This window comes from Streptomyces sp. NPDC030021 (assembly GCF_055574035.1).
In genome coordinates this window covers 56,172-107,049 of record NZ_JBVIAH010000027.1, presented here as the reverse complement: position 1 = coordinate 107,049, position 50,878 = coordinate 56,172, and the positions used below count along the sequence as shown (strand labels likewise).

At 72.4% G+C, this 50,878-nt stretch carries 41 protein-coding genes and 1 pseudogene (1 of these 42 running past the window's edge); 19 read left to right on the top strand and 23 right to left on the bottom strand.

What is annotated here, in order from left to right:
* Positions 1–993, top strand: a 993-nt coding sequence (locus ACZ4YL_RS36450) for an IS110 family RNA-guided transposase (protein WP_468122337.1), incomplete at its 5' end; no start/stop codon positions are given.
* Here the strand turns inward: ACZ4YL_RS36450 and ACZ4YL_RS36445 are convergent.
* Positions 963–1,352 carry an IS5 family transposase gene (locus ACZ4YL_RS36445; protein WP_468122336.1) on the bottom strand — a complete coding sequence of 130 codons (390 nt, stop codon included), beginning with the start codon at positions 1,350–1,352 and terminating at the stop codon, positions 963–965. The two genes, ACZ4YL_RS36450 and ACZ4YL_RS36445, sit on opposite strands and share 31 nt — an antisense overlap.
* Before the next feature lie 42 nt (positions 1,353–1,394).
* A complete protein-coding gene (locus ACZ4YL_RS36440) occupies positions 1,395–2,777 on the bottom strand; it encodes a S41 family peptidase (RefSeq protein WP_468122334.1) in 1,383 nt (460 codons plus the stop codon).
* Between the two features lie 292 nt (positions 2,778–3,069).
* Between ACZ4YL_RS36440 and ACZ4YL_RS36435 the strand changes: the two genes are divergently transcribed.
* The 4 genes from ACZ4YL_RS36435 (at position 3,070) to ACZ4YL_RS36420 (ending at position 7,286) form a co-directional block, all read left to right on the top strand.
* Positions 3,070–3,774 carry a succinate dehydrogenase gene (locus ACZ4YL_RS36435; protein WP_468122332.1) on the top strand — a complete coding sequence of 235 codons (705 nt, stop codon included), beginning with the start codon at positions 3,070–3,072 and terminating at the stop codon, positions 3,772–3,774.
* 2 nt (positions 3,775–3,776) lie between these two features.
* Positions 3,777–5,786: a fumarate reductase/succinate dehydrogenase flavoprotein subunit gene (locus ACZ4YL_RS36430; RefSeq protein ID WP_468122330.1), complete on the top strand. Its 2,010-nt coding sequence runs from the start codon at positions 3,777–3,779 to the stop codon at positions 5,784–5,786.
* Positions 5,783–6,529: a succinate dehydrogenase/fumarate reductase iron-sulfur subunit gene (locus ACZ4YL_RS36425; protein WP_031147213.1), complete on the top strand. Its 747-nt coding sequence runs from the start codon at positions 5,783–5,785 to the stop codon at positions 6,527–6,529. The genes ACZ4YL_RS36430 and ACZ4YL_RS36425 overlap by 4 nt, the downstream gene beginning before the upstream one ends.
* Positions 6,530–6,632: 103 nt before the next feature.
* Positions 6,633–7,286 carry a hypothetical protein gene (locus ACZ4YL_RS36420; protein WP_468122328.1) on the top strand — a complete coding sequence of 218 codons (654 nt, stop codon included), beginning with the start codon at positions 6,633–6,635 and terminating at the stop codon, positions 7,284–7,286.
* Positions 7,287–7,289: 3 nt separating this feature from the next.
* Here ACZ4YL_RS36420 and ACZ4YL_RS36415 read toward each other — a convergent pair whose 3' ends face one another.
* Together ACZ4YL_RS36415 and ACZ4YL_RS36410 are read right to left on the bottom strand one after the other, a co-directional pair.
* On the bottom strand, positions 7,290–9,836 hold the full coding sequence (locus ACZ4YL_RS36415; protein ID WP_468122326.1) for an excinuclease ABC subunit UvrA: 2,547 nt from the start codon (positions 9,834–9,836) through the stop codon (positions 7,290–7,292).
* Between the two features lie 24 nt (positions 9,837–9,860).
* Positions 9,861–10,850, bottom strand: coding sequence for an LLM class flavin-dependent oxidoreductase (locus ACZ4YL_RS36410; RefSeq protein ID WP_468122324.1), 990 nt, complete (start codon positions 10,848–10,850; stop codon positions 9,861–9,863).
* A 56-nt stretch (positions 10,851–10,906) separates the two neighbouring features.
* Here ACZ4YL_RS36410 and ACZ4YL_RS36405 point away from each other — a divergent pair, with 56 nt between their 5' ends.
* Positions 10,907–11,398 carry a phosphatase domain-containing protein gene (locus tag ACZ4YL_RS36405; protein ID WP_468122322.1) on the top strand — a complete coding sequence of 164 codons (492 nt, stop codon included), beginning with the start codon at positions 10,907–10,909 and terminating at the stop codon, positions 11,396–11,398.
* 27 nt (positions 11,399–11,425) lie between these two features.
* Here ACZ4YL_RS36405 and ACZ4YL_RS36400 read toward each other — a convergent pair whose 3' ends face one another.
* Positions 11,426–11,641, bottom strand: a complete 216-nt coding sequence (locus ACZ4YL_RS36400; RefSeq protein ID WP_382504924.1) for a dodecin — start codon at positions 11,639–11,641, stop codon at positions 11,426–11,428.
* Between the two features lie 164 nt (positions 11,642–11,805).
* Here ACZ4YL_RS36400 and ACZ4YL_RS36395 point away from each other — a divergent pair, with 164 nt between their 5' ends.
* From ACZ4YL_RS36395 to ACZ4YL_RS36385, 3 genes are all read left to right on the top strand, one after another.
* A complete protein-coding gene (locus tag ACZ4YL_RS36395; protein ID WP_468122320.1) occupies positions 11,806–13,068 on the top strand; it encodes an extracellular solute-binding protein in 1,263 nt (420 codons plus the stop codon).
* A gap of 167 nt (positions 13,069–13,235) precedes the next feature.
* The gene (locus ACZ4YL_RS36390; protein ID WP_468122318.1) at positions 13,236–14,087 is read left to right on the top strand and encodes a GNAT family N-acetyltransferase; all 852 of its coding nucleotides are present in this window, start codon (positions 13,236–13,238) and stop codon (positions 14,085–14,087) included.
* Positions 14,084–15,034, top strand: a complete 951-nt coding sequence (locus tag ACZ4YL_RS36385; protein ID WP_468122316.1) for a lysophospholipid acyltransferase family protein — start codon at positions 14,084–14,086, stop codon at positions 15,032–15,034. Before ACZ4YL_RS36390 ends, ACZ4YL_RS36385 begins: the two co-directional genes overlap by 4 nt.
* Here the strand turns inward: ACZ4YL_RS36385 and egtD are convergent.
* The 4 genes from egtD to egtA are packed head-to-tail and all read right to left on the bottom strand — an operon-like array spanning position 14,917 to position 19,284.
* On the bottom strand, positions 14,917–15,891 hold the full coding sequence (egtD, locus tag ACZ4YL_RS36380) for an L-histidine N(alpha)-methyltransferase (protein ID WP_468122314.1): 975 nt from the start codon (positions 15,889–15,891) through the stop codon (positions 14,917–14,919). The genes ACZ4YL_RS36385 and egtD overlap by 118 nt on opposite strands.
* On the bottom strand, positions 15,888–16,646 hold the full coding sequence (egtC, locus tag ACZ4YL_RS36375) for an ergothioneine biosynthesis protein EgtC (protein WP_468122313.1): 759 nt from the start codon (positions 16,644–16,646) through the stop codon (positions 15,888–15,890). The genes egtD and egtC overlap by 4 nt, the downstream gene beginning before the upstream one ends.
* The gene (egtB, locus tag ACZ4YL_RS36370) at positions 16,646–17,974 is read right to left on the bottom strand and encodes an ergothioneine biosynthesis protein EgtB (RefSeq protein ID WP_468122311.1); all 1,329 of its coding nucleotides are present in this window, start codon (positions 17,972–17,974) and stop codon (positions 16,646–16,648) included. The genes egtC and egtB overlap by 1 nt, the downstream gene beginning before the upstream one ends.
* Positions 17,971–19,284 carry an ergothioneine biosynthesis glutamate--cysteine ligase EgtA gene (gene egtA / locus ACZ4YL_RS36365; protein WP_468122309.1) on the bottom strand — a complete coding sequence of 438 codons (1,314 nt, stop codon included), beginning with the start codon at positions 19,282–19,284 and terminating at the stop codon, positions 17,971–17,973. The genes egtB and egtA overlap by 4 nt, the downstream gene beginning before the upstream one ends.
* 107 nt (positions 19,285–19,391) lie before the next feature.
* Between egtA and ACZ4YL_RS36360 the strand changes: the two genes are divergently transcribed.
* Positions 19,392–20,225 carry a TIGR02452 family protein gene (locus ACZ4YL_RS36360; protein ID WP_468122308.1) on the top strand — a complete coding sequence of 278 codons (834 nt, stop codon included), beginning with the start codon at positions 19,392–19,394 and terminating at the stop codon, positions 20,223–20,225.
* 43 nt (positions 20,226–20,268) lie between these two features.
* Here ACZ4YL_RS36360 and ACZ4YL_RS36355 read toward each other — a convergent pair whose 3' ends face one another.
* The 8 genes and pseudogenes from ACZ4YL_RS36355 to ACZ4YL_RS36320 all read right to left on the bottom strand — a co-directional run bounded on the left by ACZ4YL_RS36355 (position 20,269) and on the right by ACZ4YL_RS36320 (position 28,826).
* On the bottom strand, positions 20,269–21,840 hold the full coding sequence (locus ACZ4YL_RS36355; protein ID WP_468122306.1) for an immunity 49 family protein: 1,572 nt from the start codon (positions 21,838–21,840) through the stop codon (positions 20,269–20,271).
* 137 nt (positions 21,841–21,977) lie between these two features.
* Complete coding sequence (locus tag ACZ4YL_RS36350) at positions 21,978–22,442, bottom strand: type II toxin-antitoxin system PemK/MazF family toxin (RefSeq protein WP_468122305.1); 465 nt, start codon at positions 22,440–22,442, stop codon at positions 21,978–21,980.
* Positions 22,443–22,619: 177 nt separating this feature from the next.
* Positions 22,620–22,922, bottom strand: coding sequence for a protealysin inhibitor emfourin (locus ACZ4YL_RS36345; protein WP_468122303.1), 303 nt, complete (start codon positions 22,920–22,922; stop codon positions 22,620–22,622).
* A 37-nt stretch (positions 22,923–22,959) separates the two neighbouring features.
* Positions 22,960–24,168: a M4 family metallopeptidase gene (locus ACZ4YL_RS36340; RefSeq protein WP_468122302.1), complete on the bottom strand. Its 1,209-nt coding sequence runs from the start codon at positions 24,166–24,168 to the stop codon at positions 22,960–22,962.
* Between the two features lie 325 nt (positions 24,169–24,493).
* A pseudogene (locus ACZ4YL_RS36335) lies at positions 24,494–25,155 on the bottom strand (O-methyltransferase).
* Between the two features lie 79 nt (positions 25,156–25,234).
* A complete protein-coding gene (locus ACZ4YL_RS36330; protein ID WP_468122300.1) occupies positions 25,235–26,641 on the bottom strand; it encodes an amidase in 1,407 nt (468 codons plus the stop codon).
* Between the two features lie 109 nt (positions 26,642–26,750).
* The gene (locus ACZ4YL_RS36325) at positions 26,751–27,446 is read right to left on the bottom strand and encodes an alpha/beta fold hydrolase (RefSeq protein ID WP_468122299.1); all 696 of its coding nucleotides are present in this window, start codon (positions 27,444–27,446) and stop codon (positions 26,751–26,753) included.
* 138 nt (positions 27,447–27,584) lie between these two features.
* Positions 27,585–28,826, bottom strand: coding sequence for an MFS transporter (locus ACZ4YL_RS36320; protein ID WP_468122297.1), 1,242 nt, complete (start codon positions 28,824–28,826; stop codon positions 27,585–27,587).
* A gap of 279 nt (positions 28,827–29,105) precedes the next feature.
* Between ACZ4YL_RS36320 and ACZ4YL_RS36315 the strand changes: the two genes are divergently transcribed.
* The 4 genes from ACZ4YL_RS36315 (at position 29,106) to ACZ4YL_RS36300 (ending at position 34,018) form a co-directional block, all read left to right on the top strand.
* A complete protein-coding gene (locus ACZ4YL_RS36315) occupies positions 29,106–30,158 on the top strand; it encodes a LacI family DNA-binding transcriptional regulator (RefSeq protein WP_468122296.1) in 1,053 nt (350 codons plus the stop codon).
* A gap of 376 nt (positions 30,159–30,534) precedes the next feature.
* Entirely contained in the window at positions 30,535–31,728 is a 1,194-nt protein-coding gene (locus tag ACZ4YL_RS36310) for a thiolase family protein (protein WP_468122294.1), read from the top strand.
* Between the two features lie 153 nt (positions 31,729–31,881).
* Positions 31,882–33,321, top strand: a complete 1,440-nt coding sequence (locus ACZ4YL_RS36305) for an aldehyde dehydrogenase family protein (protein WP_468122292.1) — start codon at positions 31,882–31,884, stop codon at positions 33,319–33,321.
* Between the two features lie 289 nt (positions 33,322–33,610).
* Complete coding sequence (locus ACZ4YL_RS36300) at positions 33,611–34,018, top strand: thioredoxin family protein (protein ID WP_468122290.1); 408 nt, start codon at positions 33,611–33,613, stop codon at positions 34,016–34,018.
* 219 nt (positions 34,019–34,237) lie between these two features.
* Here ACZ4YL_RS36300 and ACZ4YL_RS36295 read toward each other — a convergent pair whose 3' ends face one another.
* Together ACZ4YL_RS36295 and ACZ4YL_RS36290 are read right to left on the bottom strand one after the other, a co-directional pair.
* Positions 34,238–38,536 (bottom strand): nSTAND1 domain-containing NTPase, encoded by a 4,299-nt coding sequence (locus ACZ4YL_RS36295; RefSeq protein ID WP_468122288.1) that lies wholly within the window; start codon positions 38,534–38,536, stop codon positions 34,238–34,240.
* Positions 38,533–38,961: a CU044_2847 family protein gene (locus tag ACZ4YL_RS36290; RefSeq protein ID WP_468122287.1), complete on the bottom strand. Its 429-nt coding sequence runs from the start codon at positions 38,959–38,961 to the stop codon at positions 38,533–38,535. The genes ACZ4YL_RS36295 and ACZ4YL_RS36290 overlap by 4 nt, the downstream gene beginning before the upstream one ends.
* Positions 38,962–39,187: 226 nt before the next feature.
* On the opposite strand from ACZ4YL_RS36290, the gene ACZ4YL_RS36285 reads away from it, so the two are divergent.
* Positions 39,188–39,775 (top strand): TetR/AcrR family transcriptional regulator, encoded by a 588-nt coding sequence (locus tag ACZ4YL_RS36285; protein WP_468122285.1) that lies wholly within the window; start codon positions 39,188–39,190, stop codon positions 39,773–39,775.
* 115 nt (positions 39,776–39,890) lie between these two features.
* Here ACZ4YL_RS36285 and ACZ4YL_RS36280 read toward each other — a convergent pair whose 3' ends face one another.
* The 4 genes from ACZ4YL_RS36280 to ACZ4YL_RS36265 form a co-directional block, all read right to left on the bottom strand.
* Positions 39,891–41,996: a xanthine dehydrogenase family protein molybdopterin-binding subunit gene (locus ACZ4YL_RS36280; RefSeq protein ID WP_468122283.1), complete on the bottom strand. Its 2,106-nt coding sequence runs from the start codon at positions 41,994–41,996 to the stop codon at positions 39,891–39,893.
* 42 nt (positions 41,997–42,038) lie between these two features.
* Positions 42,039–43,046, bottom strand: a complete 1,008-nt coding sequence (locus ACZ4YL_RS36275; protein WP_468122281.1) for an FAD binding domain-containing protein — start codon at positions 43,044–43,046, stop codon at positions 42,039–42,041.
* The gene (locus ACZ4YL_RS36270) at positions 43,043–43,588 is read right to left on the bottom strand and encodes a (2Fe-2S)-binding protein (protein ID WP_468122342.1); all 546 of its coding nucleotides are present in this window, start codon (positions 43,586–43,588) and stop codon (positions 43,043–43,045) included. The genes ACZ4YL_RS36275 and ACZ4YL_RS36270 overlap by 4 nt, the downstream gene beginning before the upstream one ends.
* Positions 43,589–44,175: 587 nt before the next feature.
* The gene (locus ACZ4YL_RS36265; RefSeq protein WP_468122279.1) at positions 44,176–45,120 is read right to left on the bottom strand and encodes a glycoside hydrolase family 16 protein; all 945 of its coding nucleotides are present in this window, start codon (positions 45,118–45,120) and stop codon (positions 44,176–44,178) included.
* Positions 45,121–45,485: 365 nt separating this feature from the next.
* On the opposite strand from ACZ4YL_RS36265, the gene ACZ4YL_RS36260 reads away from it, so the two are divergent.
* The 4 genes from ACZ4YL_RS36260 to ACZ4YL_RS36245 all read left to right on the top strand — a co-directional run.
* Positions 45,486–45,938 carry a hypothetical protein gene (locus ACZ4YL_RS36260; RefSeq protein ID WP_468122277.1) on the top strand — a complete coding sequence of 151 codons (453 nt, stop codon included), beginning with the start codon at positions 45,486–45,488 and terminating at the stop codon, positions 45,936–45,938.
* A gap of 94 nt (positions 45,939–46,032) precedes the next feature.
* Positions 46,033–48,120: a bifunctional polysaccharide deacetylase/glycosyltransferase family 2 protein gene (locus ACZ4YL_RS36255; RefSeq protein ID WP_468122340.1), complete on the top strand. Its 2,088-nt coding sequence runs from the start codon at positions 46,033–46,035 to the stop codon at positions 48,118–48,120.
* A gap of 2 nt (positions 48,121–48,122) precedes the next feature.
* Positions 48,123–49,370, top strand: a complete 1,248-nt coding sequence (locus ACZ4YL_RS36250; RefSeq protein WP_468122276.1) for an acyltransferase family protein — start codon at positions 48,123–48,125, stop codon at positions 49,368–49,370.
* 722 nt (positions 49,371–50,092) lie between these two features.
* Positions 50,093–50,878 carry the 5' portion of a dihydrolipoyl dehydrogenase family protein gene (locus ACZ4YL_RS36245; protein WP_468122339.1) on the top strand. The gene runs 642 nt beyond the window's last position, so the window shows 786 of its 1,428 coding nt (coding positions 1–786); the start codon lies at positions 50,093–50,095; its stop codon lies beyond the right edge, outside the window.

Genomic DNA, 50,878 nt, shown 5'->3' with positions numbered 1-50,878 from the left:
CTGCCACTGGCGGTCGCCCGGGACTCGGGCTGCCAGGTCGCCTACCTGCCCGGACTCACGATGCGACGCATCGCCGATCTCTACCCCGGCGAGGCCAAAACCGACGCCCGCGACGCGTTCATCATCGCGGACGCCGCCAGGGCCATGCCCCACACCCTGAGGACCATCGATCCCACCGACGAGACCGTTGCCGAGCTCTCGATGATCGCCGGGTTCGACGACGACCTCGCGGGTGAGTCCACCCGGATCGCCAACCGGCTCCGCGGCCTGCTCACCCAGATCCACCCGTCGCTCGAGCGGGTCCTGGGCCCGCGGATCCAGCACCCGGCCGTGCTCAAACTGCTCGACCAGTTCGGCTCCCCGGCCCGGATCCGCAAGGCAGGACGCCGTCGCCTCGTGACCTTGATACGTCCCAAGGCGCCGCGGATGGCCGAGCGGCTGGTCGAGGACATCTTCGCCGCACTCGACGAACAGACCGTCGTCGTCCCTGGCACCGAAGCCGCCGCACTGATCGTCCCCAGCCTCGCCAGCTCGCTCCAGTCCGTCCTCGACCAGCGAAAAGTCCTCGCCGCCCGGATCGAGGAACTCCTGGAGGCCCACCCTCTTTCCCAGGTCCTGATCTCGATGCCCGGCATCGGGATCAGGACCGCCGCCCGCATCCTCATCGACGTCGGCGACGCCAGCGGCTTCGCCACCGCCGGACACCTCGCCGCCTACGCCGGCCTCGCGCCGGTAACCCGCAGTTCCGGCTCCTCCATCCGCGGCGAACACCCCTCCCGGCGAGGCAACAAGCAGCTCAAGAGAGCCTTCTACCTCGCCGCGTTCGCCTCGCTCTCCCAGCCCGAGTCACGCGCCTACTACGACCGCAAACGACGCGAGGGGAAACACCACACTGCCGCCCTCGTCGCACTCGCCCGACGACGCATCGATGTCCTCTTCGCCATGCTCCGCGACGGCACCTTCTACCAACCACCCACACCGACTACGGCTTGACGAAAACCATAGAGGCACCTTTTCAGGGCCCCGGCCGCATGCTGGTGGGCACGGACAACGGTGGAGTCCACCGAGACCAGCCACTCGATGTCGCCTGCGGCGTCCGCTTGCGCCTGCGCGGCCTGGAGCATCCGCTCGAAGGTTCCGTCCACCGCCCACCTGCGGAAACGGGTGTGGAGACTGGCCCACGACCCATATCGGTCGGGCACATCCCGCCAGGCGACCCCGGTCCGGAACTTCCACACGATCCCGTTCAGGACCGTCCGGTCGTCCAGCCGCGGCCGACCCAGCACAGGCCGAGGCAGCAACGGCTGCACGAGTTCCCACTCGGCGTCCGACAGTTCATGGCGACGTATCACCCAACCATGATCCACAACGCAAGATCACTTTGACGGCAACTCCTAGTCCCGCAGGACCTTCACGGCCCGGTCGAAGGCCGAGTCCTTGTTCCGGTCGAGCTCCTCCGTGGTGAAGACCGGCTCGGTGAGGTGCGGCGGGATGCCCGCGCCGTCGAAGGTCCTCCCCGACCGGGTCAGCAGCTCCTCGTTCGGCAGCCAGACCGACATGCCGTTGGGGAGCTTGCGCACCATGACGTCCGAGAAGACGCCCTGCGTGGGCTGCCCGATCCGCACGGTCCGGCCGGGCCGGTCCATGAGGGCCTGGGTGAAGGTCTCTCCCGCGCTGACGGTCGAGCCGCCGGTCAGCACGGCGACCGGCCCGGTGTAGCGGGGGCCCTGGGCGGGCGTGACGTACAGAGACTGGGGGCGCGTGTGCCGGGTGGGGTCCGCGGGATCGTTGCGGGCCCGCTTGGAGTAGGCGAGGTAGGGGGTGTCGGTCAGCCGCCCGGCGAGGCGGAGCCCCATGGCGTCGGAGCCGCCGCCGTTAATCCGCAGGTCGATGACCAGGCCCTTCAGGTGCCGGGTGCGCTCCTGGCCGAGGATCGTGTCCAGCGCCTTGTCGAGCTCGGCCAGCTCGGCGGCGTAGGAGGCCTCGTCGCCCGCGTAGCCGCCGAAGCCGGAGATCCGCAGGTAGCCCTGCCCGCCGGGGAGGTCGGCGTAGGTGATCCGCCCGGCGGCGAAGTCCTGGAGGTTCCGGGCGTCCTTGAGGTCGCGCTCCACGACGAACTTCTTGACCTTGGCGTCGAGCTTCCCGTCGGGCCGGACGGTGCCGGGGCGGACCTGCGCGAAGGCCCGGTCGGGGTCACCGTCGCCGTCGCCGTCGACGTCCAAGACGGCGACGTGGGCGTCGTGGAGCGGCTCGACCATCTTGCTGAAGACGGCGAAGAGTTCGTCCGGGGTCGTCCCTTCGTGGACCGTGGGCCGGTACCGGTCGCGTACGGCGTGCCAGTCGATGCCCTTGGCGGCGAAGAAGGGGTAGTTCTCCTCGAAGGACTGCCAGAAGACGTCGAAGGAGGCGAGCGGTCCCCCGGGGGCCGAACGCGTGCAGGCGTCGGGCAGTTCCGTCATCCGGCGCAGGTTCCGTTCGCCGACGTCGCCGTCCAGCCGTACGGAGGCGCGGTAGCGGTCCCCGCGGGTGCGCACGGTGAGGACGGTGCCTCTGGGCGTGGTGTAGGCGCCGGGGCCGGTCCGCCGCGCGGTGTCGCCCGCGATGCAGCTGACGGCGGTGGTCTGGTACTCCTGGAGGGTTCCGTTCCGGATGGACAGCACAGTGCCGTAGCCGTCGGTGCGCCAGATTCCGTCGGTGGCCGGCTGGTGGGCGGTGGCGGCCGGCGCGGCTGCGCCGACGAGGGCCAGGGCGACGGCGGTGGCTGTGACGATGCGCACGATCTTGCCTTCTCTGTAGGCGACTTGCTGGGTACTGCCCCACCGTCGCCGACACGGGATCCACCGGGCCATCCGGCTGTCCGGCCGATCGGGGGTGGGGCCAGCCCCCGCTACCCGCGGTACCCGGGACCACACACCTCGGAAGTGTCGTCAGAGTGGCGCCAGCCAGCCAGCCAGCCAGCCAGACGAGACTTTGACGACACGACCTAGCGCCCTCGATAGCTGTCCTCTATCGATATCAGCTCCATCATGTCTTGGACCTTTCGGGACCCTCGTCCGTACCGTCGGGGACATGGCTCTGGCAACGCGGACGGATCGACGGCCGTCCATCACACGCACGATCTGGGACTCCTCCGTCGGCAAGAAGTCCGTGATGGCCGTGTCCGGCCTGATCATGCTCGGCTACCTCGTCGTGCACATGCTCGGAAACCTCAAGATCTTCTTCGGGGCGGACGAGTTCAACGGCTACGCCCACTGGCTGCGCACCCTCGGCTCGCCCTTCCTGCACCACGAGTGGGCCCTGTGGCTCGTCCGCGTGGGACTGCTCGCCGCGGTCGTCGCCCACGCCGTGTCCGCCTACCAGCTCAGCCGCCGCGACATCAAGGCCCGCCCGGTGAAGTACGCCCACAAGCGCCGCCGCGCGAGCTACGCCACCCGCACCATGCGCTGGGGCGGCATCATCCTCGGCCTGTTCATCGTCTGGCACCTGCTCGACCTCACCACGCTCACCGTCAACGAGCGCGCCTGGTCCGGCCACCCGTACGAGAACGTCCTGTCCACTTTCTCCACCTGGTACGGGAACACCATCTACATCGTGGCCATGGCCGCCCTCGGACTGCACGTCCACCACGGATTCTGGAGCGCCGCGCAGACCCTCGGCGCGGGCAGCGCCCGACGCGAGCGGACGCTGAAGTTCCTGGCCAACGGCCTGGCCCTCGTCCTCTTCGCCGGCTTCGTGTCCGTCCCCGTAGCCGTCATGACCGGAGTGGTGAACTGACCATGAGCGCACACCAGCACGACCGCGATCAGCACGCCCACCAGCAGGACCCCCACCAGCAGGGCCCTCACTACGCCGCGTACACCACCGGCGATCCCGTCGCCGACACCAAGGCCCCCGAAGGCCCCATCGCGGACCGCTGGGACCGCCGCCGCTTCGAGGCCAAGCTCGTCAACCCGGCCAACCGCCGCAAGCACACCGTCATCGTCGTCGGTACCGGTCTGGCGGGCGGAGCGGCCGGCGCGACACTGGCCGAACAGGGCTACCACGTGGTCCAGTTCTGCTTCTCCGACTCCCCGCGCCGCGCCCACTCCATCGCCGCCCAGGGCGGCATCAACGCCGCCAAGAACTACCGCAACGACGGCGACTCGGTGCACCGCCTCTTCTACGACACCGTCAAGGGCGGCGACTTCCGCGCCCGCGAGTCCAACGTCCACCGCCTCGCCCAGATCTCCGTGGAGATCATCGACCAGTGCGTGGCCCAGGGCGTCCCCTTCGCCCGTGAGTACGGCGGCCTCCTCGACACCCGCTCCTTCGGCGGGGTCCAGGTCTCCCGCACCTTCTACGCCCGTGGCCAGACCGGCCAGCAGCTCCTGCTCGGCGCCTACCAGGCACTCTCCCGGCAGATCGCCGCAGGCAACGTCGAGATGCACGCCCGCACCGAGATGCTCGACCTGATCGTCGTGGACGGAGTGGCCCGTGGCATCGTCGCACGCGATCTGATCACCGGCGAGATCTCCACCCACTACGCCGACGCCGTGGTCCTGGCGAGCGGCGGCTACGGCAACGTCTTCTACCTCTCCACCAACGCCATGAACTCCAACGCGACCGCCGTCTGGCGGGCGCACCGGCGCGGGGCGTACTTCGCCAACCCCTGCTTCACCCAGATCCACCCCACCTGCATCCCGCGCACCGGCGACCACCAGTCCAAGCTCACCCTCATGAGCGAGTCCCTGCGCAACGACGGACGCATCTGGGTCCCCAAGGCCAAGGGCGACACCCGCGCCGCGGCCGACATCCCCGAGGCGGAGCGCGACTACTACCTGGAGCGGATCTACCCCTCCTTCGGCAACCTCGTGCCCCGCGACATCGCCTCCCGCGCCGCGAAGAACGTCTGCGACGAAGGCCGCGGCGTAGGCCCCGGCGGCCAGGGCGTCTACCTCGACTTCGCGGACGCCATCCGCCGCATGGGCCGTGACAAGGTCGCCGAGAAGTACGGCAACCTCTTCGAGATGTACGAGCGGATCACCGCGGAGAACCCGTACGAGGTCCCCATGCGGATCTACCCCGCCGTCCACTACACGATGGGCGGCCTGTGGGTCGACTACGACCTCCAGACCACCGTCCCCGGCCTCTTCGCCATCGGCGAGGCCAACTTCTCCGACCACGGAGCCAACCGCCTCGGCGCCTCCGCGCTGATGCAGGGCCTCGCCGACGGCTACTTCGTGCTCCCCTCCACGATCAACGACTTCCTCGCCCGCCACCCCCACCAGGACACCGTTGACGACAGCCACCCCGAGGCCGCGGCGGCGATCCGCGAGACCCGCGACTGCCTGGCGAAACTCCTCGCCGTCGACGGCGACCGCACCCCCGACTCCTTCCACCGCGAGATCGGCGAACTCATGTGGGAGTACTGCGGCATGGCCCGCAGCGAGGAAGGCCTGCGCAAGGCGCTCGACCGGATCCCCGAGATCCGCGAGGAGTTCTGGCGCCGGATCAAGGTCCCGGGCAGCGGCGAAGAGTTCAACCAGTCGCTGGAGAAGGCCAACCGCATCGTCGACTACCTCGAACTCGCCGAGCTGATGTGCCTCGACGCGCTCGCCCGCGCCGAATCCTGCGGCGGCCACTTCCGCGAGGAGTCCCAGACCCCCGACGGCGAAGCAGCCCGCCGCGACGAGGAGTTCGGATACGCGGCCGCCTGGGAGTACCAGGGCACCGGCGCCGCCCCCGTCCTGCACAAGGAAGACCTCGTCTTCGAGTACGTCCACCCCACCCAGCGGAGCTACGCATGAAGCTCACCCTGCGCGTCTGGCGCCAGCGCGGCGCCGACGCCCCCGGTCACATGGCCTCCTACGAGGTCGACGGCATCTCGGAGGACATGTCCTTCCTGGAGATGCTCGACACCCTCAACGAGGACCTCATCCTGCGCGGCGAGGACCCGGTCGCCTTCGACCACGACTGCCGCGAGGGCATCTGCGGCGCCTGCAGCCTCGTCATCAACGGCGACGCCCACGGCCCGGAACGCACCACCACCTGCCAGCTCCACATGCGGTCCTTCGCCGACGGCGACACCATCGACGTCGAGCCGTGGCGGGCCGCCGCCTTCCCGGTGGTCAAGGACCTCGTCGTCGACCGCGGCGCCTTCGACCGGATCATCCAGGCCGGCGGCTACATCACCGCCCCCACCGGCGCCGCCCCCGAGGCGCACGCCACCGCCGTGCCCAAGGCCGACGCCGACTTCGCCTTCGAGCACGCCGAGTGCATCGGCTGCGGCGCGTGCGTGGCGGCCTGCCCCAACGGCTCCGCGATGCTCTTCACCTCCGCCAAGGTCAACCACCTGAACGTCCTCCCGCAGGGCTCGCCGGAGCGCGAGACCCGGGTGCTGGACATGGTGGCCCGGATGGACGAGGAGGGCTTCGGCGGCTGCACCCTGACCGGCGAGTGCGCCACGGCCTGCCCGAAGGGCATCCCGCTGCCGTCGATCGCCGCGATGAACAAGGAGTGGCTGCGGGCCGTGCGCAAGGGCCCCCGCTGAGCCCGGGGTCCAAGGCTCCCGCCCCTGCGCCGATCGGCTGACCGGCACGGCCCGTACCGCGCCGCGCCCCGGCGCCGCCCGGACCATGGGGGACAGTGGCGCCATGCCAGAAGCCCCCTCCGGGTCCGGACCGCGTCGCCGAGCCGTACTGGCCGCCGCCCTCGCCCCGCTGGCCGGGTCCGGGTGCTCGGGCGGGGAAGCCCCGCGCACCCCGGCGCCCGGTGCGCCGGCCGGACCCGAGGACGCCCTGGTCATGGTGATCCGGCACGCGGAGAAGCCGTACGCCGGTGGCGTCGGCCAGGACGCGGAGGGCGAGGACGACCCCGGTGCGCTGGCCGGCCGCGGCCGGCGCCGGGCCGAGCGGCTCCCGCGCCTCTTCCCGCCGGCCCCCAGCTCCTCGCTGCCCCGCCCGGCGGCGGTCTTCGCGGCAGGCGGGAACGGTACCGCCGCCCCCGTGCGGTGCAAGCAGACGGTGGCGGCGCTCGCCACCGCCCTGCGCACGCCCGTCCGCACCGAGTTCGCCGTCGGCGCCGAAGCCGCCCTCGCGCAGGCCGCGTTGGCCGCGCCCATGCCCGTGCTCGTCTGCTGGGAGCACAGCGGGATCCCGCGCCTGATCCGGGCCCTCGGCGCCCACCGGATCCCCGGCACCCCGGCCACCTGGCCCGACCGGCACGACCTCGTCTGGATGTTCACCCGCCGCCAGGGACGGTGGAGCTTCCGCGAACTGCCGCAGCACCTGCTCCCGGGCGACGTCTGAGCCTCACGACGTCTGAGCCTCACCAGCGGATGAGTTCGTTCCCGGCGGCGTCCTCGACGGTCGACCGGCCCCGCCGGAGCCGGTTCCCTCGGGCGTTTCCAGAACACGCCCGGCAGCCTGTGCCTGCCCCGTCTCCCCGTCCCGGCCGGACCCGAGGGCCCGCGCCAGGTACGGAGCCGTACGGCTGCCCGCCGCGGAAGCCACCTCCGAGGGCGTACCCACGGCGACCACCCGCCCGCCCGCCGTGCCGCCGCCCGGACCGAGGTCGATCACCCAGTCCGCGCCCGCCACCACCTCCATGTCGTGCTCCACGACCACCACCGAGTGCCCCGCGTCCACCAGCCCGTGCAACTGCCGCAGCAGCACCCGCACATCGGCCGGATGCAGCCCGGTCGTCGGCTCGTCCAGCAGGTACAGCGTGTGGTCCCGGCGCAGCCGCTGCAGCTCCGTCGCCAGCTTGATCCGCTGCGCCTCGCCGCCCGACAGCTCGGTGGCCGGCTGCCCCAGCCGCAGGTAGCCCAGCCCGATCTCCTCCAGCGCCCGGAGGCTGCGCGCCGCCGCCGGGACCTCCGCGAAGAAGGCGGCCGCCGACTCCACCGTCAGCCCCAGCACCTCCGCGATGTTCAGACCCTCGTACCGGACCTCCAGGGTCTCGGCGTTGTACCGGGCCCCCGCACACTCGGGGCACGGGGCGTACGCACTCGGCAGGAACAGCAGCTCCACCGAGACGAAACCCTCGCCCTGGCAGGTCTCGCAGCGGCCGCCCGGCACGTTGAAGGAGAACCGGCCCGCCTTCCAGCCGCGCGCCCGCGCCTCGGGGGCCGCCGAGAAGAGCTTGCGCACCACGTCGAACAGCCCGGTGTACGTGGCCAGGTTGGACCGGGGTGTCCGGCCGATCGGCTTCTGGTCCACCTCCACCAGCCGCCGTACGGGAAAGTCCGCCTCCGCGAGCCGCTCGCCGACCTCCCGGGCCAGCACCTGGCCCACCAGCGTGGACTTGCCCGACCCCGACACCCCGGTGACGGCCGTGAACACCCCGAGCGGGAACTCCGCCGCCAGCTCCCGCAGGTTGTGCCGGTCCACCCCGGTCAGCCGCACCGCCCCGGTCGCCCCGCGCACCTGCCGGGGAGCCGCGGCAGGCTCCCGCGCCGCGAACAGGTGCCGGGCCGTCGCCGACCCCGCCACCCCGGCCAGGTCCTGCGGCGGCCCGCTGTGGAGCACCTGCCCGCCGTGCTCCCCGGCCAGCGGGCCCACGTCCACCAGCCAGTCCGCGTGCCGCACCACATCGAGATGGTGCTCCACGACGAAGACCGTGTTCCCGGCCTCCTTCAGCCGGTCCAGCACCCCGAGCAGCGCCTCGGTGTCGGCCGGGTGCAGCCCCGCCGACGGTTCGTCCAGCACGTACACGACCCCGAACAGCCCCGACCGCAGCTGCGTTGCCAGCCGCAGCCGCTGCAGCTCGCCCGCCGACAGGGTCGGCGCGGTCCGGTCCAGGCTCAGATAGCCCAGCCCCAGCTCCGTGACGGGCCCGATCCGGGAGCGCAGGTCCTCGGCGAGCACCCGCGCCGCCTCCCCGTCCAGGGGCGCGGAGGCCAGTACGCCGTCCAGGTCTGTCAGCGCCAGCGCCGCCAGCTCCGCGATGGTCCGCCCGGCGAAGGTGACGGCGAGGGCCTCCGGCCGCAGCCGCCGCCCCTCGCACACCGGACACGGCGAGTCGGCGAGGAACTTCTCGGCGCGGGCCCGCAGGGTGGCGCTCTTGCTGTCGGCGAAGGTCCGCATGACGTACCGGTGGGCGCTCATGTACGTGCCCTGGTAGGGCCGCTGGATCCGCTCGGCCTCCCGCACCGGGTGCACGGTGACCACCGGCTGCTCCTCGGTGAACAGGATCCACTCGCGGTCCTTCGCGGGCAGCTCCCGCCAGGGCCGGTCCACGTCGTGGCCGAGCGTGTCCAGGATGTCCCGCAGGTTCTTGCCCTGCCAGGCGCCCGGCCAGGCGGCGATCGCACCCTGACGGATCGACAGCCCGGGGTCGGGGACGAGGAGTTCCTCGCTGGTGCGGTGGATCCGGCCGAGCCCGTGACAGGACGGGCAGGCCCCGGCGGCGGTGTTGGGCGAGAAGGCGTCGGAGTCGAGCCGCTCCGCACCCGGCGGATAGGTCCCGGCCCGGGAGTACAGCATCCGCAGGGAGTTGGACAACAGGGTCACCGTGCCGACCGAGGAGCGCGAGCCGGGGGAGGAGCGGCGCTGCTCCAGCGAGACGGCCGGCGGCAGCCCGGTGACGGAGTCCACCTTCGGCGCGCCGATCTGGTGGATCAGGCGGCGGGCGTACGGGGCCACGGACTCGAAGTACCGGCGCTGGGCCTCGGCGTAGAGCGTGCCGAAGGCGAGCGAGCTCTTCCCGGAGCCGGAGACCCCGGTGAACACGGTCAACGCATCGCGCGGGATGTCCACGTCGACGCCGCGCAGATTGTGCTCCCGGGCGCCCCGGACCCGTACGTAGGGGTCGAGGGAGGTGGGGGAAGGGGCGGGGGTACCGGCAGCCTGGTGCATTCGTCCTATTTTAGAGGCTCGCCTTCAGAGGCCCGCGATCCGGGCCAGGCGTGCGCAGGAGTCCAGCAGCGCCGTGCGGTCGTACGTGGAGGTGGTGACCAGCAGTTCGTCCGCGCCGGTCCGTTCCGCGACCTGCGACAGTTCCGCCGCCACCCGGTCCTCCGTGCCGTGGACGTGCCCGGCGAGAGCGCCCTCGTAGAGCTCGCGCTCCTTCGGGGTCATCTCCAGCGCCTCGATCTCCTCCGCCGGGCGCAGCGGCGGGAAGCTGCCCCGGGTGCGTGAGTGTGCGAGGGCCCAGGCCTCCGGGACCAGGATGCGGCGGGCCTCCTCCTCGGTGGCCGCGACCGCCACCGTGCCCGAGACCACGACGTACGGTTCCGCGCCCCGGGCGGAGGGCCGGAACTCCTTGCGGTACACCTCGACGATCTCGCTCACCCGGCCGCGGGCCCGCAGGTCGCCCACCACCAGCGGCAGCCCGGCCCGGGCGGCGATACCGGCGCCCTCACCCGTGGCCAGGACGTAGGCCGGGATCCGCAGCCCTTCGGCGGGGCGGGCGTGCACCTCGGGGTGGGCCCGCTGGGTGCCGTCGAGCCAGCCCAGCAGTTCGGTCAGCTGTTCCTCGAAGCGGTCGGCGTCCCCGGTGTCGCGGCCCAGCGCCCGCCGGATGCCGCCCGTGAAGCCGACCGAACGCCCGAGGCCCATGTCGATCCGGCCGGGGAACAGCGACTCCAGGACCCCGAACTGCTCCGCCACCACCAGCGGCTGGTGGTTGGGCAGCATGACCCCGCCCGTGCCGACCCGGATCCGGTGCGTCGCTCCGGCGACGGCGGCGGCCAGCACCGTCGGCGCCGAGCCCGCGACACCGGGCACGCTGTGGTGCTCCGAGACCCAGAAGCGGTGGTAGCCGAGCTCCTCCGCCGTCCGGGCCAGCTCCACGGTGTCGCGCAGGGCCTGTGGGGCCGGGTGGCCCTCGCGGGTGCGCGACCGGTCGAGTATCGAGAGTTTTCGGATCACACAGGACTCAACGTCCAGCGGCCCGGGGGATTCCCCGGCTCTCTTAGGCTGGCGGGATGAGTGAGCACACGCCCCGGCCGCTGGCCGTCTTCGACATCGACAACACCCTGGCGGACACCGGTCATCGCCAGCACTTCCTGGAGCGCCGGCCCCGGGACTGGACGGGCTTCTTCGCCGCGGCCCCGGCCGATCCGCCGCTCGGGCGCGGGGTCGCGCTGGCCGTGGAGAGCGCGGCCGACTGCGAGGTGGTGTACCTGACCGGGCGCCCCGAGCGGTGCCGCGCGGACACGCTCGACTGGCTCGCCCGGCACGGTCTGCCCGAGGGGCGGCTGTTCATGCGCGGCAACCAGGACCGGCGGCCGGCCCGCACGACGAAGATCGAGGTGCTGCGGCGGATCTCCCGGGGCCGGGAGGTGCGGATGCTCGTCGACGACGACGAGCTCGTCTGCCAGGCTGCGCGCGCCGCCGGTTTCCGGGTGGTCCTGGCCGACTGGGCCGCGGACGCGCCGGAGCTGGAGACCGCCCAGGAGGTCGACGGACGGACCTGATCCGGCGGAGGTGACGGGGCCCGGGGCTCAGTCCTCGCCCTCGAGGCGGAAGCCGACCTTGAGCCCCACCTGGTAGTGGGCGATCTCCCCGTTCTCGATGTGGCCGCGTACCTGAACCACCTCGAACCAGTCCAGGTTCCGCACGGTCTGGCCCGCCCGGGCGATCCCGTTGTGGATGGCCTGATCGATGCCCTCGTGGGAGGTGCCGACGATCTCGGTCACCCGGTACGTGTGATTGGACATGGAGGTCTCCCGACAGTGGGTGGCTTTTGCCTGGTTCTACGGTGCCCCAGTAAGTCAGGGTTCGCGAACTTTGGGCGAACAGTCCCGAGCGAAAGGCCCTTGACCGGCCTATTGGTCTATGCCAATTTCGAGCCATCTGAGACCGAGCCCAGAAGGTGACCCTCTTGAAGATGCGCTTGCTCGCCGTCTGCACCGCCCTCGCGGCCGCTACCGCCCTCACGGGCTGCAGCGGGTCGGCCGACCCGGCCGGAGGGTCGCACAAGGTCACGCTCTGGCTGATGAAGGGCAGCGCCTCGGAGGACTTCATCGGCAGGTTCACCTCGGAGTTCGAGACGGAACACCCCGGCATCGACCTGGACGTCAGGATCCAGGAGTGGACGGGCATCGGCGACAAGGTCAACGCCGTCCTCGCCGGCACGAGCAAGGAGAGCGCCGACGTCATCGAGGTCGGCAACACCCAGGTCGCCAAGTACATCGAGACCGGCGGCCTCGAAGAGCTCACCCTCGAAGGCCTGCGCGCATGGGGCAGCAAGGACTGGCTCAAGGGCCTCGCCGACCCGGGAACCATCAACGGCGCCCAGTACGGAATCCCCTGGTACGCCGCCAACCGGGTGGTCATCTACCACAAGGACCTCTTCGCGAGCGCCGGCATCAAGACCCCGCCCAAGAACCGCCAGGAGTGGATCCAGGCCACCCAGAAGCTCGACAAGGGCGACCAGCAGGGCATTTACCTCGCGGGCCAGAACTGGTACGCCCTCGCCGGCTTCATCTGGGACGAGGGCGGCGAACTCGCCGTCGAGACCAACGGCAAGTGGGTCGGCGCGCTCGACGACGACAAGGCCCTGGCCGGCATGGACTTCTACAAGCAGCTCCAGGCCCTCGGCGACGGCCCCAAGGGCGCCGACGAGGAGACGCCCCCGCAGTCGCAGGTCTTCGCCCGTGGCCAGGTCGCCCAGATCATCGCCCCGCCCGGCCAGGCCGCCGAGATCGAGGCGGCCAACCCCGCCCTGAAGGGCAAGCTCGGCTTCTTCCCGATCCCCGGCAAGACCTCCGACAAGCCGGGAGCCGTCTTCACCGGCGGCTCCGACCTGATCATCCCGGCGCGGACCGGGCAGCGGAAGAGTGCCGTGGACGTGATCACGGCCCTCGTCAGCGAGAAGTGGCAGACCGAACTCGCCCGCACCATGAGCTACGTACCGAACAAGACCACCCTCGCGCACGTCGTCGACGGCAACGACGGCGCGGCCGCCATGGCCCCCGGCGCCGCCCAGGGCCGCGCCACCCCCACCTCCGCCCGCTGGGCCGAGGTCGAGGCGAAGAACCCGATCAAGCCCTTCATGACGGCCGTGCTCACCGGCCGGGACCCCAAGCAGGCCGCCCGGGCCGCCTCCGAGGAGATCGGCAAGGTCCTCAGCTCCGACCGCTGAGCCGGTGCCCCCGGCCACCGCCGGGACGGGGGTACCGCCGAGTTCAGCGTCCGCACATCCAAGGGCCGCTGAGCGGTCATGTCGAATCCAGCCGGTCACGGAAGAAGTAAAGGAGCCAGGCCACGCACCTGCGGGCCTGGCCCTCCGTGCCCGGATCAGGAGCCGCCATGACGATCGCACCCCTGTCCCCGTCCCCCCTCCCCGCCTCGGCGCCGGCCCCCACACCCGCGCCCGCCAACCGCCTCGCCCCCGTCAGGGCCCAGGCGGCGGCGCCCGGCGCGCCCGCCGAAGGACCGCGCTACGCCGTCCGCCTCGCCCGCGACGAGGACGAGGTGCGCGCCGCCCAGCGGCTGCGCCACCAGGTCTTCGCCGGCGAGCTCGGCGCCCGCCTGGACGGGCCCGAGCCCGGCCTCGACGCCGACGCCTTCGACGCGTACTGCGACCACCTCCTCGTCATCGACGAGGAGACCGAGCAGGTCGTCGGCACCTACCGGCTGCTGCCCCCGGAGCGCGCCGCCGTCGCCGGCCGCCTCTACTCCGAGGGGGAATTCGACCTCTCGGCCCTCGCCCCCATCCGCCCCGACCTCGTCGAGGTCGGCCGCTCCTGCGTCCACCCCGACCACCGCAACGGCGCCGTCATCGCCCTCATCTGGGCCGGCCTCGCCCACTACATGGACCGCTCCGGGCACAACTGGCTGGCCGGCTGCTGCTCGATACCGCTCGCCGACGGCGGGGTCCTGGCCGCGGCCACCCGGGAGACCGCCCTCACCCGCAGCCTCGCCCCCGAGGAGTACAGGGTCACCCCCCACCTCCCCTGGAGCCCCGAGGGCATCACCTTCCCCGACCGCATGGAGCTGCCCCCGCTGCTGCGCGGCTACCTCCGCCTCGGCGCCTGGGTGTGCGGCGAGCCCGCCCTCGACGCCGGGTTCGGCTGCGCCGACCTGTACGTGCTGCTCTCCCTGCGCCGGACCAACCCGCGCTACCTCAAGCACTTCCGCTCGCTCGTCCCGGGCGCATGAGCGTCTGGCTGCCCACCTCGCCCTGCACCCCCGAGGCCTGCGCCGGCCACGAGGGGGACACCGCGAGCGTCCCGCACGCGGTGCTCAGACTCGCCGCGGCCGTCGCCCTGATCCTGCTGGGGATCCTGGGCGCCCCGCCGGTCCGGCTGCTGCCGGCCGGCCCCCGGCACCGGGTGGTACGGGCCTGGTCCACCGCGCTCGTACGGGCCTTCGGCATACGGATCACCGTGCACGGCAGCCCGGGCCCCGGCGGCGGCCGGCTCCTGGTCGCCAACCACATCTCCTGGCTGGACATCCCGCTGGTCGCCGCCGCCCTGCCCTGCCGGATGCTGGCCAAGAGCGACATCCGGTCCTGGCCGGTCCTCGGGCGCCTCGCGGGACGGGCCGGCACCCTGTTCATCGAGCGCGACCGGATCCGCGCCCTGCCCGCCACCGTCGAGGCCATGACCGGCGCACTGCTGGCCGGCGACCGGGTCACCGTCTTCCCCGAGGGTTCCACGTGGTGCGGGCGGGCCCAGGGCACCTTCCGCCGGGCCTCCTTCCAGGCGGCCCTGGACGCGCGGGTCCCCGTACAGCCCCTGCGGCTCACCTACCTGCGGTGCGACGGGAACCCGGCCGGGGCGCCCGCCTTCGTCGGGGACGACCCGCTGACCGCCTCGCTGTGGCGGATCGCCCGGGCCCGCGGGGTGCGGGCCGAGGTCAGGCTGCTGCCGCGGATCCCGCCGGGCCGGTATACGCACCGGCGGGACCTCGCGGCAGCGGCTCAGCGGGCCGTCGCAGGCGCCTGGACGGGCCCCGCCGACCCGAACCCGCTACCGGGCATTCCGGCTCAGCCGGCCGCGCCGTCGGCGACCGACAGGGACAGCGCGAACCGGCCCGCCGCGTCCGTCCACCACTGGGTCAGCTCCAGCCCGGCCGCCGCCAGCTCCTTGCGCACGCCCTCCTGACGGAACTTCGCGGAGACCTCCGTCAGGATCTCCTCACCCGCCGCGAACGGCACCACCAGATCCAGCGCCCGGATCTTCACCACCAGTTCCGACCGGGCCCGCAGCCGCATCTCGATCCACTCCTGCTCCTTGTTCCACACCGCCAGGTGAGCGAAGTCGGCCGTGTGGAAGTCCGCCCCCAGTTCCCGGTTGATGACCGCCAGCACGTTCTTGTTGAACTCGGCGGTCACCCCCCGTGCGTCGTCGTACGCCGCCACCAGCACGGCCTCGTCCTTCACCAGGTCCGTCCCCATCAGCAGCGCGTCCCCGGGCGACAGCATCGCCCGTACGGACGCCAGGAACACCGCCCGCTCCGGCGGCAGCAGATTCCCGATCGTGCCGCCCAGGAAAACCACCAGCCGGGGCCCGGGGGAGTCCGGCAACTGCAGCGCACGCGTGAAGTCGGCCAGCAGGGCGTGCACCCGCAGCCCCGGATGCTCCGCCAGCAGTGTCTCGGCCGCCCCCCGCAGTGCGCTCTCACTCACGTCCACCGGCACGTACGTGTCCAGCGCGGGCATCGCCTCGATGAGGTGCCGGGTCTTCTCCGAGGACCCGGAGCCCAGCTCCACCAGGGTGCGGGCGCCGCTCTCGGTGGCGATCTCCCGCGCCCGCTCCAGCAGGATCTCCCGCTCCGCGCGCGTCGGGTAGTACTCGGACAACCGGGTGATCTCCTCGAAGAGCTCACTGCCCCGCGCGTCGTAGAACCACTTGGGCGGCAGCACCTTCGGTGCGTGCGTCAGCCCGTGCAGCACATCCGTACGCAGCGCCTTCTCCGCGGCGTGCTCGTCGAGTGTCCGGGTCAACTGAAAGTCGTTCACAGGGAGTTCTCCTTGAGCGGGGTCAGTTCGACCCTGGTGCGGGTGGCGGTCAGCAGGGTCCGGTCGGGCACTTCGCGCCACCGGGTGTCGTCGTCGTACGGCTCGGAGGCCACCACGGTGCGCCGCCGCTCCGCGTCGGCCAGGTACCAGAGCGAATCGCCCCAGGCCGTCGCGGCGATCGTGACGCCGTCCGTGAGCAGCAGGTTCAGCCGGGAGCCGGGGGCTGCCGAAGCCAGCTCCCGGACCGGCTCGGCGAGCGCCGTACCCAGGTCGTCCCCGGCCCGCAGCCGGTGCAGGACCAGCGCCCAGATCAGCGCCGAGTCCGTGCGCGCGGCCAGCCGGAGCAGTTCCGCGGGCGGCAGCCCGGCCGCGAGCGGGGCGGCGGACCCGGGCCAGTCGCGCACCGAGCCGTTGTGGCTGAACAGCCACGGCCCGTCCGCGAACGGCGCGGCGGCCGCCTCCCCGTCGGCCCCGGGGTCCGTGGCATCCCGTACGGCGGCCAGCGCGGCTCCGCTGCGGACCACCCGGGCGAGATCGGCGAAGGTCAGGTCGCCCCAGATCGGCCCGGACCGCCGGTAGCGGGCGGGCACCGGGTCCCCTTCGGCGTACCAGCCGATGCCGAAGCCGTCGGCGTTGACGGTCCCGGACACTTGGCGGCGCGGCTCCCAGGACTGGCGCACCAGCGAGTGCTCCGGCTCGCTCAGCAGCTCCCCGAGCGCCACTACCGGTCCCAGGTATGCAAGATGACGGCACATCAGACGTCCCTCGCGGTCCGGAAGCCGGAGAAGATCTGCCGCCGCACCGGAAGGTCCCAGTTGCGGAAGGTGCCCCGGCAGGCCACCGGGTCCACGGCGAAGGAGCCGCCGCGCAGCACCTTGTGCTCCGAGCCGAAGAACACCTCCGAGTACTCCCGGTACGGGAAGGCCCGGAAGCCCGGATACGGCAGGAAATCGGAGGCGGTCCACTCCCACACGTCGCCGATCAGCTGGCGCACCCCGAGCGGGGAGGCCCCGGCCGGGTAACTGCCCGCGCGCGCCGGGCGCAGGTGCCGCTGCCCGAGGTTGGCGTGTGCGGGGGTCGGGTCGCCGTCGCCCCACGGGTAGCGGGTCGAGCGGCCGGTCGCCGGGTCGTGCCGGGCGGCCTTCTCCCACTCCGTCTCCGTGGGCAGCCGCCGCCCCGCCCAGCGGGCGTAGGCGTCCGCCTCGTACCAGCTGACGTGCAGAACCGGTTCTTCGTCCGGCACCGGCTCGATCACCCCGAAGCGGCGGCGCAGCCACTGGCCGGCCTCCCGGTGCCAGAACAGCGGGGCCTCTATCGAGTGCTCGCGGATCTGCTCCCAGCCCGGCGCCGCCCACCAGCGCGGATCGCGGTAGCCGCCGTCGGCGATGAACGCCAGGTACGCGGCATTGGTCACGGGGACCGTGTCGATCCAGAAGGGCGCGGTGTCCCGGACGTGCGCCGGGCGTTCGTTGTCCAGCGACCACGGCTCGGCGGAGGTGCCCATCGTGAACGGGCCCCCGGGGACGAGGACTTCCGCGGCGGGCGGTGGATCGTAGGAGCCGTCCGGCTCCGGGGCGGTCAGCACGGGCGCGCCCCGCCGGAGCTGATGGGTGATCAGCATGGTCTCGTCGTGCTGCTGCTCGTGCTGGGCGATCATCCCGAAGGCGAAACCGTCGTCGAGGAGCGTGCTGCCCTCCAGCGGCGTCCGCTCCAGCAGGTCGAAGACCCGGCCGCGCACCTCGGCCGCGTACCGGCGGGCCTCCGCGGGTCCGAGCAGCGGCAGCTTGGGCCGCTCGGCGCGGGGGTGCTGGAAGGCGTCGTAGAGGGGCTCGATCTCGGGGCGCATCGACTCGCGTCCGGCGACGCGCTGCAGCAGCCAGAGCTCTTCCTGGTTCCCGATGTGCGCCAGGTCCCAGACCAGCGGCGACATGAGCGGGGAATGCTGGGCGGCGAGGTCCTCGTCGGTCACGGCGTCGGTGAGGCCGGCGGTGCGTATGCGTGCCGCGGTCAGGGCGGCGGCCGCCCGATCCCGCAGGCGGGCGTCGGAGCCGGAGGTGGAGGCGGAGGGAGATCCGGTGGTCATCGGCGGGCCTCTTTTCCGGTGAGCACCTGTGCGGACCAGTCGTCGGCCGGACATCGGCCGCGCAGTACGTAGCGTTCGGTGAAGGCGCCGACCGTGTCCCGGACGTGCGTGCTGGCGCCGAGCCGGGGCAGGGCCTCGGCGGCGGCCCGGAAACAGGCCTTGGCGGACGCCCGCAGCTCCGGATCGGCCAGTGCGTGCCGGGCCGCCGACCGCCAGAGCGGATTGCGGGGCGCGGGGTGCGTGCCGTAGGAGTCGGCGAGCCCCTTGGCCACCCGGTACGCGGTCTCGGCGGCCTCCGGATCGTCGAACAGGGCGTGCACGACGGCCACCGGGACCAGCCAGCCGTCGTCGCCGGACTGCGCGTCGATCATCCGCAGTTCCAGGTGGCCGCGCGGCCGGACCGGCGGGAAGAGCGTGGTCATGTGGTAGTCCAGGTCCTCGACGGTGGGCGGCCGCAGCGCGGGGTGCCCGCCCGTGCGCAGCCAGCCACGGAAGGTCGTGCCGGGCGGGCTCTCCCACGGGCCGTCGTCCTCGTACGACCGGACACACATCACCTCGGTGTCCAGGGCCTGCCGGGTCCACGCGGTGCGAGGTTCCGCGTCCAGCGGCGGGGCGAGCGCGCGCCGGGTGTCCAGGTCGCTCCAGATCCCCTGGCGGGCACAGCGCCAGCCGGCGTACGGGCCCTCGTCCGCGGGGGAGTTGGCGAAGGCGGCCACCAGGACCGCACCCAGCAGGTGCGCCAGCCGCCAGCGCCGGCCGTGGCCGAGCACGCCCGGCTCCTCGTACCCGGCGTCCACGCAGACCTGCACGGAGGCGGAGGCGCACATCATGGCGCGCCCGGCCGGGCCGGTGCGGTCGAAATAGGCCTCCATGGCGTCGTAGCGCGGGCTGTTCAGCAGCCGGCGGTACGGGCGGCGGGGATCGCGGCCGACACCGCGCAGGACCAGGCCCTGGGCCAGCAGGGCGGCGCGTACGGCGGTGAGGTCGGCCTGCAGGTCGTCCACACAGCCGCTGAGGGAGGTGGCGGGGGCCGAGCTGAGTTCGAGCTGGCCGCCCGGTTCGACGGTCACCCGGGAGTGCAGGGGCAGGGCGCGGGCCGCGGTGTGCGCGGCCCGTAGCCGCTCGGGGGGCAGGGGCTGCTCCGGACGCTCGGCGTCAAGGACCAGCCATTCGAGCTCGGCGCCGAGCAGGCGGGGCGGGCCGGTTTTGAAACAGATGCCGTGGATCAGGTCCTCGGCCTGCGTCTCGCTGATCGAGGGCACGGGGGTCGGGCCGGGCGCGGGTGGGGGAGCGGATGAGTCCTGGGACATGACCGGGTCCTCGTCTCCTGTCGTCGGTCGTGACATCACCCGTGCCTACCCCTCCTCGGGACGCAAAACCCTTTGCCGCCGGGAATCGCAGTGCGGAGGATGGCGGCGTGAGCAGCAGATTGCGCGAGATCGCGCGGGAGAACGCGGAGATCCTGGCGGCCGGGGGGTACCGGACGCGGTCGGGACGGCAGGTTCCGCTGGCCGCCGCCCTGGCGGAAGCCAAGGCCGGAACCAGGATATATGGACCAAACCGGGTCATTCCAGATGAAGTGATCGCTTCCGGCGGCAGCCCGACCGTCGTCGAGGTCACCGGGGAGAGCAGCACGGTCGCCGCCCGAAGGCTCGCGACCGCGGCCCCGGCCGGCCCGGGTCCGTCTCCTGTCGCGGTCCTGAACTTCGCCTCGGCCCGTAACCCCGGGGGTGGTTACGTCCGCGGGGCCAAGGCCCAGGAGGAGGCGCTGTGCCGCGCATCCGCCCTCTACCAGACCCTGCTGGAAGCCCCGGAGTACTACGAGGTCCACCGCGCGGAGCGGAGCACCTTCTACACCGACCGGGTGATTCACTCGCCCGGGGTCCCGGTCTTCCGCGACGACCGGGGCGATCTGCTGGAGACCCCCTTCCGGGTCGGCTTCCTCACCTCACCGGCGCCCAACGCGGGCACGATCCGCCGGCAGGAGCCGGAGCGGACCGCCGAGATCCCGGCGGCGCTGGCACGGCGCGCCGGGCTCGTACTGGAGGTGGCGGCGCTGCACGGGTACCGGCGGCTGGTGCTCGGGGCCTGGGGCTGCGGCGTGTTCCAGAACGACCCAGCCCAGGTGGCCGAGGCCTTCCGGGGGCTGCTCGCGGACCGGTTCGCCGGGGTCTTCGAGCACGTCGTGTTCGGCATCCTCGACCGCGACCCCACCACCCGTGAGGCCTTCGACCGCGTCTTCCCGGCCTGAGATACGGGGGCGGCGGGGCCGTGGGCCCGTGGGCCCACGGCGCTCAGAACGGGTTCGCCGCCCCCAGCAGGATCTCCGGCAGATAGGGCGACGAGACGCGGATCCGCCAGCCCCGGCGGCGGGCGTGGCAGGCCAGGGCCAGGACGTCGAAGCCGACCGCGGCGTCGGCCCCGGAGCCGAGGAGCCGGTCGCCCACCGAGTGGTAGTCCCGGTGGGCCTCCAGGGCGTCGGCCAGGGCCAGGTTGAAGCTCTCCTCGTCGCCTTCCACCAGCTGGGAGAAGAGCACGGCCGGCGCCGGGAGGAAGCCCCACTCCCGGGTCTGCCCGACGTCGGCGACGGCCCGGTCGGTGGCGGGCTCCGGGTCCTCGCCCCGCAGGTAGTCGTGCAGGGCCTGCCGGTACGAGGCGTACGCGGAACGGTCCTCCTCCAGGGCGGCGGGGCCGCTGAGGACCAGCGGGGCGAGTTCCGCACGGCTGCCGGTGATCAGGGCGCGCTTCAGGGACTCGTGCCAGTTCCCGGGACGGAGAGGGCGGTGCGGGCGGGCGGAGTCCGCGGACGCGCCACCCGCGCGGGTGGCCTCGTACAGCTTGCGCACGAGGTGGTCGGCGTGCCCCGCAGGCTCCGGCATCTCCGGGCGCTCGACGACCAGGGGGCCCGCGGCCAGCGCCGCGACGGCGTCCGCTCGCCGCTCGCGCCCGTACGGCCCCACCCGCGGCGGCGGGGCCTCGAAGCCGGTGACCAGTGCCCGGGGCAGGTACCCGGACTCGACGGGCGGCTGCCAGCCCTCGCGGCGGTAGCCGAGCGCGGCCAGCGCCAGCGGCAGCAGGGGCAGCAGGCTGCGCGGCTCGGCCCGGGGGTCCTCCAGGCGGGAGTACGGGAGCAGCAGCGCCGCGAGCTCGGCGGCGAAGGCCTCCCGGTCCCGGGCGGCCAGCGCGCGCAGGGCGCGCAGCGCGCCGGTCGCGGGGTCGGCCGCCCCGGTCCTGTCGGCCCCGGCTCCGGCCCTGGCCTGCCGGTCGGCGATCCGGGCGAGCGCGGCGTCCAGCGCGGCGAGCTTCTCCTGCGGGGAGGGCGGGAACTTCTGGTACTCGACCCCGATGTCCCCGCTGACGTACGCCAGCAGGCCGTTGATCAGCTCCACCGGCGGGAGCCCGGGCCCGCCGGCCCGCTGCGGTGCCGTACGGGCGAAGTGGAAGGCCTCGCCGTGCCGTTCGGCCTTGTCGGCGAGGACCGCCACACAGAACGCGTCGATCCAGCGCGCGGCGCTGACCGGCTGGGCGCTGCCCCCCGCCCCGGAGTCGTAGTCGCGGCCGAAGTCGACGTAGTTGAGGAAGACGTGGAAGGACGCGTTCGGGTAGGCGGCGAACGACACGGTGGCGGCGGCCGTTTCGGCCGCGTCGCCCAGGATCGCCTTCGCCTCCGGGGTGTCGAGGTCGGGGGTCACCGCCGAGTACGCGCCGAGGCCGTCGAGGAACCGCAGCGTGATGTCCCACCAGTCGTAGGCGTCGATCAGACCGGCCCGGGACCTGGAGTACACGTCCGAGATCATCTTGTTCGCGAAGTCCTCGCGTACCGCTGCCAGGGCGGCCTCGCTCACCCTGTGTCGTTCTATTCGCATGCCCGCTACTCCCTGTGTCCGCCTACGGGGCTCACCCTAGGAGATCACCAGGACCGTCCGGGCCAGGGACACGGGAGGCCGGGGGTCCCGGGCGGTGGCCGCGGGCACGGCCGCGACCACCGCCCGGCCCGCGTGCGTCACTGCCAGCCGTAGCGCCCGCGCAGCCGGTCCACGACCAGGTCGAAGCGGCCGCGGCCCAGCGCGCAAGCCTCGCGGCGCATCCCCGACTCGTGCACCCGCAGCACCCGGTCCACGTCCACCCAGGACTCGCGCCCGGCGCTGTCCCACGGACCCGTCCCGATCGGCACCCACTCCCGGTCGTGGTCGTGCCGCTTGCTCGACAGCTGTACGGCGAGCAGGGTCCGCCCGCCCGCCTCCCGGGCCACGACCAGCACGGGACGGTCCTTGCCGCGCCCGTCGTTCTCCTCGAAGGGGACCCAGGTCCAGACGATCTCGCCGGGGTCGGGATCGCCGTCGGGGTCCGGGGCGTACTCGGTCCGCACGGGGCCGATGGCGTGCGGATCGGCCTCCGTGGTCGCGGTGACGCCGTCGCGGCCGGGCTGCTCGACGTGGCCGTTGCTGTGGTGCGAAAGTGCCGTCATTTCGCGGAGATTACTAGGCCATGAGGTCCGGTTGCACCGCTTGGCCCGGCGGGTCAGAGCTCGCTCGCCGGGTCCCGTCCGCGGCTCCCGCGCGTGCCGGCCGGTTCTTCCCGGGCTTTCCTCAGGATTCCGTCCCCCCCGGTGTCCAGAGGGTGGGGCAACCTGACCCATCGCACGTCACTGCCCCGCGAAGTGTCTCCGGAGCCACGTGAGCAAGGCCGCGAAGGCGGGGGTCATGGCGGCGTCCGACTGCTCGAGGAGCGTCGAGCGGCCGCCGTCCTCCACCGTGATCGTGTAGCTCCTCGCATCCCTGGCGCGGCCGGTGTCGGCCGCCGCGGGCATCGCTGCGGCGGCCGCCACCAGCCGGGCCAGCTCGGTTGCGGGGCTCTCGGGCAGGTCGACCGTGTCCAGTACCTGGGGCCGGCGGCGGAACTCGGCAGCCGCCGCCAGCCCGCCGTATGTCTCCAGGGTCACCTTCACTGCGCGCAACCTCTGGATCGGCGGCGATTTCCGCCGGTCACCCGGTGGCCTTCAGTGCGGCCAATTCCCTGGCGAGCACCGTCACCTTGTCGTTCAAGGCCGTGATCTGCCTGGTCAGGGCTGTCAGGCCGTCCTCCCGGCCCAGGCCGCGCCCGTCGACCGGATAGCTCCGTGCCCGGGCGAGCCCGATGGGGACGCCTCTGACCTGGATCTCGACCTCCTGCCACGCCGCCAGCACGGCCGACTGTTCGGGGCTGCCGACGCCGAACAGTTCCCCGGCCTTCAGGTAGGTGGTGTCCGCGAAGTCCTGGAACTGGTCCTGGGCGGTGGACGCCTTGAGCGACTCGTACCAGAGGGTCCCGGCAGCCTCCCAGGCGAATCCGCCGATGCCCGTGGCCGTCAGGAAGAAGGCCTTGTTCGGAATGCCGGAGTTGTAGTGCACCGCGCCGTTGTCCCCTGCTCGGGTGTCGGGCTTGTGGACGAATCTGCTCATGCGGTCGGGCTGGGGGTCCTTTCCGACCAGCGGGTGGTCGTATGCCGTGCCCGGGGCCTTCATCGATCGCAGGGCGTCGCCTTCGATTCCCGGGGTCCAGACGTCAGCCCCGATCAGCCAGTCGGCCTCCTCGGCCGTATCCTTCCGCTTCCACTGCTTGACCAGCGACCCGAAGACGTCCGACATCGACTCGTTCAGGGCCCCTGACTGCTTGTGGTACTCGAATGCCGAGGTGTGATCGGTGACTCCGTGCGTCAACTCGTGGGCGATCACTTCGAGGGATCCGGTGAGGTCGCCGAATTCCACTCCGTCCCCGTCGCCGAAGAGCATCCGCCGTCCGTCCCAGAAGGCGTTGCCGACCTTCTCGCCGAAGTGGACGAATCCGTCCATGCGCATTCCCCGGCCGTCGATGGAATCGCGCTGGAACACCTCCTTGTAGAAATCACGTGTCAGTCCGAGTGCCTCGAAGGCCTGGTTGACGGATTCGTCCGCGGACTCCGGGCCGTCCTCCGTCCGAGCCAGGGTGGCGGTCTGGAGAAATTCCGAGTGCTCGCAGTCGAAGACGGTGCGTCGGGCGTTGCCGGGGGCGGCCGCGCCGGCGAAGGACGTCCGGACGGTTCGCTCACCCCGCAGGCGAGCGGTCGTCAACAGGGTGTTCAGGGCGGCTTGGCGTACTTCCTTGTCCTTGCTCTCCACGAGCTTGTCGAGGATGTACGGGGGAATGATGCAGTTGATCGGGCGTGTTCTCCTCATGGGGTACCTCCTGAGTGAGAGAGCCGATGGTTCGGCATTCATCAACACGAGGAAGATGCGCGACGTTCAACGTGGCCGGACACAGTGTTGCCGCGGGACCTCCGATAAGGTCTCGCAGAGGAAAAGCGGCAGGTGCCCACTCGGTGTGGCAGCGCAGCGGGGAAAGCGTTGGCGCCGGCCAACCCCGTTTGCAGAGGCGGGGCCACGCTGATATCACCAGTCTCCGGCCGCCCGTAGCCGCTGGCAAACGCAACGCGAGCAGGGGACGCCGGACAGCCCGGTGTTCCCCCGCTCGCACAGAAACAGCCCGCGCCCGCGCCGTGGGTCAGTCGGTGACCAGGGCCAGGATGAGCCCGTCGTAGCCCTTGCTGCCGATGGTCTGCAGGGCGGTGGCGGACAATTGCGGGTGCTCGGCGATGAGTTCGGTGAACCGGCGGACGCCCTGCACGCGGGGGTCGGAGCTGTCCGCGTCGACGACGGCGCCGTCGCGGACGACGTTGTCGCCGATGATGACGCTGCCGGGCCGGGTGAGCTTGAGGGCCCACTCCAGGTACTCGGGGTTGGACGGCTTGTCGGCGTCGATGAAGACCAGGTCGAACGGATCTTCGCCGGTGAGCGCCGGCAGCAGGTCGACGGCGCGGCCGCGCCGGATCTCGACGACGTGGTCCAGTCCGGCCCGGGCGATGTTGACGGCCGCGACGTCGGCGCACCGCTCGTCGACCTCCAGCGTGACCAGCTGACCGCCGGCCGGGAGCGCGCGGGCCAGCCAGATGGTGCTGTAGCCGCCCAGGGTGCCGATCTCCAGGATGCGGCGGGCGCCGCGGACGCGGGCGAGGAGGTTCAGCAGCTTGCCCTGGTTGGGGGCCACCTGGTGGGCGGGCAGGCCGGCGGTCTGGTGGCGGCGGCCGCGGCGAGCAGGGCCTCGTCCTCCTCGACCAGAAGTCCGCCGAAGTAGTTGTCAACGGCCGTCCACGTCTGCTGAACCATGGGTCGCGTCGCCCCTTCCGGTGATGTGGCGTTTGATAGTTCCCCATGGGAACGTACATGAGGGGAGGGGTTTCGCCGCCTACCGGCCCGGCCGCACCGCCGCCCAGCCCTCCGCCGCCTCCACCTGCGCGGCCAGCCCCAGCAGCAGCGGCTCCGAGTCGGCCGGGCCCAGCAGTTGGGCTCCCATCGGCAGTCCGTCGGCCGTGAGGCCCGCCGGGATGTTCACCCCCGGCCAGCCGAGCACGTTCCACGTCCAGGCGTACGGGCAGGCCGCTATCATCGCCCGGTCCGTGGCCATGGCCCCCAGCCCGGCCAGGGCGCCGATCCGCAGGGGCGGGGTGGCCGTCGTCGGGGTCAGCACCACGTCGAAGCGGTCGAAGACCTCGCCGACCCGCCGCCGCAGGGCCGTCTCCGCCCGGCGGGAGGCCCGCAGGGCGAGCCCGCCCAGGACGCGGCCCGTCCGTACGGCCTCGTGCGTGCGCGGGTCCAGCAGCGCGGGATCGGGCACCCGCGCCACCCAGTCCCGTACGCCGCTGGTCGCGCGGGGTACGAAGGTCAGGCCGATCGGGCCGTAGCGCGGGTCCTCCGGGATCACCTCGTGGCCCAGCGACTCCAGGCGCGCGGCCAGCCGCTCCACGGCGGAACGGACCTCCGGGTCCAGGTACTTGGGCGTCGCCGTGAAGGCCATCGCGAAGGAGAGGGCGATCCGCAGCCGCCGGGGCGTGCGGCGGGTCGCCTCGACCGCGGAGATCCGTGCCGGGCGGTGCAGGTCCTCGGGGTGCGGGCCGCTCGCGGCGTCCAGCAGGAGCGCCGCGTCGGCGACGGTGCGGGCCAGTACGCCGTTGACCGTGAGCCCGTGGAAGGACTCCGGCTCCGGCCAGGTGGAGATGCGCCCGCGCTGGGGTTTCACACCCACCAGATGGGTCCAGGCCGCGGGGATCCGGACCGAGCCGGCCCCGTCCGAGCCCAGGGCGGCCGGGACCAGGCCCGCCGCGACGGCCGCCGCCGAGCCGCCCGAGGAGCCGCCGGGCGTGTAGGCCGGGTTCCATGGGTTGCGGGTCTCGCCGAAGGCCTCGCCCTCGGTGAAGGGCCACTGCCCCAACTCCGGCGTCTGGGTCTTGCCGACGATCACGGCGCCGGCCGCGCGCAGCCTTCGTACCGCCTCGCTGTCGGCGGTCTTCGGGGCGAAGGCTCCCGCGCAGCCGAAGGCGGTCGGCTCCCCGGTCACGTCCATGTCGTCCTTGACCGCCAGCGGTACGCCCAGCAGCGGCAGCCGCTCGCCCGCGGCCAGCCGCCGGTCCGCCGCGTCGGCCTCGGTGAGCGCGGCCTCGGCGCGTACGGTCCGGAAGGCGTTGAGCTCCGGCTGGGCCGCGGCGATCCGGCGCAGTGCCTCCTCGGTCAACCGCCGCGCCGACACGGTTCCTTCGGCGAGGGCGCCGACCATGTCGACCAGGCCGGAGGCCGTCGGAACAGTTGAATCGGACATCGCGTACCACTCCCCATTACCGGTCGGTAGGGAGACCGTAATGGGGAGTGGCCGGGTAGTTCCAGGGGGTGTCTTGCCGATCAGGCCGGCCTGACCGACAAGACACCCCCTAGATCCAGCCCTCCAGGGAGGCCATGAACCCGTCGAAGTCGTCCCGGTGGATGGTGTGTCCCGCCCCGGCGACCGAACGCACCTCGAAACCACGGCTCTTGAGCAGCCGCGTCCGCTCCTCGTCGATGAGGACGCTCGGATCGGCGAGCTGCACGAGGGAGGGGACCACCGGTGCGGGCGGCATCAGGTCGGCGCCGACCAGCGGCGCGAGGCTCAGCGCGGTCCGCTCGTCCCAGACCGCCAGGGTCTCCAGCTCGATGTCGACGTCCACCTCCTCCCAGCGCGGGCTCATCGCCCGTATCTGCTCCTTGGTCGCCGTCTTGAACTGGGCGAGCACCTCGGGGCCGAACCCCTCAGCCGTGGCGGCCAGGTGGAACGCGGGGTCGGAGAACACGGCCCGGGCGGGCCGCAGCCGGTCCACCGCGAGCGACAGGGTCAGGCCGCCGAGGGAGTGGCCGATGGCGAGTTCGGCACCGGCCGGGAGCGTCTCGACCACGTCGTCCGCGAAGAGCGCTGGGCTGTACTCGCCGCGGCCGCTGGCGCCGTGGCCCCGCAGGTCCACGGCGATGACGCGGTAGCCGTGGTCGGCGAGTGCGGGGCCGACCCGGCGCCAGGTGCGGTGGTCGGCCATGATGCCGTGGATCAGGAGGGCGACGCGGTCGCCCTCGCCCCAGGTCTGGGTGTGCAGGTGCACGATGTGCCTTTCTTGTCGGTTCTCGTCGGTTCTCGTCGGTGAATTTCGGTCGGGGTGGGGAACCGTGGAACGTGCGGAGAGTACGGACCCCGGTGCGACGCGCCGGTCAGCGCGTCAGCGCGTCAGGGCACCGGCGCGTCAGCGCACACTGCGGATCGGCTTCACGGCCAGGGCCCCCGCCACGGCCAGTGCGGCCGCGACGACGAACAGCGCGGTGTACCCGCCGCTGAAGGAGACGACCACCGAGGCGACGAACGGCGCGATGATCTGCGGGCCGGCGTTGGCGATGTTGAGTACGCCCATGTCGCGGGCGGCGTCCTCGGCCTTGGGCAGCACCATGGTCACCAGGGCGGTGTCCACGGCCATGTAGCACCCGAACGCCAGCCCGTTGACCACAGCGAAGGACAGCATCGCGGTCCAGCTGGTCGACACGGCCGGGAGGACGAGCGCGACGGCCGACAGCAGCGCGGAAGCGCCGACGAAGAGCTTGCGGCGGTCGAACCGGTCCGACAGATATCCGCCGAGGACCGTGGAGACGACCATCGCCACACTGGTCAGGGGCATCAGCACCGCCACCGCGGCCTCCGGCTTCATACCGCCGGGCAGCACGGTGTGGTCCTGCAGGATGTAGAGCTGGTAGCCGCTCACGGCGAAGTAGCCGAGGACGAGCAGCGCCCGCCCGATGAAGGCCCACCGGAAGTCGTGGTCGCGCAGCGCGCTCGTGAAGGCGGCGAGCTGCTCCTTGACGGGCATCGGGGCGCGGGCCGGGAGCCGCTGCTCGCGGCCGCAGGCGGTGAAGAGCACCGCGGCGCCCGCCACGAGCGCGCCGAACACGAGGTATCCGGTGCGGTAGTCCTCGGAGAAGGCCGCGCCGATGAGCGCGCCGAGGGTGGAGCCGAAGGGGAGGCCGAGGCCGACGGCCGCGGAGGCCTTGCCGCGGGCCTCCACGGGGACCCGGTCGGGGACCACGGAGGTGATGGCCGCCTGGTAGACGTTCATGACGGCCTGCCCGAGGCACCAGGCGATCGTGATCAGCAGGATCGTGTCGGCGAGGCCCAGCAGGAACATCGCGGGTACGGCGGCGAGTCCACCGCCGAGGATCCAGGGATTGCGCCGTCCGCTGCGGTCGGACAGGGCACCGGCGACGGGGTTGAAGACCGTGGCGAAGATCGCCGAGACCCCCGCGATCAGGCCGAAGTTCGCCACTTTGTTCGCCGGATCGATGTCCTCGACCTGGAGCGCGAGCAGGACGCCGGCCACGCCGATGTAGAGCGCGTACATGGCGCTGTTGCCGACGAGCAGCAGGGGCAGCAGGCCGCGCCGTGCGGGGCCCGGTCCGGGGCCGGTGTCGGTGTCGGTGTCGGGGGAGGAAAGGGCCACGGTGCCCTCCTGGGCGGATGCGGGCGGATGCGGGCGGATGAGGGAGGAAGGAAGTGCGGTGGGGTGCGGAGGGGCGCGCGCCGCCCTGTCGCGACGGCGGGGGTGCGACGGAGCGCGGCAGGACGGCGGCACGGCGGGGCACGGCGTCGGCACATCGGCCGTAGAGGGATGTGACGCCGTGGTTACACGTGTCAATGACTCGTGTAACCACTGTGTAGCATTCGTTTCCGGCCATCCGCTAGCCCTCGGGCGTGATCGGTCTGGAAAGATGCCACGGCAATGTCTCAGTCATCGAAATCGCCGAAGCCGAAGCCGGCCAACCCGGCCTCCGGATCGGCCACCCCGCCGCCCCCAGTTCCGACGAGCGCCGACGTGGCCCGCCTCGCCGGCGTCTCGCGCGCGACGGTCTCGTACGTGCTGAACAACGCGGAAGCCGTACGCATCAGCGAACCGACCCGCCGCAAGGTCCGCGAGGCCGCCGAGGAGCTCGGGTACGTCCCGCACGCCGCCGCCCGCAGCCTGCGCGCCGGACACACCAGGATCGTGCTGCTGCCCACCTCCCACGTGCCGGTCGGCCCGCTCTACAGCACCTTCCTCAACGAACTCCAGTGGGCGCTGCGCCGCCTCGACTACACGGTGGTGCAGTACGGGAGCCTCGGACTCAGCGGCGACGAGGCCGTGCGGGCCTGGGCGGAACTGCGTCCGGTGGCCGTGATCTCCCTCGGCGAGATCGCCCTCTCCGCGCGCAACGTCGCCACCCTCAAGCGGGCCGGAGCCCGCGCGGTGATCACGATGGGGCCCGTCGGCGTGCCGGGGGCGCACGCGCTCGTCATGGACCAGCAGGAGGTCGGGGTCCGGGCCGCCGCCCATCTCGTGGAACGCGGACACGGGCGGATCGGCGTGGTCGTTCCGGAGGAGGAGGGCCTGGAGCTGTTCTCCGTGCCCCGGCTCACGGGCGCCCGGTCGGTGGCGGGCGCCGAGGTCACGGCCCTCCCCATGGCCTACTCCGAGGAATCGGCCGCGGCCCTCGCGGCCCGCTGGCGCGGGCTCGGGCTGGACGCGGCGTTCGCGTACAACGACGAGTACGCGATGCTGCTGATGCGCGCCCTCCAGGACGAGGGGCTGCGCGTCCCCGAGGACGTCGCCGTCATCGGCGCCGACGACCTGCTGATCGGGCGGTTGCTGCGGCCGCGGCTGAGCACCGTACGCCTGGAGATGCCGACCGGCGCCGATCTGGCCTCACTGGTGGACCACGCGGTGCGCGAGCCGTCGGAGGTCACGGAGCGGCACGACCTGATGGCGGCCGCCGCCGTCCACCGGGAGTCGACCTGACGGTGCCCGGGCCCGGCAGGATCCGGAAGGGGCGGCTTAGGGGGTGTCTTGCCGATCAGGGCGGGCTCGCGGTGGCCGGCACCGCGCCTCGCCGCGTTGTCCTCGGTCGGCGACGCTCCGCGTCGCCTCCCTCGTCCGCCTTGCGATACTTCCCCTCGGCCCTGGCGGGCCTGGGGAGACCCCATGGCACCGACCACCGCTCCCTGGTCCGCCCTGATCGACAAGACACCCCCAGGTCCGGGGAGCCGTTGACAGGCGGTGACGTGCGGACGGAGACTGCGGGCGCGCCCCACCGGGCGTGCCCGGCGGCGTGCCCCGGTGTCCACACCGGCACCGACGCGCCACCGCCCGTACGGATCCGCCCAGGAGAGACCCCATGAGCATCCGCACCGTCCGCGACGTCTACGTCGTCGACGCCGTCCGCACCCCGATCGGCAAGTTCGGCGGCGCCCTCGCCGGGGTCCGGTCGGACGACCTGGCCGCGCACGTCGTGCGCGCGCTGGTGGAGCGTACGCCGGACCTCGATCCGGCTCGCATCGACGACGTCGTCTTCGGCGACGCCAACGGCGCGGGCGAGGACAACCGGGACGTGGCCCGCATGGCGGTGCTGCTGGCCGGGCTGCCGGTGAGCGTCCCCGGGGTCACCGTCAACCGGCTCTGCGGGTCCGGCCTCGAAGCCGTGATCCAGGCCGCCCGCGCCATCGCTCTCGGTGACGCCTCCGTGGCCATCGCGGGCGGGGTCGAGTCGATGAGCCGCGCCCCCTGGGTCGTGCAGAAGCCCGAGCGGGCCTTCCCGGCCGGGCACCAGCAGATGTGGTCCACCACCCTGGGCTGGCGCATGACCAACCCGCGCATGCCCGCGGAGTGGACCGGCTCGCTCGGCGAGGGAGCCGAACTCGTCGCGGACAAGCACGGCATCACCCGTGACGCGCAGGACGCCTTCGCCCTGGAGAGCCACCGCAAGGCGGCGGCCGCCTGGTCCGCCGGGCTGTACGACGACGAGGTCGTCCCGTACTCCGGCGTGGACCTGGCGCGGGACGAGTGCATCCGGGAGGGTTCCACGCCCGAGGCGCTGGCCCGCCTGAAGCCGGCCTTCCGGACGGACGGCACGGTCACGGCCGGCAACGCCTCCCCGCTCAACGACGGTGCCGCCGCACTGCTGTTGACCGACGAGGAGGGACTGGCGGCCACCGGCCGGGAGCCGCTCGCCCGGATCAGCGCGTCTGCCGTCACCGGTATCGAGCCCCAGCTCTTCGGCCTGGGGCCGGTGGACGCCGTCCAGCGGGCGCTCGCCAAGTCCGGCCGCGGGCTCGCCGATCTGACCACCTTCGAGCTGAACGAGGCTTTCGCCGCACAGGCGTTGGGATGCCTCGCGGCCTGGCCGGAGCTCGACCCGGCCGTGGTCAACCCGCGGGGCGGCGCCCTCGCGATCGGCCATCCGCTCGGCGCCTCGGGCGCCCGCCTGGCCGGTTCGGTCGCGCACCAGCTGGCGGCGGCGGGTTCCGGTACCGGCATGGCGGCCCTGTGCATCGGGGTCGGGCAGGGCATCGCGCTCGTCCTGGAGCGCTGACCCGGGCCGGTGATACGCGGGCGTCGATCGTTTCCGGTCACCGCTCGGTGTCAACTGCCCAATAACTGAACAGATGTGGAGCCTCCGGTCTGGCACGATGGCGCGTGCTGCCGCCCCCCCGCCCCGCCCATCCCCACCCGGAGGCCCCGCGCCATGCCGCTCCTCGATCCGACGCTCTGGCAGGACGGACCCACCCTCACCGGCGGCCCCGCCCCGGTCGTCGAACCCGCCACCGGCCGCACCCTCGCCACCATCGACCTCGCCGCGCCCGCCGATGTGGCGGAGGCCGCCGTACGGGCCCTCGCGGCGCAGCGGGACTGGGCGCGCGCCGCCCATCCGGAGCGGGCGGCCGTGCTGCGCCGCGCCGGGGACCTGTTCACCGCACACGCCGACGAGCTGCGGGAGTGGCTGGTCCGCGAGTCCGGCTCGATACCCGGCAAGGCCGACTTCGAGCTGCACGTCGCCGCGCAGGAGTGCTACGAGGCCGCGGCGCTGGCCTCGCGCCCCACGGGGCAGGTGCTCCCGAGCGAGGCGCCCCGCCTGTCCTTCACCCGCCGGGTGCCGGCCGGGGTGGTCGGCGTCGTGGCCCCCTTCAACGCCCCGCTGATCCTGGCGATCCGCTCGGTCGCGCCCGCGCTGGCACTCGGCAACGCGGTGCTGCTCAAGCCGGACCGGCGCACCGCCGTCTGCGGCGGCCTCGCCCTCGCCGCGGTCTTCGCCGCCGCCGGGCTGCCGGGAGGGCTGCTGCAGGTCCTGCCCGGTGGCGCCGGGACGGGCGCCGCGGTGGTCGCCGACCCGCACGTGCGGGTGGTGTCCTTCACCGGATCCACCGCCGCGGGCCGCTCCGTCGGGGAGCTGGCCGGCCGTCACCTCAAGCGCGTGCACCTGGAGCTGGGCGGGAACTCCGCCCTCGTCGTGCTCCGCGACGCCGACATCGAGGCCGCCGTGGCCCAGGCCTCCTGGGGTTCCTTCTTCCATCAGGGCCAGATCTGCATGACCGCCGGGCGGCACCTCGTCCACGCCTCGCTCTACGACGAGTACGTCGAGCGGCTCGCCGCGCGCGCCGAGGAACTGGCCGTGGGGGACCCGTACCGCGAGCGGGTGCACCTGGGCCCGCTGATCGACCGCGCCCAGCTGGACCGCGTCCACGCCCTGGTGGAGGCCAGCACCGGGCAGGGGGCCAAGCTCGTGGCCGGCGGCACGCACCGGGACCTCTTCTACCGGCCGACCGTCCTGGCGGGCGTCGCCGAAGACACCCCCGCCTACACCGAGGAGGTCTTCGGCCCGGTGGCGCCCGTACGGTCCTTCGCGACGGAGGAGGAGGCGGTGGCGCTGGCTTCGGCGGGCCCCTACGGCCTCTCCCTCGGGATCGTGACCCGGGACGCGGCGCGCGGGCTCGACCTGGCCGAGCGGATCCCGACCGGGATCGCGCACATCAACGACCAGACGGTCAACGACGAGGCCGTCGCCCCCTTCGGCGGAGTCGGGGCCTCCGGCACCGGTGCGCGCTTCGGCGGCGAGGCGAACCTGGACGCGTTCACGGAACTGCGCTGGACCACGGCCCGCAGCACCCCCGCAGGTCACCCGTTCTAGGGGGTGTCTTGCCGATCAGGCCGGGCTCGCGGCGCCCGGTGCCGCGCCTCGCCGCGTTGTTCTCGGTCGGCGACGCTCCGCGTCGCCTCCCTCGTCCGCCTTGCGATACTTCCCCTCGGCGGTGGCGGGCCTGGGGAGACCCCATGGCACCGACCACCGCTCCCTGATCCGGCCTGATCGACAAAACACCCCCTAGGGGTGCCCCGCCGCCACCCCGCAGAGGCGGAATGCGGAAGGCAGGCTGTTCGTTCAAGGGAGCAGACGGCTCACATCAGGAGGTCTGGACACCGTGGCTACAGTCGAGCTCACCAAGGAAAACTTCGACCAGACGGTCAGCGAGAACCCGTTCGTGCTGATCGACTTCTGGGCGGGCTGGTGCCGGCCGTGCCTGCAGTTCGCCCCGGTCTACGAGCGGGCCTCCGAGGCCCATCCCGACCTCGTGTTCGCCAAGGTGGACACCGAGGCGCAGCAGGAGCTGGCCGGGGCCTTCCAGATCACCTCGATCCCGACGCTGATGATCGTCCGGGACCAGGTGGCCATCTTCGCGCAGCCCGGCGCACTGCCGGAGGCGACGCTGACGGACCTCATCCGCCAGGCCCGGGACCTCGACATGGACGAGGTCCGCGCGAAGATCGCCGCGGAGCAGCAGGGCTCCCAGGGCGCGGGCAGCGCGGACCCCGGAACTCCGGAGGCCTGAGGATCCGCCGGGCCCGCGAACCCGGCGGATCTGCGTCTGCCCCGGGCGTCGCGGCCTCAGGGCTGTCCCGTAATCCCCGGCGGGCGCACGACGCCAGCTACGGCACCTCGCCGCGTTGTCGGAGCACCCGAATACGCCCGGTATGCGGGCGCCCCTCCGCCTTGCGAGGCACCGCATCTGACGCCGCGCGCTGATCCACCGGGGATTACGGGACAGCCCTTAGTCCGGTGCGCACAGCGGCTGCGCCGGGATACGGACCGGCAGGCTCCTGCGCTCCTCGGCGGTGAACGTCCGGTTGCCTATGGCCTTGCACAGGTCGCGCTGCCACGCCCGGGGGTCGAGGGGCAGGACACCGCCGGGGCCTGCGGGGTCGGCGTAGATCACCGTCCTGGCGTCCTTCGACATGTCCATGAAGGCGTACGGACGTGCCGGGAAGAGGGAGCCGGAGTTGGAGGTCTCGCTCGGCGGCCGACCGAATTCGTACGACTCCAGGAGGGCGCGTTCCTCGATGCCGTAGGTCCGCACGGCGTTGTTGGCGGCGATCAGGAAGTGGCCGTCGCCGTCGAGGAACTGGGTGACGGTCGGGGTCGCGGAGTCTTCGGCGGTGCTGCGCAGGGGACCGATCTCCTTGCGCAGCGGGTCGCGCCTCCACAGCTCGACGATCGAGCCCCGGCGCATCAGCCCGAAGTAGCGGCCGCTGGGGTCGAACTGCACGGCGAGGACGTCCTCGGTGGTGCGGACGGTCTCCGTGACGGTGCCCGTGGTGAGGTCGACGATGCGGACCGAGGGGTCGCCCCAGACGGTCACGGTCACCTTGTTCGGGGCCGGGTAGGGGCCGATACCGGTATGCGGCGCGGATCCCGTGGTGGGCAGCAGGGCCTTCGCGTCGTAGTGGGCGAGTTCCCGGCCCGTACGCGCGTCCCACTGCTGGACCAGGGTCCCGGAGACGGTCAGGACGTTGCCGGCGACGTCGAAGAAGTGCTGGAAGTCCGGTTCCTCGCTGCCTCCGAGGAGCGGCGGTGGCGTGGTGGCGGCCGGGGCGGGCGGCTCGGCCGCGGTGATGGTGGCCAGCCGGCGCAGGGTGGAGGCATCGAGGACGGACACCACGTTGGGTCCCTCCTGGTCCGCGAGCAGGCGTCCGTCCTTGCTCAGCCTCAGGAGGTCGGTGCTCGCCGGTTTCCGGTACGGCGTCCGGCGCGGGGCCTCGGCGATGAGCTGGTCGTTGGTGCCCGGTGCCGTGGGCCGCACCTGCAGCGCGGATCCGTCGGCGAGCACACTGATCGTTCGGCCGCCGTCATGGGTGAGGATCTGCTGGCCCACCTGGAGTACGGATTCTCCGGTGGGGAGTTCGGTGTAGGTGATCAGGGAGTCCTTGAACCCGACGTAGTAGAGCTTGCCGTCGGCCGACGCCAGCTGACGCGACCAGTGCGCGGAGGGTGAGGGGACGGTGGAGACCACCTTGTTCTGGAGCAGGTCGACCAGGCGCAGCGTGTCGTCGAACCACAGCGCCACCCGCGTGCCGTCCGTGCTGACCGCCTGCGGAAGGCAGATTCCGGACTTGAATCGCTTGTCCTGCTCGCTGTACGGCTTCCCCTGCGGGGCGCCGTCGGAGATCCGCACCAGGCTCAGGGCCGTGCCGTCGCCCTGCTTGCTGCACACCACGGCTGCCGTCCGGTCCCCGGAGAGCTCGATGTCGGCCGCCTCGCCGGCGACGACACGCGTCGCGTCGGTCGCCGGGTCGTAGGCGAGCAGGACCGTGTTGTTGTCGACCAGCCCGCCCCGCCGCAGCAGCAGGGTCCGGTTGTCCGCGCCGATCCACAGGTCTTCGTTGCTGCTGCCGTTCTGGTCCGCGGGCGCGCGCGTCGAGCGGGCGATGGCACCGCTGTCCAGGTCCCACCAGACCAGGTGGTCCAGCACCCGGTGGACGATCAGTGTCCCGTCCGCCGACATGGAGGGGTCCAGCCCCTTCTCCGTGCCGACGGCGGCTCCCGGGGCCGCGGCCAGCTTGCGCAGCTCGCCCATCGGCTCGTCGCGGTCGGCGTGCACCGGGAACCACGCGGCGACCCCGTCCTCCTGGACGTAGCCGGCCCGCTTCCCGTCGGCCGAGACCATCGGGTACTTCACCTGCCCGACCGAGGGAACCTGCGCGCTGCGGACCTTGCCGGCGGTGACGCCCGTGAAGAGCATCGCCCTTCCGTTCTTCGAGGTGGCCAGCACCACGTTGCCGTCGAGGCTGGTCTGCAGGCCCCGTACCGTTCCCAGCAGGCCCGAGACGACACGGCTCTTGTCCGAGTACGCCAGGTGCTGGCGCAGGAGCTGGTTGCGGGCCTCCTGGGTCGGCGAGGTCCGGTAGGCCGCGAGCGCGAGCATCACCGACTGGGCCGGGTCGGTGGACGCGGCGTCCTGCGATGCCTGCGTCAGGGCGCGCGAGGTGGCGAGCGCGTCGCGCCTGCGGCTCTCCTGCCGCGTGACGACGAACAACGACCCCAGCAGGACGGCCACGATCACGATGAAGGAGACCGCGGACCAGGCGCCGCGCACCCGGCGGGCCCGGGAGCGCTGGTGGGCGCGCCCCGCATCCAGGTAGGCGCGTTCCCCGGGGCTCAGGTCGTCGGCGCGCCCGGGCAGCCACTGGTCGGCGCCCGCGAGGGCCACCTTCGTCGGCAGCAGCTCGGAGGTGCGCTCGGCCCGCTCCCAGCGGTCCATGTCGTGGCGCAGGGACTCCCGCCACACCAGGAAGGACCGGTCCTTCTCGACCCACCGCGCCAGTTTCTCCCAGCCGCCGATCAGGGCCTCGTGCGTGAGTTCGACCGTCTCGCCGCCTTCGGCGCTGCGGCCGGTCACCAGGAGCCGGGTGGCGGCGAGCCGCTGGGCGATCCGCCACTGCTCCTCGCCCAGGTCGGCGCGCAGGGCGATGCGGCGTGTCGCGGCCGGTGATCCCACGGGGACCCGGATGAGCTGGGTGAACAGCCGCCGGGCCGCCGGCTCGTCCGCTTCGGGGACGTACTCGGCCCAGACCTGGTCGGCGTGCAGGCTCAGCGCCCCGGTGACACCGCCGAGGTCCTGGTAGGCCTGGTAGGTGAGCAGTCCTCCGCGCTGTTCCTGCCACAGCAGGTCGAGGGTGAAGCCCAGCAGGGGCAGTGCGCCCGGCTCGGTGCCGGTGTCCTGCAGGATGCGGTCCACGAGGCCGGTTTGGTAGCGCACCGCCGGGACGGCGTCCACGGGCGCGGTCACGACCTCGCGCAGCCGCTCGGGGCCCAGGGGGCCGAGGGCGTGGACGCGTCGGCCGATGACGGCCCCGAGCCGGGGGTGCGCCAGCGCCATCTCCAGGAAGTCGGCCCGTAGCGTCGTGAGGACCCGGACCGGCTGCGGGAGGGCGTCGTCGAACAGGACGTCGGCCAGTTCGTCGACGGCTTCCGGAGCGAGAGCGAGGAGCTCCTCGAACTGGTCGACCACGACGAGCAGTCGACGGCTGCCGGACAGATCGAGTACCCGGGCCACGATGTCGGCGAGGCCGCCCTGGCGCAGTACCCCGGTCAGTTCGGAGATCCGGGTGAGGCGTTGCGTCTCGGACAGCCCGGGCTCCAGCAGTGGCAGCAGCGCGGCCGCGAGGACGGCCAGGGGACTGCTGCCGTGGGTCGGCCGTACGACGACCGCCGCCGCCCCCGACCGCCGCAGCCGGGGGACGACCCCGGCCAGCGCCAGCGAGGATTTGCCGGATCCGGAGGCGCCGACGATGGCCACCCATTGCTCGCCGGCCAGCGCGAGGTCCAGCTCGTCGCTTTCGGCCCGCCGGCCGTAGAAGAGCGGGGCGTCGGACTCCCGGAACGCCGTGAGGCTGCGGAACGGCGAGGGCGGGAGGGCCAGCGGGCGCAGCTCGGGCCAGGCCTGCAGGATGCCTGCTGTCGAGATCAGGTAGCTGACCGGGGGCCGGCCCGACTCGGCGACGGCGACCATGCCGACCACGCCGACGTGGTTCTCGTCCCAGACCGGCGTGCCGCTGAACCCCCGGGAGACCGGGTAGCCTCCGTCGGCCAGGTCCGCCTGTATCCATCCGTAGGCCTGTGACTCCCGCAGGACTCCGGAGTGCCAGACTCCGCCCGGGCGGCCTGCGGGGAAGCCGAAGGCCCGGACCGGATGACCCCACACCCGTTCGGCCTCGATCAGCCGCACGGGGTGGGCACCGGGCAGCGGGGCGTCCAGCCGGAGCACCGCCATGTCCCCGCCGCCCGGCTCACGTGGCGGCAGCCAGCGTTCGACGCTCGCGGTCACCCCGACGGCGTCCGGGCCGAAGGCGGACAACAGGGGAAGGTCGACGTGGATCCGGGAGTCGGGCGCGGGCTCCTCGTCCTGCGGCGTGCCGAGCGCCGCGGACACCACGTGGGCGCACGTCAGCGCGAGCTCGGGGGAGATCAGGAAGCCCAGGCCGACAGCATCCCCGCGCAGGTCGCGGATCCGCAGCACCGCCGCGTTCAGGGCCTTCGGGCCAACGCCCTCCGAGGCCTGCGGCCCCGTCACGGCGCGGGCTCCGCCGCGACGGATCCGGCGGCGGATCCGGCAGCCGGGCCCGCAGCAGTGCCGGCAGCCGGGCCGGCAGCCGGGCCGTCGGACGGGGAACGGGTCCAGGTGAGCGAGATCTTGAAGTTGGCCTCGGCCGCCGTACTGGAGATCACGACGTCGGCCTCGGCGGAGATCGACAGCCCGAACTCCAGGTTGAGCTCGTCGGGCGCCTGGGCCATACCGCGGAACCCGTCGACGAAACTCTGCGCGACCGGCCGGATCCCGGTCACCATCTCCCCCAGCGACCGCGAGGCGCGCGCCATCACCTGCCCCGGCCGGGCCACCCGGACCAGGCCGTCCTCGCCGGTCTCCACGACCTCGACGCGCACCACGTCCTGTGGCCCGCCCGCCCCGCCGATCGGTAACTCCACGTGGAACACCATGTCTCCCCCTCCGCGTATCCGAACCGCCCCCGCGGTCGCAGCCGTTGCCGCGCGCGGCGGCTCCGCTCCACGGGAGCCCTCCCGCCGAGGCGCAGCCCAGTGTGGGCCTCCCACTCGCAGAATGGAAAGTCTTTCTAGAAAACAATCTAGTAATGGTGCTTTAGGGTGAACCCGACGAGGATCGGGGTGATCCGCCGCCGTGAAGAGACCGAGGACGCCTGACCCGATGCCGAAGCAACAACGCGGCGAAGCCACTGTCGAACAGGTCCTGGACGCGGCGCTCCGCCTCTACGCCTCGTCCGGGGAAGCCGGTCTCACCCTCGGAGCCATCACCAGCGCCAGCTCGGTCAGCTCCGGAAGCATCTACCACCACTTCGGCAGCCTGGACGGGGTGGTCGCCGCCCTCGCGCTGCGCTCCCTGGAACAGCTCCTGAAGGAACTGGGCACGGCACTGCTCCAGGCCACCGACGCCCGCTCCGGCATCCGGGCCGTCGTCCTGGCCTACCTGGACTTCGCACAGGCCCATCCCGACGCGGCCCGCCTCGTGCACTCCGTCACCGCGGATCGCCTGGGCATGGCCCGCGCGCGCGAGATCCGGGACACCCAGGAGGCCCGGCTGACACCGATCACCCTCTGGATCCACGCGCACCAGGCGTCGGGCGAACTCGCCGAGCTCCCCGCCCCCTTGATCGAGTCCCTCGCCATGGGACCGGTCGTCGCCGTCGTCCGGCGCTGGCTCACCGTGGGGGACCTCGATCTGGAGGACGCCGCCCGCGAACTGCCCGACCGCATCTGGCGGTCGGTCGGCAACTGAGACCGTTGCACGCTGCCCGTCTCCCGGGAGCGCGTGAGGTCGGCAAGCTGCCATCGCTCAGCAACGGCCCCGCGGCTGCCCGGAGCCGATCGTGGCTCCGGGCGCTCGGTCCTCCTCAGCCAAGGGCCGCCAGGACGCGGTCCGGGGTGAGGGGCAGTTCGCGGATCCGGCAGCCGGTCGCGTGGTGGAAGGCATTGCCGATGGCTGCCGCCGTGCCGACGATGCCGATCTCGCCGATGCCCTTGCCGCCCATCGGGTTGAGGTGCTTGTCGTGCTCGTCCAGCCAGTGCACCTCGATGTCGGGCACGTCGGCGTGGGCGGGGACGTGGTAGGAGGCGAGGTCGTTCTCGGTGAAGTCCCCGAAAGCCGGTTCCATGGTGCTGTGTTCGGTGAGGGCCATGCCCAGACCCATGACCATGCCGCCGACGAACTGCGAGCGGGCGGTGAGCGGGTTCAGGATGCGGCCTGCGGCGAAGACGCCCAGGAGCCTGCGGACCCGGACCTCGCCCGTGACGGTGTCGGTCTGCACCTGCGCGAAGTGGGCGCCGAACGCGTGCCTGGCGTACGGGGACTTCTGCTTGGCGGAGGCCGTCGTATCGGCAGGGACGGACACTCCGGCCTCCGGGATCGGGCCGGAACGGCGGGCGAGCAGGGCGACCAGGCTCGTGCAGGCGTCGTGGACCGCCCAGCCCCAGGAGGCCGTACCGGCCGAGCCGCCGGCCACCGAGCCCTGCGGCAGCGCGGAGTGCCCGATCTCCACCGTCACCCGGTCCAGGGCGACCCGCAGCGCGTCGGCGGCGATCTGCGCCAGGACGGTGCGGGCGCCGGTGCCGAGGTCGGTCGCGTTGGTCTGCACGAGGTACCTACCGTCGGGGAAGGCGTGCGCCCGCGCCGAGGAGGGGGCGACGTACACCGGGTAGGTGGCGGCGGCGACCCCGGTGCCGATCAGCAGTGGGCCGTCCTGGCGCGGCGTGCGGTGCGCGGCCCAGTCGAAGCGGACGGCCCCCTCGCGCAGGCATTCCACCAGATGGCGGCTGCTGAACGGGTGGCCGCTGTCGGGCTCCGCGTCGGGCTCGTTGCGGACGCGCAGCTCGACCGGGTCGATGCCGAGGGCGCAGGCCAGCTCGTCCATGGCCGACTCCAGCGCGTACATGCCGGGGGACTCGCCGGGCGCCCGCATCCAGGAGGGCGTGGGCACGTCGAGGGGCACGACGCGGTGGGTGGTGAGGAGGGCGGGCGCGGCGTACATGACGCGGGCGGGGACGGCGGCCTGTTCGACGAACTCCCGGATGCGGGAGGTGTGGGTGGTGACCTCGTGGGCGAGGGCGGTGAGCGTGCCGTCCTTGCGGGCGCCCAGGCGCACGCGGTGCAGGGTGGGCGCGCGGTGGCCGACGACGGCCGCGAGGTGGCGCCGGGGCAGGGCGAGGGTGACGGGGCGGCCGGTGTGCCGTGCGGCCATCACGGCGAGGACGACGTGCGGGCGGGGGGTGCCCTTGCAGCCGAAGGCACCGCCGACATGTTCGGACACCACCGTGACGCGGTCCGCGGGCAGCTCGAAGAGGGCAGCCAGTGTGGAGCGTACGAATCCGGATCCCTGGCTGGAGTCGTACACGGTGAGGGTGCCGGCGTCGGCGTCCCAGTGGGCGGTGGCGGCGTGCGGCTCCATGGGGTGGTTGTGCAGCGGCGGTACGGCGTACGCGCAGTCCACCCGGACCGGCGCGGCGGCGAAAGCGGCGGCCGCGTCGCCCTTCTCGCGGTGGGCCGGATAGCCGCCGTTGACCTGTTCGGGGGTGTAGGCGGCCGGGTGGCCGGTGTGCAGTACGGAGTCGTGGGGCTCGGCGTCGTAGCGGACGCGGACGGCCGCGGCCGCGGCCCGGGCGGCCTCCGGGGTCTCGGCCACGGCCAGGGCCACGTACCAGCCGTGGTGGGGCACTCCGGGGTCCTGGAGCACGCGGAGGGTGGGGTCGTCGGAGGGGCCCAGCCGGGGCGCGTCGTAGGGCGTGAGGACGGCGAGGACGCCGGGCAGCGCGAGCGCGCCGGCGGTGTCGACGGCGGTGACGCGTCCACGGGCCACGGTGGCGGGCACCGGCCACGCGTACGCCCGGTCCGGCAGGGCGTACTCGGCCGCGTAGCGGGCCTTCCCCGTGACCTTCTCCCGGCCCTCCAGCCGGGTGGCGGGGCTGCCGAGGGAGGGCGCCGGGGCGGCGGGGCTGGAGTCCATGGCGGGTCCTCGCGATCGGGTCCGGCGGGGCGGAGGGACGTTTCAGGAGCGGGAGCCGCGGGAGAGGGCACTCGCGGAGAGGGAGTTGAGCACGTCGCAGGCGAGGTTGCGGGCGAGGGGGACCTTGAAGGCGTTGTCGCGCAGCGGCTCCGCCCGGTCGAGCTCGGCCTCGACGGCCTCCCGCACGGCGCTCTCGGTGGGGGCGGCGCCCAGCAGCCGTTCCTCGGCGGCGCTGGCGCGCCAGGGACGGTGGGCGAGCCCGCCGAATGCGAGCGCGACATGGCGGACGCGTCCCCCGGAGATGTCGAGCACGGCGGCGACGGAGGCGAGCGCGAAGGCGTACGAGGCGCGGTCGCGGGCCTTGCGGTAGGTCGACGGGAGGCCGGCGCGGTCCGGCGGGAGCGTGACCGCCGTGACGATCTCGCCGGGTTCGATGACGGTGTCCCGTTCGGGGTGGTCGCCCGGCAGCCGGTGGAAAGCGGTCGCGGGAACGGTACGGGCGCCGTCGGGGCCTTGGAGTTCGACGGCCGCGTCCAGCGCGACGAGTGCCACGGCCATGTCGGACGGGTGGGTGGCGATGCACTGCGGGGAGTGGCCGAGGACGGCGTGGTCCCGGTGGCCTCCGTCGCGGGCGCCGCAGCCGGTGCCGGGCTCCCGCTTGTTGCAGGGTTTGGCCACGTCCTGGAAGTAGGGGCAGCGGGTGCGCTGGAGCAGGTTGCCGCCGGTGGTGGCGACATTGCGCAGCTGGGCCGAGGCGCCGGCCAGGAGCGCCTGGGACAGGGCGGGGTAGCGGGTGCGGACGAGGGGGTGGAGTGCGAGGTCGCTGCCGCGCACCCCGGAGCCGATCCGCAGGCCGCCGTCCGCGGTCTCCTCGACGGAGCCGAGCGGCAGGCCGGCGAGGTCGACGAGGGTGTCGGGGGCTTCGACCCCGAGCTTCATGAGGTCCACGAGGTTGGTGCCGCCGCCGAGGTAGCGGGAGCCGGGCCGCGCGCCGTGGGCGGCGATGGCCTCGGGGAGGCCGGTGGCGCGCACGTACGCGAACGGCTTCACGCGACCACCCGCCCGTCACCGGGAGCCTGGGCCGGGGCAGCGGCCTGTGAGACCGCGGCCACGTCCCGTACGGCGTCCACGATGCGGGGGTACGCGCCGCAGCGGCACAGGTTGCCGCTCATGGCCTCGGCGATCCCGGAGCGGCTGAGGTCCGCGGCCGCGGGGTCGGCGGCCGCCTCGGCGAGCAGGCCGGCGGCGGAGCAGAGCTGGCCGGGCGTGCAGTAGCCGCACTGGAAGGCGTCCCGTTCCATGAAGGCCTCCTGCAACGGGTGCAGGCTGCCTGTTCCGTCGCCGCCCAGTCCCTCCACGGTGGTGACCCGGGTGCCGTCCTGGGCGACGGCGAGCAGCAGGCAGCTGTTGGCGCGCCGGCCGCCGACCAGGACGGTGCAGGCGCCGCACTGGCCGTGGTCACAGCCCTTCTTGGCGCCGGTCAGGCCGAGGTGCTCCCGCAGCAGGTCCAGGAGGGTGACCCGGTGGTCCACGTCGAGCTCGTAGCGCCGGCCGTTCACATGCAGCCCGACGCTGGAGCGGGTCTCCTGCATTGGATGCGCCACTGGTGCCCCTTTGTCCCGGAATATCGATAGACCTCCACTCGGATAACCGGCCGGGGCGGATCTCACACCTCCCGTGTGGGACAAGCGGGTGCGTGGCGGTCGGGCGGGGGCCCGGGCGGCGGACCGATCCGGCGGCCCGTCGGCAGTGCGGCGACCGCGAGCGGCCGGCCGGCCGGCCCGGGCCGCTCACGCCGATCGCGAAGCGGCGTGGTGATCACAACCGGCTCGGCTCGGCCCTCCCTGTGTGCGCGGCCTCCTGCATCGGGCTGTTCCTGGCGGACCGCCTTGCGGTGCCGTGGCACGCGTCCACTGCGCCGGCCGCTCGCAGATGGCCGCCGCCTTCTTCGCCCGCCAGGGCGTCGCGGGCGTCGCGGGCGTCCGGCCGATCCGTGACCGGATCCGGGAAGGGATGCGAAGGCTTCTCGTCACACGCGGGATTCCGGCAGGTGGATGAACGGCACTGCATCGGCGGGATGTTCAGGGAAGCCTGTCGCCCCGACAAGAAGGGCCGGTGGGGCCTGTGTTGTTCCGGATCGGCAGGTGGCCGAACGCGGACGCCGGGCCCCGGACCGTGGTCAGGACTTCGGCACGGTGTTGATGTAGCTGGTGCCGGCACTGTAGAAGCCGTCCACCGTTCTCTGGACCTCCGCCTGGGAAACGGCCTCACCGGCCTTGTAATAGAACCAGTTGACCTTCATGTCCCATGTGCGCGGACCACCGGTGAAGGGAAGGTCGATGAACCAGTTGCTGAAATGGATGTCCATCTTCTCGCGCGGGACGTACTTGCCGGAGCTGGCGAAAAGGTCCTTGCCGTCCAGGGAATAGGTGACCTTTCCGTTCACGGCGGTGATCATCATGATGTGCCAACCATCGAGGTGCTGCTTGGTCGTGCGGCTGACTCGGTCCGGCGGATCGGCCTTGTACCAGCTAACGTTGTCGAGTTGCGAACCCACCGAACCCCAGCCGCCGTTCGGCAGGTATTCGTGGTCGAGTTCGCTGTAGTCCGCCGAGGATTCCGAGGAGGAGATCGGGAAGAAGGTCTGGACGACATGGTCGCCGTCGCGACCGCTCGCGGGCTTGTCGCTGAGGTGGACCCGAGCGGCGTAGGTCCCCGTGAAGAGGGCGGTGCCGGTGCTCTGCACCTCGACCTGCCTGGTGCCCTGCTTGGTGCCGTCGGTGGAGGCCTGCAGTTGCAGGACCCTGCCCCCTTGGGCGGTCGAGTCGGAGGGGAAGCCGGCGCCGGCGCTGGACCAGGTGTCCTTGATCCCCGGGCTGCCCGCGCCGTTACGGACCTCCCAGCCGTTGGCGGTGAGCGAGGGGTCGTCGGGGCCGCTGTAGTGGAAGTTGTCGAACAGGGTTCCCGGCGGTCCGGACGGGGCCGGCGAGGCGTCGGGGGCCGCGGCATCGGTATCCCTGCCGGATGCGGGGCCGCCGGAACACGCGGCGAGTACGCACAGGAGGGCAGGCAGCGTGAGCACGGTCCACACGCGGCGGCGAGAGGTGCGGCGGGGCTGGCTCACACGGGCTCCTTGGGGCGTGGAGGCGGTACCTGGACGCGCCCTTTGTAATGAGGATCAAATGACTGATCACGCGAGGGGGGCATCTTAGCGCCGGTTCGGAAGGTATCTCGCAGGCGGTCGATCAGTACCCGGCGACCCTGCGTCTCACCTACCGATCGGTACGTCCAATTGATATTCCGATCCGATTACAACACCTGAGCAGATCACTCCAAATGCATACATCGGACCAAATTCGGTTCAGGCCGGTGTACTAGCGTTCGCCCTGCTGTCCTGCGGTCTACGCACCCTGCGCTGAAAGGCCTCGCAAGGTGCGCGCAATCATCAATTCCATCGACCGCTGACCGGCGCACCGGGCGGAGTCTGGCATGTCTGAGTCAAATTTTCGGGAGTCCGTTCCCGCACCGGTATTCGTCGACCAGTCGGGACTGCGCGGCCGTCTGCTGCGGGGCTTCGGCTGGCCGGTCTCCGTGGTCGGCGCGGTCCTGGCGGTCGCCATGGGCAGCAGCCTGATCGGTGTGCAGGCGGACGCCCCGGCGATGGGCATACCCGTGCAGCCCTCACGGCCGGCCGTCCCGCCGCCCTCACCCGTGCCGTCGCTGTCGCTGTCGCCCAGCCTGTCGTCCTCGTCGTCCGCGCCCCGGACGGCCACGCGGTCTGCGGCACCCCAGGCGAAGGCCTCGGCCACGACCGCGAAGACCGCGGCCACCACGGCGAAGACCATGGCCGCCACGCCGAAGAACGCGGCCACCACCTCGAAGACCGCGACCACCGCGCCGCGCGGCACAGCGTCCCCCGGCCGACCGGCGAAGCACCCCTGATCGTCCGCACCACCCATCTCCAGGAGCGTCATTGTCCCGCCACCAGCGCCGCCGGCAGTCCCTGCTCAGGCCGCGCCGACTGGCCGCGCCACCGCTGCGCTTCTTCATGCCGCTGTCTCTGCTGGCCTGCCTGCTCGCGCTCCTCGTCCTGCGTGGCCTCGCCACCAACGAGGCGTTCCACGACTCCCGGATCGCGATCTCGGTGGACAAGACGACCGTGCCCGACAACCTGCTCAAGGGGGGCCCGATCATCGACGCGCGGGGCGCCAAGAACGAGCACCCCGTGAGCTATCACATCCCCGACCGCACCGTGGTTCTGAGCTTCGACGACGGTCCCTCGCCGGAGTGGACTCCGAAGGTCCTGGAGGTGCTCGCGGCCCGCAACATCCGTGCGGACTTCTTCGTGACCGGCGCGATGACCACGCGCAACCCGGAGCTGATCCGGCAGATCGTCGCGGGCGGCCACGAGCTCGGCGTGCACACCTTCACCCACCCCGATCTGGTGTACCAGTCCCACGCCCGGATCAGCTGGGAGATGGCGCAGACGCAGCTGGCGCTGGCCGGTGTCGCGGGCATCCACAGCGCGCTGTTCCGCCCGCCGTACTCCTCCGACGCCTCGGCGCTGGACGACTGGAACTATCCGGTGATCAAGTACGTGGGCGCGCGCGGCTACCTCACCGCGTTCATCGACCGCGACACCGATGACTGGAAGCGTCCCGGCGTCGAGGAGATAGTCAAGGCGGCGATGCCGTCCAAGCCCGGTGCGGGAGAGCTGATCCTGCTGCACGACGCGGGTGGCGACCGTACCCAGACCATCGCCGCGCTCGTACAGATCATCGACAGGCTGCAGGCCCAGGGCTACCGCTTCACCACCATCTCCGAGGCGCTCGGCGCCTCCAGCGCCACCGTGCCGGTGCACGGTTTCCAGCTGTGGGCCGGCAAGGGATTCATCTGGGGCACCCAGTTCGCCGTGCACACGCTGCCGGTGCTGGTCGCGCTGCTGGCCCTCGTCGGCTTCCTCAACTTCGGCCGGTTCGCGCTGATGCTCGTTCTCGCACCGATCCACGCCCGCCGCTCCAAGCGGCGGGATGCCTGGGGACCGCCGGTGACCGGGCCGGTCACCGTACTGGTCCCGGCCTACAACGAGCGCGAGTGCATAGCCAACACCCTCAAATCCCTGGCCGCCGGCGACCATCCGATCGAGGTGATCGTCATCGACGACGGCTCGACGGACGGCACCGCGGACATCGTCGAGGAGATGGACCTGCCGTTCGTCCGGCTGATCCGCCAGGTCAACGGCGGCAAGTCCAGCGCGCTCAACACCGGCATCGCGGCAGCCTCGTACGACATCATCGTGATGATGGACGGCGACACCGTGTTCGAGCCGTCCACCGTACGCGAGCTGGTCCAGCCCTTCGGCGACCCGGCGATCGGCGCGGTCGCGGGCAACGCCAAGGTCGGCAACCGTGAGAGCCTGATCGGCGCCTGGCAGCACATCGAGTACGTCCTCGGCCACAACCTGGACCGCCGGATGTACGACATGCTGGGGGTCATCCCGACCATCCCCGGCGCGGTCGGCGCCTTCCGCAAGGAGGCCCTGGGGCAGGTCGGCGGGATGAGCGACGACACCCTCGCCGAGGACACCGACATCACCATCGCGGTGCTCTGCGACGGCTGGCGGATCGTCTACGCCGAGCACGCCCGCGCCTGGACCGAGGCTCCCGCCAGCCTCCAGCAGCTCTGGTCCCAGCGGTACCGCTGGAGCTACGGCAGCATGCAGGCGATGTGGAAGCACCGCGGCGCCGTGACCTCCCGCGGCCCGGCCGGGCGCTTCGGCCGGCTCGGGCTGCCGCTCGTCGTGCTGTTCGGCGTGGTCGCCCCGCTGCTGGCGCCGCTGGTCGACTTGTTCCTGTTGTACGGCGTGTTCTTCGGGGACGCCCCGATCACCCTCACCAGCTGGGGCGGCTTCATCCTGCTCCAGGCCGCACTGTCCTGGTACGCCTTCCGGCTCGACAGCGAGAAGCCCTGGCATCTGATCAGCCTGCCGATCCAGCAACTCGTCTACCGGCAGCTGATGTACATCGTCCTGCTGCAGTCCGCGATCACGGCGATGACCGGTGGCCGGCTGCGGTGGCAGAAGCTCCGCCGCACCGGCGAGGTCGCTGTACCCGTGGAGGCCTGACCGTGACCGCATCCATCAACCTCGGGCGCACCTACGACACCGTCCAGCTGAGGGTCCCCGCCGTGCTGCGACAGGAGCCGGAGCCGGAGGCACCGCCCGAACGCAAGGGCGGCCGGGACCGCTATCTCGACCTGCTGCGCGCGCTGGCGCTGGGCCGCGTGGTGCTCTACCACCAGTTCGGCTGGTTCTGGCTGCCCCTCGTCTTCCCGTCGATGGGCGTGATGTTCGCACTGGCCGGCTCGCTGATGGCCCGCTCGCTCAGCCGTCCCCCTCTGGGCGTGATCCGCGGCCGGCTGCGCAGGCTGCTGCCGCCGATGTGGCTGTTCGGCGCCGTCATGATCGCCCTCCAGATCCTCGACGGCTGGGGCCCCGACTCCGAAGGCCACCCCAGCTGGTGGTGGGGCAAGCTGGCGTTCTGGATCCTGCCGCTGAGCACTCCGCCGTACGCGGACGAACTGCCCGGTTTCCACCATCTCGTGGAACACACCTGGGCCGCGCAGGTCATCGTCCCGCTGTGGTACCTCCGGGCCTACCTGTGGTACGTCCTGCTCTCACCGCTGATGCTCCGGGCCCTGCGACGATTTCCGGTGGTGACGCTGTTCACGCCCCTGGCGCTGACGATCGTCATGAACACGTTCTTCGCCGACCAGGAGTTCATCTACAGCCGGGTGTGGGAGACCGCCAACGACTTCACCCTGTTCGGTTCCTGCTGGATCCTCGGCATGGCCCACCAGGAGGGGCTGCTCAAGAAGATCCCGCAGTACGTACTGCCGTCCATCGCACCGCTGATCATGGTGGCCGGCCTCTGGTACCTGCAGACCCGGCCGGTCGATCCGACCGAACCGACCGACATCGAGTCCTGGCCGATCGCGCAGGCCCTGTGGTCCCTCGGCTTCGTTGCGATCCTGCTGCACATCAGCCCGTCCTGGGAGCGGTGGCCCAGACCGCTGGAACGCTGGAACGGTCTGGTCGGTCTGCTCAACGCACGCGCTGTCAGCGTCTACCTCTGGCACGAGATCGCGCTGGTGGTCGCCGTCCCGCTCATCGACCCCCTCTGGAGCGTCCCCTTCTTCTACAAGAACCTCCAGTGGCTGCTGGCCAGCCCATGGTTCACGCTGCTGGTGGCGATCCCGCTGCTCGGCCTGCTGGTGCTGACCTTCGGCTGGGTCGAGGACCTGGCCGCCAAACGCTCGCCACGGCTCTTCCCGTACCCGCGCCGCCAACGGGGCAGGCGCCGCGCCGCCGACTGATGGGGGCTGTGCACCGCACGAACCGGAAGAGCGCCCCGACCCAGGTCACCAGCCGCGGTCGGGCGGATCCATCACCAGGCCGGTGAAATCCGCCGCCCGATCGGCGACACGCGCGCCGCCAACGCTCCCCGTGCTACCAGCCCAGGCCGGGTACGTGGCGGTAGCCCGCGTACAGACGGACGAAGCCCCGACCGGGATCCCGGCAGGAGCCGGTCACGGGACGGCAGGTCACCCGCATGCGCATCGACGTCGATGACGACCAGGCTCGCAGGCCCGCAGGCAACCCGACGCCCAGGGCCGGGTTGCTGGTCGACCAATCCTCAACACGGGAGTGGTCCACGGCCGCGGCACGGAAACCGTGACACCAACGCCCAGCCTGCAGACAAGGGCAGCCGGTGTGATGGCCCCGGTTCAGCACAGTCCCGGCAGGTGGCCGCGGGCGTCTTGCGACCAGGCGCCGGCGGGTGGACGGGCCGGCCCGTTACCGGCACGCGACCGCGCCGGCCTCGGACCGGCGGCCGGGCAGGAGGGGCGGATGGGAGCCACCGGGCCGTGGCCGCGTGCGGGCACCGGCGCTCGGCGGGGCGGCCGCGTCACCACGCCGAGGCCGCCCGTCATCTCAGGCATGTCTCGCAGACCACACGTAGAGTGACGGGACATTAGCCCCTGACCGGGATTCCCATGGGTCCTGGTGGACGCTCTGGAACCCTTGGAAGGTGTCTGTGTCGGAAGCGGTGGAGTACGACGTGGTGGTCCTCGGCGGGGGACCGGCCGGCGAGAACATCGTCGACCGGACCCGCGCCGCCGGGCTGAGCACGGCGCTCGTCGAGAGCGAACTGGTGGGCGGCGAGTGCTCGTACTGGGCCTGCGTCCCGAGCAAGGCGCTGCTGCGCCCGGCGCTGGCCCGGGCCGACGCCCGCCGGGTGCCCGGCCTGGCCGGTGCCGTCCAGGGACCCCTGGACACGGCGGCGGTGCTCGCGCACCGCAACTACTGGACCGGCGACTGGAAGGACCAGGGCCAGATCGACTGGATCGACTCGATCGGCGCCCACGTGTACCGGGGCCACGGCCGGCTCTACGGGGTCCGCAAGGTCGCCGTCACCAGCCCCGAGGGCGAGCACCACATCCTGTCGGCGCGGCACGCGGTGGTCGTCGCCACCGGCACCCGGGCCGTGATCCCGGAACTCCCGGGGATCGCCGGGGCGCGCCCCTGGACCAGCCGTGAGGCGACCTCCGCGCAGGAGGCCCCCGGCCGGCTGCTGATCGTGGGCGGCTCGGTGGTGGCCGTCGAGATGGCCACCGCCTGGCAGGCCCTCGGCTCGCAGGTCACCGTCCTCGCACGCGGCTCCGGGCTGCTGCCGCGGATGGAGCCCTTCGCGGGGGAGCTGGTCGCCGACGCGCTGCGCGAGGCCGGGGCGGTGGTCCGTACGGGGGTGTCCGTCGAGGCGGTGGTGCGGGACGGCTCGACGGGCCCCGTCAGCGTGGTCCTGGAAGGCGGCGAGACGCTG

What these genes read in the sequence shown, in the direction of transcription:
- ACZ4YL_RS36435 (WP_468122332.1), top strand. Translation starts at nt 3,070, where the DNA reads ATGGCTCTGGCAACGCGGACGGATCGACGGCCGTCCATCACACGCACG.
- ACZ4YL_RS36430 (WP_468122330.1), top strand. Translation starts at nt 3,777, where the DNA reads ATGAGCGCACACCAGCACGACCGCGATCAGCACGCCCACCAGCAGGAC.
- ACZ4YL_RS36425 (WP_031147213.1), top strand. Translation starts at nt 5,783, where the DNA reads ATGAAGCTCACCCTGCGCGTCTGGCGCCAGCGCGGCGCCGACGCCCCC.
- ACZ4YL_RS36420 (WP_468122328.1), top strand. Translation starts at nt 6,633, where the DNA reads ATGCCAGAAGCCCCCTCCGGGTCCGGACCGCGTCGCCGAGCCGTACTG.
- ACZ4YL_RS36415 (WP_468122326.1), bottom strand. Translation starts at nt 9,836, where the DNA reads ATGCACCAGGCTGCCGGTACCCCCGCCCCTTCCCCCACCTCCCTCGAC.
- ACZ4YL_RS36405 (WP_468122322.1), top strand. Translation starts at nt 10,907, where the DNA reads ATGAGTGAGCACACGCCCCGGCCGCTGGCCGTCTTCGACATCGACAAC.
- ACZ4YL_RS36400 (WP_382504924.1), bottom strand. Translation starts at nt 11,641, where the DNA reads ATGTCCAATCACACGTACCGGGTGACCGAGATCGTCGGCACCTCCCAC.
- ACZ4YL_RS36390 (WP_468122318.1), top strand. Translation starts at nt 13,236, where the DNA reads ATGACGATCGCACCCCTGTCCCCGTCCCCCCTCCCCGCCTCGGCGCCG.
- ACZ4YL_RS36385 (WP_468122316.1), top strand. Translation starts at nt 14,084, where the DNA reads ATGAGCGTCTGGCTGCCCACCTCGCCCTGCACCCCCGAGGCCTGCGCC.
- egtC (WP_468122313.1), bottom strand. Translation starts at nt 16,646, where the DNA reads ATGTGCCGTCATCTTGCATACCTGGGACCGGTAGTGGCGCTCGGGGAG.
- egtB (WP_468122311.1), bottom strand. Translation starts at nt 17,974, where the DNA reads ATGACCACCGGATCTCCCTCCGCCTCCACCTCCGGCTCCGACGCCCGC.
- egtA (WP_468122309.1), bottom strand. Translation starts at nt 19,284, where the DNA reads ATGTCCCAGGACTCATCCGCTCCCCCACCCGCGCCCGGCCCGACCCCC.
- ACZ4YL_RS36355 (WP_468122306.1), bottom strand. Translation starts at nt 21,840, where the DNA reads ATGCGAATAGAACGACACAGGGTGAGCGAGGCCGCCCTGGCAGCGGTA.
- ACZ4YL_RS36350 (WP_468122305.1), bottom strand. Translation starts at nt 22,442, where the DNA reads ATGACGGCACTTTCGCACCACAGCAACGGCCACGTCGAGCAGCCCGGC.
- ACZ4YL_RS36340 (WP_468122302.1), bottom strand. Translation starts at nt 24,168, where the DNA reads ATGAGGAGAACACGCCCGATCAACTGCATCATTCCCCCGTACATCCTC.
- ACZ4YL_RS36330 (WP_468122300.1), bottom strand. Translation starts at nt 26,641, where the DNA reads ATGTCCGATTCAACTGTTCCGACGGCCTCCGGCCTGGTCGACATGGTC.
- ACZ4YL_RS36315 (WP_468122296.1), top strand. Translation starts at nt 29,106, where the DNA reads ATGTCTCAGTCATCGAAATCGCCGAAGCCGAAGCCGGCCAACCCGGCC.
- ACZ4YL_RS36310 (WP_468122294.1), top strand. Translation starts at nt 30,535, where the DNA reads ATGAGCATCCGCACCGTCCGCGACGTCTACGTCGTCGACGCCGTCCGC.
- ACZ4YL_RS36305 (WP_468122292.1), top strand. Translation starts at nt 31,882, where the DNA reads ATGCCGCTCCTCGATCCGACGCTCTGGCAGGACGGACCCACCCTCACC.
- ACZ4YL_RS36290 (WP_468122287.1), bottom strand. Translation starts at nt 38,961, where the DNA reads ATGGTGTTCCACGTGGAGTTACCGATCGGCGGGGCGGGCGGGCCACAG.
- ACZ4YL_RS36285 (WP_468122285.1), top strand. Translation starts at nt 39,188, where the DNA reads ATGCCGAAGCAACAACGCGGCGAAGCCACTGTCGAACAGGTCCTGGAC.
- ACZ4YL_RS36280 (WP_468122283.1), bottom strand. Translation starts at nt 41,996, where the DNA reads ATGGACTCCAGCCCCGCCGCCCCGGCGCCCTCCCTCGGCAGCCCCGCC.
- ACZ4YL_RS36270 (WP_468122342.1), bottom strand. Translation starts at nt 43,588, where the DNA reads ATGCAGGAGACCCGCTCCAGCGTCGGGCTGCATGTGAACGGCCGGCGC.
- ACZ4YL_RS36260 (WP_468122277.1), top strand. Translation starts at nt 45,486, where the DNA reads ATGTCTGAGTCAAATTTTCGGGAGTCCGTTCCCGCACCGGTATTCGTC.